The sequence below is a fragment of the Lacipirellula sp. genome, assembly GCF_965279485.1.
Lineage (GTDB): Bacteria > Planctomycetota > Planctomycetia > Pirellulales > Lacipirellulaceae > Lacipirellula.
In genome coordinates this window covers 1,034,866-1,092,536 of sequence record NZ_CBDIIC010000001.1, presented here as the reverse complement: position 1 = coordinate 1,092,536, position 57,671 = coordinate 1,034,866, and the positions used below count along the sequence as shown (strand labels likewise).

Sequence of the window (57,671 nt, the reverse complement as noted above, 5' to 3'; positions counted from 1 at the left end):
TCCACCCGATGTTTCAGCGCATAACTGCTGCAGGTCTGATTGGTCGAACGTGACTTCTCAATCTTCGCCAACCATTCGCACGCAGTTTGAAACTGAGCAAAACCTCGCAGCAGCTCCCCCCGATCTTGCTTCAACTCTTTAGTGGCATTACCCGGAAACTCGGGATGATACTGTCCAAAGCTACCAAAGCCGAACGCGCCAAGGTTGGGACAACGCTCCATAACGGCACCGAGGTTTTCTTCACTAATTTCATTCACGAAGAACTCGCAATTCTTTGCTTGTTTCATTTCAGTTCCTTGAGTTGATAATGAGGGGAATTGACTTTCTTTCCAGCGACTTCAGCGATTACGCCGCGTTCGATCAACACTGGAAACGTGTTCTTAAACCGTGCTGCACTGATACCAGCTTTGTTCCGCAAATCCGACTTAGATAACTTTCCACGCTCGTTGAGCACCGCCTTCACCTTGAGAATGTCACTCGCTAAGACGGTTTCCGCTTCGCGTAGATGATCTACACTCCTCGACTCGAAGGCGGTGCTAACCGAGACCGTCCAGTTCGGCGCGTCCTTCGTACCTTCGTCAATGTCGATCGACCACTCAGCCGAATGCGAGGAACAGTTGCCTGCGGCGACGAGGAACTTGTGAATGCCACTTCCAAGCTCAAACGGTTCGCGACGCGAGACCAGCCACCATTGACGTGCCCACGCATCGAACCCAGCTTGAGTTAGGTCCTCTAGTGTAAGGACGTGGTTGGTTTTTCTGGCGGCGGACTTAGTCACGTGGTGCGCGACGACAAGCGTCACACCTGCTTTGCGGCACAGATCGCTGATTGCCCAGAGCAGTTCGCCTTGCGACTGGATATTGCTGGCCTCGCTTCCGCCCATGCACATGTACAATGGGTCGATGATGACCACCTCGATCTGGTGATGTCGGAACAGTACGTCTAGCAGCCCAAGGTCATCGTCACTCTTAAATTTAGGGAGAGATTCGGAGATGAAGAAGTAGTCGTCGTCGGCGTTCAAACCACCAGCTTTGTCGGCCAGCGTTTTCACGCGTCGTTGCAACGCAGCGCCACCTGATTCGCCTGTGAGAACCATTACACGCGATCGCGTGCAAGCGAACTTGCCGAGGAACCGGCGCCCCGTCGACAAGCCGTAAGCTAAGTCCATTAGCTGTCCGGTTTTAACTGACTTAGCGGCGCCGCCGAAAATGCATGGCATGCCTTTGATGAGTACGTCCTCGACGATGTACTCTTCCGTAAAATCCGAGCTCAAAAGCTCCTTCATCGTGCTGGTCGGATAACGCACCATCGCTGCAGCAAGCGATGGTGTGGTATGGCTGCTGCCTACCCATCCGAGTTGACGGGCGTGGAAGTAAATCGACGCGATCGTTTGCAAGCCATTGGGCTGCAGAGACTCCCATGTCAGACGGCAATCGTCGACACCTTTGCACTTGGTACTTTGAGCACTGAACTTGTAGAACAGATCGAAATTCTCCTCGCCAGCTTGCTTCAACGCGATCGCGATTTTGATCCACTCTCCTCGATCGTCGTAGAACTTCGATGGCAGACTCATCAGTGCCGAGCACAAGTCTCCATCGAAAGCATTGGATTCGGAGCGAGCGATGATCGGCGACGCCGGCATGTCAAGGGGAAGATTAGCAAGGCTGAGCGGCACTTCGCATCTCCAAAATATGCGACAACCGTCGCGGACGTTCGGGAATATCATCACCTTTGCAGTTCAGTGTCCCTGGTAATCGGACGATGCGGGCGGCATCGGATAGCGACGTGTCGATCTTCGCGTGCGACGTGCTGAACTTATTGTCGAGGTGCTTGAGGAACTGGCTGACAAGTGGCGAGTCCGTCGGCTCGTCAATCGGAAATACGAGCTGCACGCCGTTACCGGAATGAACCGCGACAACGTTCACGTCGCACTCGACGATCAAGTAGTCGTAAACTTTCGATCCAAGCTCAATTGCGGATTCAAGCTCAGTATCGGTCGAGTTGATGCCGCTAAGTCGCACCGGGTCGATGTCGACGCAGAGCCGTGGTCGCCAGATGACTTCATCATTCGTGAAGCGAGTGGCCGAGTACGGCTTGACACGATCAGCCGCGCGGCCAAAGAGGTCGGGGTGCAAGCGTTGCAGGTTGATGTAGAGGTTGCCACGCCCGTTGAAGTAAACGACGTCCTTAAAGAATTCCTCGCGGTCACGGTAGAAGCCGACGCTTTGCTTGCCGTAACTTTTTCCTCCATCCAATAAGACGAGGGCAAGCAACTCGTCGGGTGTGTAAAGATTGTCAATGTAGTAACGCGTGTGCATGAAGCTCCCCAATAAGGAATGAAATGAAAGGACACGAGGCAGAGTGCCCGATGGCCGCATTAGTGTCCGTTGACGGACTCGCGTGTCGCCGCAAAACATGCGGCGAGCGATGAGGCGGTCTTACGCCGCCTTTTTTTTAACCTTGGGACGCGTTCCCATCGGCATCGGCCCGGGCTTGAGTTTCTGACCCGTTTCCCGATAGTAGCGTCGTTCGATCTCCTTGAGTCGTGTTTTAACCTCCTGCACATTGATTCCAACTGATGATGCGATTACATCAAGATGAAGTAGCGTCCCTGCGTTGAGCCCGACGCCTTTGTCCCATCGAGCCGCGAGGACCAAAGTGTCCGTATCATCGCGACACATGGTCAGAAGCAACCGAAACGAGGAGGTCTGCTCCATACATTCGTGGTCGATCTCGGAGTGCTTCAGTATCATCTGCTGGTAATTTCCCCACGGAGCGTCCTCCCGCTGGTCTCTCGCCCACTGCGGGTGGTCTCGCATCACTGATTCGTGAGGTGCGTCACTGCTGTCAAAAATCGTCTGGTAGGAGTGGCGTTCGAAGTCATTGAACAAGCGCCCTTGGTCGACCCATCTCGCCCTCGTGGTGGGCTTGATGTAGATCAAATTGCTCGTTTGCCAAAACTTTAGGACGGCCTGCTCGGCGACCGTATAGATCCAGGAATCGGGAGCACGCGGCCGCCGCCTTAGAAGGCGAGCCACGGCCAACTGAGCCTCTGCAAAAAACTCCCACAGCTCGTCTCGGCGAAGCCACCGGTTGAACGCGAAGCCGTAGGCGGCGTTCCAGGCCACCTTGTCGGCCCGACTGAGCCGCCGTGGTTCAAGATTGAGTTGCCGACTACCGTCGAGCCCCTTCTCGAACTTCTCTCGGCGAGGACGTCGACGCCGCGGCCCAATGTCGTAAACTTCCTCTCCCTCGCCCATCTATATATCCCCATTTTTGAGGTTGTTGCGCGATTTTCTCGAAATAGCTTCTCTGGAAAGTTTCGTTGGCCTGAGCGTCAGCGGGATTGGCCTTCGCCGACCGTTTCCGTTCGCCTACGCGGGCTTCATTTTTGACTGCGATTGCACCATGAAGGCCCTTGCCTCACTCTCAGTAACCACGCCGTGAGCCAGCAGGTGGCCCGTGACGGCTTCCCAGGCGTCGCGTTGCTTAACGAGCGTCTCGACAGCGTACGACGCGTCGCGAAGGCGTTGCCACACATCGTGGATGGGAAGCAGGTCGTCATCTTCGTGCACCATGAACAGGTCGCGTAGCAGAAGAATTTGAAAGTACTCGTCCCAGGGCCTTCCCGGGTCGTCTTCCAGGACCGGAGCCACGAGCGCGGCGACTTCATGCGACTCACCGGGCGGCGGTGTGATTAGGACCACGTGTCCAACCCACCGTTTCGGCGCCTGATCGCCGCCAGCCACGGAGAACAGCTGCGCACGCGCTACACCGCCTTTAGACGCCGCTACAACGAGCTGAGCGCCGGCGGACGAAGCCGCTTCTTCCCGCGATTTGGGCACATGATTCACCTTCATATCTCTACCTCCGTGTAAAACAGATGTGCGACGCGTGATTCGCGTCTCTGGCTGTGTTATCGAGACGTGACCTCGGTTGGCCAAGGTCGATCTGACCGTCGGCGCGTGGATTGTCGTGGATTGTCTTTGGATTGAATCCGACGATCCGCGTTCCATATCGCGAGCATCTACTGAAGCTCAATGATGCAGGAGTTCCGAGAGGCAATCGGATCGAGTGCGCACTCCCAGGTCCTTCTCGGATGGCGTGCTCCTTGTCGGACGGCCGTCCGACAACGCAGAGGTGCGTCGCTGTGGATGTTATGGCGGTATGCTTAACGCCACTCGAACATACGATCGCCAGGACCGATCCACGGCTCCCAGGAAGGCGCTACGAGGCTCCTAATTGCAGGCAACGAATGGACCCGTGCTTCCAGCGTGCTCGCGCCCGGAACTCGTGGAGCCTACAGCGCGCCTCCAGAATGTGTAGGCAGAAGGGGCATCGAAGCACGACGCACGGCACTCCTTACTGGACGGAGAACTCCTTGTCGGACACCGGACACCCCTAAAGGGGGTGTCCGTCCGTCCGACAAGGTCGTGATTCTCAAATTGCCCAAAATCGTTGATTTTTCCGGCGTTTTTGAGCATTTTCCGCTCGAACTGGCAGGAATGTACGCGTCCCTTGTCGGACGGCCGTCCGACAAGGAATTGGTCGCGCACCCGCGGAGATGAATAGGCTGAGTCGTCGGTTCTCGCCGCAATCTGCTGCAGGCATCCGTCGGGCTGCCTAGGCAAAAGAAGCCCTCGCCAGACAATCGTCCGGCAAGGGTGCTCTTCGTGCACTAGCTCAAATTGCGCCTTCGCGACTCAGGGCTAAGATCGCGGAGTTGCCGTCGTGGCGGTCTCCGGAGCAACTCGCCAGATAAGTCTGGGCGTCCGTAAATGTCATCGCTCCGGTCGCGAGCAGATGGTCGGACGCCATGGCCCAAAGTCGGCGATTCTCAAGCAAGATAGTTAGCGCCGTTTCGACGCAGCGAACGCGGGAGGCGACGTTAGAGAGCGAGATTCCGTAGTCACTTGCTTCGGTGTCGAAGAAGTCTTCGATCACGAAAAGATCGAAGTATACGTCCGACGGCCGCTTGCTGTACGTGAGCAACAGTTCTGCGATCTTGCCTGCCACTTCGACCAAACCAGCTCCGCTAGGCGCCGTTAGCGTAGTAGTTGCAGCCCATCCGAGGGCTCCAGCGGCTCCTGTCTGGAATTCGCATAGTGCGGTGTGCGCTGGGATACCCCTGACGGCCGCGACGACCATCTCGGCTGCGCCCACATCGCTTGCACGCCGTTTGCATGTGAACAGATTGCGATTCACGATCAAGCTCCTTCTCTACAGGTTTGGAAATGGCACGGGATTGTGCCGCAGAGAGGGATCGACCACTGGCAACTGGAGCCCCTATGCGATTGACGTGGATTCGGCGGATTGCGGGCGGATTCTCCGGAGGCGCGATTGTTCGTCATCCGTGGAAAGTGAGAACGAGGCTCCCGCCCAATTCCTCACACCCGGCGCGTTGTATCAGCACTAGAACATCCCGCGAATGAAGCCCATTCTCATTGCCCGCGGTATTTTCGCTGGTGTCGATTGAAATGCTCCAGTCTGGGTGTGATGCCTCCGTACCGAGCCGATCGTGCTCGAGCGAAGTTGTGCGCCAATTCTCGGCTCACATTGACTCCGATTTGCAATTGAGCATCCCTGAGTGCTCGACGAGACCGTTGCGCCGCCGGTGGAACCCTACTTTTCTCAACAACTTCAACGGTGACTTCGGAAGTTAGCGAGCCAGCACTGACTCCGGGAAAACGGGCGTAGATCGCTTCGACAACGCCCGTTAGGTAATCGACGGCCTCTTCCCGGTCCGCGGCGGTGAAGGTGGCAGATTCGCCTAGAATGGCCGCGAGATTCGCGCCCGTGCGTCGAAGCTCTCGCCATCCGAGTAGGGCGGAGGCGTGTGAGCCATCTTTCACGAAATTTAGACAAGTTGTCTTAGAAACTACTGTTGTATCACTTAGAAGTACTTCCAAATTAGTCAGTAATTTATCTAACCAAAACGCCGGATTAATTGTGCTCATATTTATGGTGGCACAATCACCGGCGTCCTCCAATGTCTAACTACTAATAAGCAGCTTGGTACTTTTACAGTACACAAGCAACTGTTTGTTTTTGTAGTAACTCATAACATCAACTCAAAGGTAGAACGACGAGATTGCGCCTTTAAAGAGTGCGCTAGTAATCTCAGATTGAAGCGAGTCTAACGGGCGGATCGCGCATGGTTCTAGTGGGGTAAGAGGACACTATTCGTATTAATCGTTGATGTGAACAAACGTGAAAGACGGCGTCAAGTTTAGCTGCTCGGGCCCGGAAAAACCCGTGCGGAACTACACTCCGCTACCCCCACCCCCTCCGAATATCGCGGCCCGGGCCCCCCTTCAATTGGGATTGCTTACTGGTAGCCGGCCGGCGGTCCCACGGCAGGTTTATTGAGCGAAAAACATAGCACGACCAGGGGCTCGGTCTCCCCGACGACAACACTAGAAAATAGGCCCCCTATGGCCTCGGCTTGCCGCGCAGGGTGTTATAGCCTGCGTAGCTGTCGGCTTTTACCGTCGCGCGTTTAGGATCAGACCTCGCTTCAAAAGCCGTTCAGCTCTTTGGACCACTTATTCCCACACGTCGAAGAGCTTGAGCTGCCGTTCGGGCGTTTTCTCGACGCTCGCTAACGTTTGGCCACCTGTTGGGCAGGGAGCCGCAGTTGAATGCGTGCCTCGGTGACGGAGTAGCACTGTATCTCGATGCTGACAGACCGCCGTGGATTGAATGTTCGCGAGACGACCTGCCACGGCATGCGCCCCTTCGGAATGTTCTTGACTGCATCGTCATCGCAATCTAAGCGGCAAAGTGAAGAATCGCCGGGCCTTCGCTTCGAATTAGTCCTCGCCTGAGCCTCAAGGCAAACTAATCTCAAGACGTTGAGGATGGCGGGCCTTCGTCAGGTTATGACGCTCTGCGGCGCAAATCTTAGGGTATCTGCCCAATGAGGCCACTGTGACTTCTGCGCCCTAGATAGATTAGGGCTTAAGGTTGACCGGTCATACCCGTGCAAACGCCTATTTTCGATGGCAATAGGCATTGGTGAAAAGTATACTCAGGTCACACCGATCGTCTCCTCTAAACTTCCTGCGTACCCGGACCGCTTCGATGGGGCAACTGTGGCACTGCCTAATTAATGGACAGGAGCTTGGTCCGTTCGACACTTCTCATATTCTTGGATTGGTCAGCCAGCGGACATTGCGACCGAATGACCATGTGCGACTAAGTGGGACGGCAGCGTGGACGGTAGCCTCGAAAATTAAGGGTCTGTTTTCAGAGGATTCCTTGAACGCTTCACCTACTGCACTCGCAAATCGCAAGCGACAGTGGAAGGTTCAACTGAACGGGCGGGAGCTGGGGCCATTTTCAGACCGGCAATTAAAGCGATTCGCCGTCCGAGGCGATCTAAAGCCGCACTACCTCTTGCAAGTAGTGGGTGATCCTGAGTGGCGTGAGGCCAGGAGAATTCAAGGCCTCTTCGACGCGCCCGTAGCGCAGCAGACCGACCGCGGATTGCCGGCAGTTTCGCCAACCGACAAATACAAGTTCGCGTGCACAGCATGCGGACGGACGCTTAGCTGCTACGCATCGTTCTTCCGGAAAACCTTGCCTTGCCCCGCCTGTAAGAAACTGCTGACTGTACCCGACCTGGCGAGTGCTTCGTCAAGTCCCGCATCTGTCAGTACTCCAGTGCCGCAGGCGCCACCGCGCGACAACGAGCCCGTAGTCATCAAGAGCAGGCGACTGACGGGGAGTACTGCTGAGCCTCCCAACGGACTTAGCATCAGGAAGATTCTGGGCTCGATTCGACTCGGCGGCAGTACGCCTGAGAAGGTCGATCATCGCCCCCCGAAAGAAAGCATTGAGTTTTATGGAGCTGGCACTGTTGTCGACCTCGGGTTTGGCCCGCTGAGCAGTCCGCTGGTGTATGCCACTGCACAACGGTTCGGTTCAGCTTACGACGCGTCGCTCATCGAACTTCCACTGCCCGCAACTCGTTCTCCAGTTCCACCTGAATCACTGCCATACTGGCCGACCTACCATGAAGCTACGCCGCGGCAGCGTGGGCGATATCTCGACTGGCTTTACGGTGGCCGCAAAGACCCGTCGATTGAGTTGGGCTATGTGTTCATCTTCTTCTACGGACTGGAGAGACGAGTTCTTATCGACGGCGCGGATCACGCAATAGTCGTCGATGAACTACTGCGACTGCTCGCCGCGTACGATAAGTCCAACTCTTTCCAAAACTATGCAACTTCACTGCTTTGGCTGACAGTTTTCCTCACCGCAGATCGCGGAGGACTGCCTGACGAAACGGTGACTCGCGTCATCCAATCGACGAGTCGATGGGACGAGGACTCACTCAAGTTTAGTCTCGGTTATTACGGTCGCCGCGGCCTGCCTTTGCCAACCGCTATGACAGTTGCCGTCGCGAGTTACGATGAGCGCTCAGTCAACAGCGTTGTTGTCAGCCGACATTCTGAAAAATTCCATACTCTATTCAAGTCGCGGTTGACCGCGGCTTACCCGAACGGCTTCTCGCTTCCCGCCAAAAACCGAGAGCGAAAAATTGACTATCGTGCTGCCAGCGGAACGATGCTGGCCGCGCGCAATCCTCAACCTGAAATCGCGTCACGAACAGTTCCTACGTACAATCCGTCGACTCGGCATTTCGCCTCACTAGCGACGCTATGGAATCAGTGCGTTGATGAGTTGCGAGACTTCGATCGCGCGAGCCGCCGTGATGGATCTGGCACCGTGACTTCGGAGATGTATGAAGCATTACCCGCTGAGTTAAGACTGGGCGAGCACCCAGAGCGATCAGCCTGGCAACGAGTTATTGAGTTTGGGCTGGATGACGCCGGCTGGCCGCTCGTGAAGATCTCGCAGCTATCGCAGATCAAAAAGTTCCCGTTGCGTACTCAGCTCACGAAAAAGCAGTGCGAAACGCTTCTTGCTACCGCTGATGCACTGGGGTTGTCAATCGAGCCCGACGCCAGACTTACTGGAAAGAACTATCGGTGCGACGAAGTCGTCGTCGTCTTCCAGAATGACGGCCCGTCCCACGACGCAAGATCACTTGCTCAGTATCGGTCAGCGGCGACTCTTCTACAGCTTTCTTTAGCCATTGCAAAAGCAGATGAAGTCCTCGATGAAGTAGAGCTTGGAAAAATCGCCAATCATATTGAACGGGAATTTGATCTTAGCCCGCAGCTGACGAAACGCTTGGAGGGTCTTAAGCACTTACTTGTCGCCAGAGATCAAGCGGAGACTTCGGTGGCGCAGTCGATTCGGAAGTCGCTGGCTGTGAAGGAACGGAAGGTGATCGGCTCCTTCCTCGTCGCCATCGCTGCATCAGACCGCGTCATCTGTGAGAAAGAACGCAAAGCACTCAAGAAGGCGTTTCGAGGCCTCGGAATTCCTTCTCATGAACTGGAAAAAATGCTTGAGCAGCACGACGCGATCGAGCTTGCCGCTAACAGCGTTGGAGAAGTTGACGCAGATAGCGCCAGCCGAACAGATGCGCCTGCCCTTTGCCTGGAGAGGATCAGGGCAATTCGTGAAGAAACGAGCCGCGTTCAGGAACTTCTGCACACCGTTCTTTCATCGGCTGAATCGGAGTGGACTGCTGGCGACGACCCGGCGTCGATTATCTCCGACGCCGAGCCAGATGACTCGAGAAGGGCGGCGGCTACAGCTGTAGCCGTACAGGCTGATGGGGCTGTGGCAGTAGTCAACGAAGGCTCGCTACTCGACCGAATGCCAGAAAGATATCGGGCGTTCTTTGCTGCGATAGCGACGCAAACAAGTTGGCCGCGTTCAGCACTTGCTGATATCGCTAGAGCGAATAGTCTTATGCTGAATGCCGCGTGCGAAGCAATTAATGAGTGGTCAACCGAAGAAATCGGCGATTGGCTGATTGAAGAGGATGATGATCACATCTTGATCCATAGGCACCTCTTGGAGATCTAGTAGCATGGCGAAGGTGACGACACGCGAAAGGGAGGCGGTGCTACGATCACTGGCCGGAGGCGTCGTGCCAGCAATCGGTCTCCAGCACATTCAAGTTGGAAGACTCGATGAGGTGGGAGCAATCGTCAAGGACCTCGAGCAAATCGAGGAAGGCGCTGCGACCGTCCGATTCATTGTGGGGCGGTACGGCAGCGGCAAAACATTCTTCCTGCATCTAGCCCGTAACGTCGCGCTGCAACGGCGGTTTGTCGTCATTGAGGGGGACATCACGACCGATCGGCGACTGCAAGGTTCCGGCGGTAAAGCGCAAGCTCTGTACAGCGAGATGATGAGAAATCTCTCAACTCGCTCGAAGCCTGAGGGGGGAGCGCTAGCTAATCTCGTTGAACGTTGGGCAAGCGACGTCGACCATGCAGTACGCTCGAAGGGCGGGGGAGATGAGGAGGTTAAAGCCGAGTTCGTTGCGGTTCTAAGTCCTCTCCAGGAACACGTCGCCGGCTTCGACTTCTGCGCGGTGTTGACCAAGTACTACGAGGGCTTTCTGGCCCATGATCAGTCGCTTCAAGACTCAGCGCTGAGGTGGCTCCGCGGCGAATACACAACAAAAACTCAGGCTCGGCAAGATCTCGGGGTTCGCACCATCATCGACGACGATTCTTGGTACGACTACGTCAAGCTATTCGCAGGGTTTTGTCGCATCGCTGGGTACGCAGGGCTAATCGTTTGCATTGATGAACTAGTCGTCCTTTCGCACCGGCTCGCGAATGCAGCCGCCAGGAACAATAACTACGAAGCAATTCTAAGAATCATCAACGATTGCCTGGGCGGGAGAGCCTCATCTCTCGGCTTTCTGTTCGCCGGCACTCCCGACTGCATCGAGGATCGACGAAGAGGATTGTCTAGTTACGAGGCTCTAGCCACCCGGATTGCCACTAATACCTTCGCCTCAGGCAGGCTGAAGGACTTTTCATCTCCTGTTATAAGGCTTGAGAATCTTACTCCCGAAGATTGTTTCGTGCTTCTCTCTAACCTCCGTCGAGTTCACTCTCTAGACGACGTCACGAAGTATCTAATTCCGGATGAGGGAATTGCGACTTTTCTAGAGCATTGTCACAAACGCATTGGCGCGGCCTACTTCCAAACACCTCGTGAGACCATCAAGTCTTTCATCGGACTGCTCCGTGTGCTTGAGCAGAACGCTGGGACGACTTGGCAGGAGCTTCTCACTGTCGAGGCAGCGCCTGCGAAAGCCGATGTCGACCCAATTAGTCAGTTCTCACCAGACGACGATGACCTCACTGAATTTAAGTTGTAATGTCAACTGCATTCGACCTTTTGGCGCCTCCGGTTCAGCTCTGCCTCTGGCGGATGGGGTGGACAGAACTTCGACAGATTCAGTCTGACGCGATACTTTCGGTTCTTAATTTAGACCACGACTTGATCATTTCTGCCGCCACCGCGTCGGGCAAGACGGAGGCGGCGTTTCTGCCAATCATCTCTCGGCTGACGGAGGCGCCTGCGGATTCCATCGCGGCTCTCTATGTCAGTCCGCTCAAAGCGCTGATCAATGACCAGTTCCGACGGCTTGAGGAACTGTGCGAACATGCCGAAATCCCCGTCCATCGATGGCACGGCGATGTCAGTCAGTCAGCGAAATCTAAGTTGGTCAAGAATCCGAGCGGCATCCTCCTGACCACGCCGGAATCTCTGGAGTCACTATTTATTAATCGCTCCAGCGCTTTGCCTCGCCTATTCGGATCGCTGCAGTACGTCGTGATTGACGAGCTTCACGCATTCGTTGGGAGGGAGCGCGGCACTCATTTGCGCAGTCTGCTGCATCGTCTTGAACAAAGAATCAGGCATCGATTTCGGATCCTGGCACTCTCCGCAACATTGGGTGAATGGGTAGGCAACTATGCGACGTGGATTCGTCCGGGCCAAGAAGACCGCGTCTCCTTGCTCACCGATCACGGTGATGAGAAGACCGTTCGACTGAAGGTCTACGGTTACACTTCCGGCGAAGGCAGTTCGCCAGATGAGGCCCGCGATGACGAGGCCAAGGATGGCGCTGGTTATCTTGTTGACGATGTTCGCAAGGCGTTCGACAAACGCAAGGGGCTTATCTTCGCCAATCGCAAGAATGACGTTGAACTGCTGGCCGATGCACTGAACGATCAGTGCCGCCGCCAGCGTAAACCAGAATCCTTTCTTGTGCATCATGGCTCACTCAGTAAAGAAATCCGCGAGCAGACCGAACAGATGATGCGAGGCAGCGTCGCTTTTACAACGCTTTGCTCATCGACGCTGGAATTGGGAATCGACATCGGCGACGTTGAAGTCGTCGGCCAAATTGGCGCACCTTGGTCCGTCAGCTCGCTAGTCCAAAGGCTCGGCCGGAGCGGACGCCGAGGCAACGACGCCTCTGAAATGCGAATCTTCATCGAATGCTTGCCGCTCCATAATGGCTCCAGTCTGGTAGATCGACTCCGGCCAGAGTTGCTTCAGGCAATTGCTCTAACCGAATTGATGTTGGAGAAATGGCGTGAGCCGCCAGAATCCTCGCGCTGTGATCTCAGCACGCTCGTGCAGCAGATTCTTAGCATCTTGGCTGAGACCGGCGGAACGACCGCGAGTTTCCTCCTAAGCGAACTGATCCAAAATGGAGCTTTCAGAGAGACAGCAAAGCAACAGTTCGTTCAACTTCTGCGAGCGCTAGGAGAGCAGAATCTTATTGAACAGATGCCGCAGGGGGACCTTATCTTGGGCGTGGAAGGCGAACGAATTGTTAAGTCGATGGATTTTTATAGCGCCTTCGCATCCAGCAAAGAGTTTACTGTGATGAGTGCAGGAGAGGCGATTGGCAGTATCGCGGCGATCGACCCTCCGCCACCACTGGATCACTTGCTTCTTGCTGGCCGACGGTGGCAGGTCGTTGACGTGGATACTCGACGCGAAGAGATTAATGTCATCCCTGCGAGTGGAAAGAAAGCGGCGCCTTTTCAAGGCTCCGGTGGCGAAATACACGACCGCGTTCGTGGCAGAATGCGAACCGTTCTGCTTGGTCAAGACAACTTCAAATACCTGAACTCTGGTGCTGCGAACTGGCTTACGGAAGCTCGGCAGGCAGCGACTAGGGCTAGCCTACATCTGTCATCTTGGCATCAAATCTCCTCAGCGAGATCGCTGCTGTTCACGTGGTCGGGTTCGCGAACCCAACGAACTATCGTCTTGTTCGCTCGTGCGGCTGGGATTGAAGCCGTGGATAGAAGAATCGCCATCGAATTCCCGGCTCCAGAGCGAATTGTTCGCCATAAGTTGCTCGCACTTCTGCATTCGGGGTTATCCAGCGAGGAGCTAGCTGATAAAGAAGCGTTTCATGCACGTCGAAAATACGACTGCTATGTTCCGAGCAATATACTCCGCGAATGCTTCGCAGCTGATGCTTTGGACATTGATAACTGCATTGCAGTCGTCGACCGTGCCTGCCATGAGGCCTAGTTCATGATGTCGCTCCACCAATCCTAATAGGGACCGCATGAAGCGCCAAAAGACCCGAGTTTCCCTTACGGGAGCGTCGGATGAGCACTGCGTCTGGACATACGACCTTGAAGCGTGTAAGTGCACGGTTCGAAGCCAGTAGTTCTCTATGGACACCCGATAGAATTCGTTTGACTGGATTCGTTGAGGTACCTGCTCATAGCAACTAGTTCTCGCTCGTCGGATGTCACATCTGCTCTGCCCGCCTAATCAGCTCGGACACCGGCAGCTTCAGCTCGCGACAGAGCTTCACCAGCGTCTCTAGCGTTGGCGATTTCTGATCATTTTCGAGATAAGAGACGTACGTCCTGTCGACGTCCGCAGAAAACGCTAGCGCCTCCTGCGTCAGCCCGGCCTTAAGGCGGGCATCTCGCAAGACGGGTCCGATCGACAGCGTATCCCGGCGTTTTGCCATGCCGGGAGTATCAAGTCTTGGTATCGGAATGTCTGTCGACTATAGTCGACAACTGAGATACGCCTAAGCGCCATCTCGCATTACGACTGCAAATTGGTGAGACGTGCCATGGCAAACTGGTTCATTAGAGTCGGCATAATTGAGCAGGGTCCATTCGTTGACGCCCAACTCCGGAAGCTCGCTTTGAGTGGCCAAATCCGCTCCGATACGCTAGTGAGGCGAGAAGGCAGCGATCGACTGGTTGGAGCGGGAATGATCAAGGGGCTGACCTTCTCCTCGGTGTCCGTTGCTCCATCTGTAACCGCTCTGCCGATTCCTCCTCAACCAGCAGCCTCGTCGCCGACACCTTCGTCCCTGTCTAGTCGAGCAACTCATGCTCCCGCTGATGAATTCAATCCGCGACTAAGATATTGCCCCGATTGCGGCAGGATGGTTTCTAAGTCTGCCGCATCATGCCCGAACTGTGGAAGACCGACGTCAACTCGAAGTCGCATGACGGCTCTGCTATTAGCATGGACCATTGGAGGCATCGGCGCTCACAAGTTTTATCTGGGGCGAACGAGCGAGGGATGGATCTACCTCTTATTTTGCTGGACGTTCCTTCCCGCCCTTGCAGCGCTATTTGACGGATTCTCGTACCTAGGCATGAGCGATCACCGATTCGCGGAGCGCTACGGTTCGCTAAACGAATCTCGAGCAGCCGCCAGCAAAACCCCGATGACGGTCGGAGACGTGATTCGCTGGACGCTCGGCATTCTCGTGCTCTTAACCGCTGTACCGCTGTTATTAACACCGAGTGGTTGGATCGTCGCTTTTATTCTAGGCTTCACAGCGGTGTGTCTTATCCCGCCCACATGGAACTGGATATGCGGCACGCCGGTTGCGCGCCGCTTTGGACCTCAGGTTGGCTTCTGGGGACTGACGATTTTGGGCGGCCTCGTTCTTCTCGGCGCTATCGTGGGACTAGTGACATCGCAACATGACCGAGCGGCAATGCCGTTTTTCGCACTCTTCGGGCTTTCTCTCTTGCCAAGCATCTGGAAGTGGCTTGAGCGCCAATTTCAAAAGCCCACCGAAGCTTTCACGACAGCCCGATGGTGCCTTGGGTTGGCGGGGCTTGTCATGGCGGGGCTAGTGACCCCATCGCGGGGCCATTCTACCAAGACACATGAAGTCCGAATCACTCGTGAAGAATACGGCGATGCATGGCCGTTTACCGTGAACGAGGGCATTCTGTCGGGCAAGAAGTTCGGCGAGTCGGTTGAAGTCACGTTCGCCGCAGGCGCGTCTACATACTATCTAAATGGAACAGCTCAGCAGCGCGGCAAGTATGCGGATTTGCACGAGATCTGGGCGAATGACGGCGAAGTGAAGAAAAGCGTTAGCCCGATTACCGGCCGCGGCGTCAAGTTAGCGTCAGGAATAGACGAGCCATACGTGAAGAAAGTGGTTGTGGCGCCTTCCCCAAAAGGTCCGATCCGGTGCGATCGATTCGACTTGACGGCGGCGTTCGAAAGCGCGCCAACGGCGACTCAGGGCTCGTTGAAGGTGAAGTTGGATACTGATCTTCCGGATTCGACGGAACTTACCATCTCTGTGAGTCGCGGATACTTCAACGCCTCTGATAGAGAGGAGTATGTGATCGATTACTTCGCTACGCAATCGACTGTGGGAGAGTGGCGAGACGCTCGATCCATTGCGTTAGATCACGCCCATTGGGAGCGAGCTCTGGCGAAGAGTCGGGCGTCATTCGCCGCTGTCGGTGAGAGATTCAGAATCAACGGGGTCAACGGATCCATCGAAGTGGGCGCAGTTGTTCCGCTACCGCAAGTTAGAAGTCTGAATATCGTGGGTGATAAGGTGCGGTCAGATATCGTATCTGACTACGCGCATCTGCGGTGGAACGTGAAAACGAAGTAAGGAATGGGGTGCGGCGGTTGTAGGTACACTTCATCGCTCGTAACTCTGCGACACGAAAGACACCTTGCGGTCACGCGGATTACGATTCCGCGCGACGCTTTCTGCAAAGCGTTTCCAGTTAACGACTTCGACAAATTCCCTTTCGAAGTTTGCACGCATGTTTGCACGCAAGCTGTAATTGATGAAGAGCAGGCAAGAATTGTCGCCCTGCGGTTGAACGTATTCGGCAAAAGGAAATCGGCATCAATAGTGGCGGCGAGTTTAGTGAAGCATGCGATTGCCTCCCTATCTGCCATGGCGAGTTCGCAAGCCGATAGCGATCGATTTGGGCTTGTCGTTACCTACGCACGCCAAGCATCAGGAATTCCGCGCTCCCGCCCTCCGCAGTAACAGCCTCGGCCGCTTTTCTACCGCTTGCATTATCACGTGCAGCCAAGATGACGTGAAATCCACGCCGTCCTAGCTGCTTGGCCGTTTCGAATCCAGTCCCACGGTTGGCGCCAGTGATGAGCGCAACTCTTTTGGCAGCCTTCGAAGTCATGGCTTTTCGTCGTGACATCGGGGTCTTGCGATTTTCGCAATTCTACGCGTGGCAACCCATATGTGACGCGAACTATTGATATATTCCGTTATGGGAATATATTGATGCCATGCCTCGCGCTTCTACGACTGCCGATGTTTTCAACGCGATCGCCGAGCCCAAGCGGCGGGAAATTATCGAAGTGCTATCCCGCCGGGGCGCTCTCGCCGTTGGTGCACTGGTCGTGAGCTTGGGGGTACCCCAGCCTGCCGTATCGAAGCATCTGGGCGTGCTGCGGAAGGTCGGCGTTGTTTCGGTAACGAAACAGGGCCAGCAGCGGCTCTACCAGTTGGAGGCTAAGGAGTTGAAAGCTGTGTACGATTGGGCCAAGAAATTTGAGCGGCATTGGAGTCATCAACTCGATCGAATTAAGGACCGGGCCGAACGGGCAGCCAAAGTGCGGCGGGATGCAACAGGTTAAACCATCACAGTCGAGGTGTTAATATGACAACGGAAATCATCGATCACGAAGAGGTTCATGCGTTTACGATTCGCAAAGAAATCGAAATTGCAGCGCCTATCGAGATCGCGTTTGAAGCCATTTTGGACGAATTGGGCGCTGATGCTCAGATGCCGGATGGCAAGTCTCTCTCCATGAAGATCGAGCCTTGGCCGGGCGGCCGCTGGTTTCGCGACCTGGGAAACAACGCCGGACATCTTTGGGGACATGTTCAGGTCATCAAACCGCCGACGCTCCTAGAAATCACTGGCCCGATGCCCATGTCTTATCCGGCAGTGAACCACGTTCAATATCGTTTAAAGGCGAACGGCAACGAAACGTTCTTGACGTTCGCTCATCGTGCCATGGGCCTCATCCAGCCCGAACATCGTGACGGTATGCCGGAAGGATGGACGCAGTGGATCAACCAAATCCGCGAGCGTGCTGAACAAAAGGCGCGCGGGTAATTCACTATATAGACGAAGGAGCTTTCAACTATGCCCACTAATGAAATCTCAGCTTCGCTTCTTGCCGAGCTCGAACAGGAGCTTGGAGCAACGCGAAAATTCCTCGAACGAGTGCCCGAAGAACGACTCTCCTGGCGAGTCCATGAAAAGTCGATGACGGTTGAACAACTCGCATTGCACATCGCGCAGATCCCCGAGGGCGTCCTTCGATTCTCGGAGCCGGATGAATCGCCAGTGCCGGATATGAGCGGCGAGCGACCGCAGCCTACCTCGCTCAGCGAAGTTCTTGATACGCTGAATCAGAGCGCAGCTTATGTACGGCAATCGCTTCCGTCGATTGACGACCAGCGCATGCGCGAAACTTTTCGAGTCACCCACGGCGGGAACGTAGCCATGTCACTGCCGCGAGCCGCCTTTTTGAGGAGCGTCATGCTCAACCACTGGTATCACCACCGAGGGCAACTTGGAGTCTACATCCGCCTGCTTGGCGTCTCGGTTCCATCGAGCTATGGGCCAAGTGGCGACGAAATGCCAAGCTTCGCAAGTTAATAGGACTATGGAAGAATGGGTTTGGCCCGCCAATTACGAGACGAGATTCACACGAGTTGCCGTCCGTTAGATTAGAGGCCACGGGAACTAACCGAGACAACCTACCATCCGCGGGTAACCCAATTATCCACCATGTGTGCACCACCGATTCGTCTGTCCTTACTTATGACGGCGTCGTCTACCTATACACCGGACACGACGGCGAGACTGTATCTCGAATGCACCCCCAGCTTTGATGTTGCTTCACCGTTGGCTAAGACGGCTTTCTAGGGCAGGGGCGGAGGTTGGCCTAACATTCTTGAACAAGTCGCCCCGGCTGTTGAATCGTTTGGCCATGGTTGGATATCAAGTATGACATAGAATATGGCAAAGGCGGTAATTATCGAGAAAAGACCATAGGCCCTAGAAATGAAAAACGCTACCAATCACGACGAGCGAATTGCGAGAATGACATTCTCTTCTGTTTATCCGCACTATCTTGCGAAAGTTGAAAAGAAGGGGCGAACGAAGGAAGAGTTGCACCAAGTGATTCAATGGCTGACGGGCTACAACGAAGCGGAGCTGATGAAGCGCATCGAAGACAAGATGACATTCGAACAATTCTTTGCGTACGCCAATATTAACCCAAATGCGCGTTCAATCACGGGTGTAATTTGCGGTTATCGGGTGGAAGACATAGAGAATCCGCTGACCCAGCAGGCAAGGCGTCTGGACAAGCTCGTAGATGAACTGGCCAAAGGCCGGAAAATGGACAAGATTTTTCGCGTTGAATAGAGCGAAGGAGTCAATGCGGTTAATGATCCGACGGGGCACAAAAATTGGAGTAGCGGCAGTTAAAAAAGTAAGTGCCAAAAGAACTTCTCGCTGAAGATACGCGAATACTTGTTCGAAGACCGGTCGCCGAGGCGCTCAAGATTTTCATGAATCCTAATGGTACAGCCCACTTCGAGTTCGCGAAGAGCAGCAATCGCGCAAGTCGATTGTGAGGTTAGGTGGGGTTGAGAGACGTATGGGCATACGACATTGGTCCTCGTGGTAGCTGTACGGCTCAGCCGAATAGCAACATTCCTCTGTCGGCGATGACGATCAAGGGCTGCGACAACGAACGGCCTGCTCTCGTTGAACTTGAGCTGGATGAAGTCCTGTACTGAAAGGCTTCGAATCCAAAACGAAAGTCATTTGTGCGAATTAGTCCACGCAGCAGCGGATAGTCACAGATTGCTGCCTCAATCATTAAGTTGGATCGGCTATATGTTAGTCGCCGATGGACTGCGCTACAGGAAAGTACTTCTTCGACGAACGCCCGCAACGACAACAGCGGCTAGGCCGCCAGCGCACAAAATGGCCGAAGTGCTTTCGGGCACAGCGTGCGTCGCTGGGCTCGCAAATCGCGTCAGATGACGTTGCCACGCGAGGAAATCTCCGCCATCGACGACGCCATTGCCGTCAGCGTCGCCCATCGCGGGCGTGGCGCTGCTCGCTCCGAAGTTCATACGCCAGACGGCGAGATCGTCTCCATTGACCAATCGGTCGCCGTTGAAGTCGCCGGCAATGGCTGGCGCCGTCTTTTGGCGGAGGATGTCGAGGTAAAGGTTTCCGTAGCCTTCGTAGGAGTAGCCTGCCGTGAAGTCGCGGCCTGTAGGGGTGTCGTCCGTGGTCGTGGCGGGGGCGACGATCGTCGGTTCGATCTGCGTATCCTCGTGCCATTCGTTAAAGGAGTTCACGAGGATCAGGTTGTTCACGTCGGCGTCGAGGTGGGGCAGGACGACGCGGTCGAGCATTTCGCTCATCGTGGAGCCTTGCGTCGTGGGACCGTAGCCGGAGTTGGTCAGGTAACGGGGCGAGGGGGCGTTGCCGTCGCGGACGGCCGTGTCGTTGTAGCCAGGGGCGAGGCCGGGGACGAAGTCGGCGCCCAGAGTGTTCGACAGCTTTTGGACCGTGTTGTAGATGGTTTCCAGACGGTTCAGGCTGGCGATATTGGTCGGCCGGCTGCCGAAGGCTTGCCCGTAAACGTCGAATGCCGTGACCGCGTCGAGGTACTGGGCACCGGGGGCCAAGTCGCCAAAGAAGTGGTCGCCGATAACGTAAGGATCGTAGCCGAACTCCGTCTGCATCATCGTCCGCATGCTGGCGAGGGCGTCCCACCCTGCTTGATTCCGAAAATAGTCGCGGCTGAGGTAGAGCACGACGACCGGCCGGCCGTTGATCTGCATGTAGTTGGGATCGTTGAAGATGTTTTGGCCCAGGTAGCGCATGTCGGTTTGAAACCGCGCGTAGTTCGGCGCCGACGACGAGCCGAGGCGTCCAGAAGTTTCATAGTGAATCGTGTAAGATAACTCGCTCGCGCGGGGGTGGGGTAAGATGCTGTTGCGAATGGTGACGTCTTCGTAGGAGTTCGGTCCCCACCAACTCATCGACCACATTGAGATGTTGCCGAGGTGGCTTTGATCGATATGCGCGGCGATGACATTCGGGTCGCGGCTGTTGTACGCGCCAAGGGCAGGGGGCTGGGCGTTGGGCGTCAAGTGAATGCGCATGACGTCGTTGTAGTGATGCCCGCCGGCGTTGGGGCCGTACCAAGGGTAGTAATAGGCTCCGACAGTGGCTGCCGACGCGCGGGCGCCGCCGCAAGCCGCAATCGCCGCTAGTAGAAGGATCGTTCGAATTATTCGCCGCATGCTCTTCGTCTCGTTCTCTAGTTGCCTGCTGCTCCAATGACGTGCTTCGCAAGCGCCCGCACCGCCGGCCACGCACTCCGATGACACGCAAAACAGGATGGCCCGGCGTCGACGAATCGGCGCCGAGCCATCCATGTTAATGGTCCCCAGCCTGAGATTTGCCCCCCAGAGCGCCCCTCTAGCGGAGAACCGTCGATCGTCGTCGGACGACCAGACCAAACATCGCCACGGCGATCATCGAAAGGGTCGCCGGTTCCGGAACGTGGTAGACGACAAGCTGCCGACCGGGATCGTCGCCGGGATCGGGAGTCGGAATGAGACTCCACCACGGGCCCATGCCGGGGCTCGAAGCGGCGTAGGAGGCTCCGTTCACGCGGATGCGGGCCAGGATCGCCGGATTATGGAAGCCCCCGTCAGCCCCATGCTGGCCAAACTCCAGCGCGTCGCCTGACTGGAAATTGAGCACGTTGTACAACCCCGTGCCGTTCATGCCATGCGATGCTTCCCAGATCAACTTGTTGGCGCCGAGCGTGGCGCCGAAGTCGATGTTCAATGCTGCGGGCGCGTCGCCCATGCCGAAGAACTCGACCAACTGGTTGTGGCCGTTCAGGTCGAACGTGTTGGTGGTGTTGCGGCTCCAGAGATCGGTCTCGCCACTGCCGAGCGCGTTTTCGGCCAAGATGCGAACGATGGCGCCATCATACAAGTTGAAGACGTCGAGCCCAGGGACGTTGCCAGGGCCGAAGAGTTTGGCGTTCGGGCCAAGCTCGACCACTGGGTGATTGTTGATGCCGTGACTAGCGTTGTTCCAGTGGAAGTCGCCGTTGATCACGATCTTCGAACCGCCGCCGATGCTCATGAACTCGTCGGTCTGCGTCGTGACGCCGTTGTACGTTCCCACGGATCCGCCGAAGGCCTCGATCTTCGCGGCCGTCACGTTGCCGTTGAACGTCACGCTGTGCGTGCCGTTGGTCTGGATGTTTTTGGTCGCGATCACGTCGACGTCGATCGTCGACTGGTGAAGATCGCCCGCTGAGAAGAACTGCGAAAAATCGGCGCCGGTCAGGTTCAGCACGCCGCCGCCCCCGGTATCGGCGATGTGATTGGCGACGAACAGGTTGAGCTTGCCCCACGTGGCCGACTGCCCGGCGAAGTCGGGCGCTTGCGGCGCTCCGCCGATGATGGCGACGTCGGCAGCGGTGGGGGGTGCGCCTCCGCTCCAATTGGCGCCGTCGTTCACGTTGGCGCTGGCGGCGCCGCTCCACGTCACGTCGGCTGCCTGCGCGGCCGTTGCAACCAGCAGTAGGCTGGCGCAGGAAGTTGCCTGGAAAATGCGTTTCACGAGTCGAACCTCCCAAAGAGTTGAGTTCATCTGGATGCCGTGAGGCGTCTCTCCGTGAGTCCATCCACCATCTGGCGGGCCAATCTGCCCGCTGGCTTACGAGCGCCGGCGGCGGAATATGGCCGCCGCAGCCAGACCAGCCAATCCGAGCGTCGCAGGTTCGGGCACGGCGCTGGCCGCTGCGGTTGCGGCCGCTTGGCCGTACGTCTCGCGCCAAATGCTGAGGTCAGCTTGATTGACGACTCCGTCGCGGTTGGCGTCGCCTTGCTGTGGCGTCGTTCCGATGCCGACGTTGCGCTGCCAAATCAAGAAATCGGCCCCGTCGACGATGTGGTTGCCGTCGAAGTCAGCGTTGTTCTGGACGTAGTTGAAGAGTTCGACGTTGTGGCTCAGATTCGTATCGACCAAAGTCCAGTAAGGCGTCATCCGCGAGGGATTGTAGGCGCCGTAGGGAACGCCGTTGATCGTAATGTGCGACTTCTTCACTTCGATGTCCGGCGACCCGCCGCCGGAATCGGTCGTATCGGCGGCCGTCCACCAGAAGTCGTTGTTCGGCCCGAGTTGGAGGGTATCGACGCCCACTTCGAAATTGACGACCTGGTAAGTTCCCGCCATGTGGTGGCTGGTGTGCCACAGCAACGAGTTAGCGCCCGACTGATCGCCGAAGTCGATGATGAAATTGGCGCCAGGATGCGTGCCCAAGAGTTCGACCGTGTCCGAGTGCCCGTTGAGATCGAACTTGCTGTTCGGATCGTGCCCCGAGCCTGGACCGCCGTAACGGGCGAAGAGATCGGTGTCGTAGCCGACGCCGCCATCGCGCTCTAGGCGTACGCCAGAAATCGCCCCCGGGGTGCTGTAGATATCAATCGTATCGAGTCCCAACCCGCCGCTCCCGTCCGGGTTCAGCCGTAAGGCAGAGAAGTTGGCCCCGAGCACCATCGTCATGCCGTTACGGATGCCGAAGCCGCTATTGCCTGCGGTGTGATCAAGGAAGACCTCGTTGTTAAACGTGACCGTGCCGGTACCGGTCATGAACTTCGCTTCGTTGTAGCCGGTAAGGGTGACGGGGCCATTGAAGATGACGTCGGAGGTAGTGACTTGATCATCATCGCGGTACGCGTGGATTGTGGTTCCTTTGAAGGTCCCGTTGAAAACTAGATCGTGACCGTTACGCGCCTCGACCAAGCCGAGTGATTCTACATTCGCGTTGATGGTCGAAGTACGGTGTCCCCCTTGCGTTTCAATGCTCTTCACATCGACGTTAGTAAGGCCGCCAGTGCGGGTGAAGGTTAGCGTTCCGCTTCCGTTGATCACCGAGCCGCCACCAATGTCGGCGTGATTGAAGAGTAAGTGTTCGTACGTCGCGCTATTGCCGCCGTACTCAAGCGGCGTCGGGCCGCGATCGCCCCAGCGCAACACCAATTGATCGACAGGGCCGGGGAGAACGCCACTATCGGGGTCGGGCTGTTCCAGCCAATTGTCGGGGTTCAGCGCGTTGCCGCCGTCAACGTCGCCGAGCCAATGGAATTCTTTGGCTGATGACTCGCGACTCAAAGCCGCAAATGAACCGCCGACGATCGATGCGTACACAAGACACTTAAGGCGGTGATGGCGCATGTGAATCTCTCCGCTGCGATGAGTGGTGCTGAAAAGGTGCTTCGTTGAATCAACGACGCGATGGGATCAGACGATTCGACCGGCGAGCGCTGCCGAATCGCCCGCTGCTGTGAAAAGTGGCCCGACCGAAGGACTAGGCGCCTTGAGCGAAGCGAGTGATCGGCGGGCGGTGAAAAGTGATTTCCGCTCTAAAAGTTTCCTACCCGGACGAACCAAGTATACCAGTTTTGGTATACCCCACAACCATTGTGGCTAAATTTTCCTTTCTGTCTGAAATTGCAAGTTGAGAATGCCGGCTGCCGATGAGCCAACGCGAGCCCAATCGCAGCTCACTGAGCCGCGAGTCCTCCGTCGGCACGGTGAATTAGCTGGTTCCAGCTTTCTAGATTGACGTCGTAACTAGTCGAGCGAACCGATCCGTCGGCGTAGGAGACGTTCACTCCCGCTGCGTGCGAGGAACCGGCCGAGTTGCGTTCGACGTTTAGACTGCGCGGAACGTTGTCGTCTGCGATGGGCGGGCAGAGCCCAGATTTGACCGTGTCGATATCCCATCCGTCCGACCAGCCGCGGTCGTCCCACGGCGGCCCCTCAGTGCCGGCTAAGGTAGAAGGGGGATCGACCAAGATGCGTTTCTCCGCCGCCATGGCGGTGTTGCTCGTCCCGTCCTCGATCATCGCCGCGGTCGTGGGAGGTTCGTATCCAAGCTCCGTCACCGCGCCTGTCGTCAGGTTCACGTAGCGGCTCGTACGTACGAAGACGCCTTGAAATCCTGCGTAGACGTTGATTTTCTGCAGCGTCGCCGCGGCGCGCGGCGAGTGAATGTTGTCGAAGTTGCCCGTCGTCCCCCACAGGCCGTAGGAGTTGTCGCAGCCGGTTCCGTTGGCGAGCAAGTCGTCGAACGCGATCGCCCCGACCGTTTGCCCACGCGCGGCCGAGGTCGTGAGCCCCGCGTAGTCCATCAGCCAAGCATTGTTGATGGGATTCTGCGTCGGCGGCCGTCGCGACGGGCAGTTGTACATCGGAACCGGCACACTCTGCAGTTGCTGCGTTGTCGTCAGGTTATGCAGAGCGCCCTGCTCCAGATACGGGAGAATCTGAAAGGCCCAGCTCAACCCCTGCGTCTTCGGGCCAAAGGGGCGACCGTTTTGCGAGTAGTCTTCAATCTTCGGCCACGGGGCGATGCCGCCGGTGGGAAACATCTTGAGCGACGCCTCCAGATTCAACACCGCGAGCCCGACCTGCTTAAGATTGTTCGAGCATTGCGTTCGCCGCGCCGCCTCTCGCGCAGCTTGCACCGCCGGCAAGAGCAGGGCGACTAACACGCCGATGATGGCGATCACCACCAGCAGTTCGACGAGCGTGAACGCGTCGCCGCGCGAATGGGCGGAGCGGTGCACCGTCCGACGGCGCGGCCCAGCCGAGTCCTTTGGAGCGCAACATTCCTCAAGGCGATTGGTATTGCGTGACACGATATCTCCTCCGGATGGCGCCGCAGCCTCTAATAGACGGACAACGACGCGGAACCTGCGAAGACTGTCGGTAGCGGCTACCCAAACTCGCGGCCGCCACGAACTGGAAAAGTCGGAATCAGTGCCGCCTCTGCCGGATGTTATGGATGAGCCAAAAGAATGACTCCGGCGAAGCTTCTCGCAGTGTACCAAATTTGGTATACTCGTCAAGGACCCGAAAAATGAATCATCGGTTTGGGCGGCGCCAACGTACTATTCAGCGAATCTTCGCCGCTAGCGTAGAATTGCGCTCAGCGGGGCGCAGGCGCCGCTGCGCGCGGGGGAATTAGCGACTAGCGACTACTTTGAATGCTGCGGCATCAGCAGCACGACGCGATCACTTGCATGGCCACGACAAAGCACCTACAAATCTCCAATCTGCTCGAACGCCGGATCCTGAAGGGCGATTACGCCAAGACAGGCATCCCGGCCGAGCGCGAGCTCGCCGAAGAAATCGGCGTCAGTCGCGTGACGCTGCGCAAGGCGCTCGATGAGTTGGGACGCAAGGGACTTGTTGAGCGATCGCCAAATCGGCGGCTCGCGCTTGCTCCCGTGGTCGACTCGAAAAAATTCGGGCCTGAGGTCGCGTTCCTTACCCCCTCGATCGCTCCCGACTCGTTCTCGCCTGATCTGCAACAGTGGCTGGCAATGGCGGAGCATGTGGCGCGCCAGCAACGGGCCCGCATTCGAGTGCTTAACTACCAGCATTGGGACGACCCCGTCGTTACCGAATCGCTGCGGTCGTACGACGGCGTCTTGCTGGTGACGAGTGCCGAGCCGATTCCCGCGTATACGTCCAAACTGCTTGCCCAAGCTAACGGCTTGGTCGTGCTGTCAGAGAATCTAACGCACCTCGACATTCCCTCCGTGGTGCTCTTTCCGCCACGATCCATCCGCACGATGCTCGATCGCCTGCATCAGCAGGGTCATCGGCGGATCGACTGCCTCAACGTGCAGGGCCACAACACGATCACCCAGGCCCGCATCGACGAGTGGACTGCGTGGCTGGAAGACAATGGATGCGAGGGGCGACTATTCGACGAGCCCTGCCCAGGCGATGCGAGCATTTTTGAGGCCGGCATCAAGAGCGCCCGCAAATGGCTGCGAAAGGCGGCCGGCGAAGCGACGGCGGTCATGTGCGTCACGCTGCCAGGCGCCCTCGGCGCGATGCGCGTCGCGCATGACATGGGCCTCGAGATCGGCAAAGATCTTTCCGTCTGCACGGTCGATAGCGAAGGGCTGGGACGGTTTTTGTGTCCCTCAATCACGTCGTTCGAACGCCCCGACGCTCAGCCTTATCTGACGACTTGCTTCGATTGGATTAAATCGGGCGGCAAAAAGAGCGATTGGAATTGGGAGCTGCTAATCGAGCCGCGGTCGCTGCGACTCTTTCAAGGCGAATCGTCAGGCCCGCCCGTCGCCTCGCGCAAGTGATCGGCTGCTGCCCCCAGCGATTCCCACGATTGACGGCCCGCCTCGGCGATGAGGTCGGACTGGCCGATCTTTCTCAGCCAGATTTGCCACAGCCCGCCGAAAGCCAGCAGCATCACGGCCAGGCTGGCCCAGAAGGCGGACCAGTTGCGAATGACCGCCAGCATCGTCGTCAGATATAAAGCCGCTTGATACAAGAGCGCCAGCGGTAGCGCCGCGAGATCGCGACGATGCTCGGCCGAGAGATCGGATCGTAGCGCCGGCGGCAACGTCGCCCGGAAGGGCCGCCACCAACCGAACGGCAGCGTGGTGAGATAAAATCGCTGCAATGTCTCGCGAGCCGTTGGCTGAGACAGCAGCGACGCGACCACCGCGGCGACGCACCCCGCGCCGCCGAGCATCGGCAGCAGCCAAGCCTCGTCGGCGATGATTGGCAGCTGCTCGGCGTAATGCGTCGCCAACCACCGCTGCGCGAGCGCCGCCAGCACGCCTGTCGCCATCCCCGCGGCGTAGCCGATGCCATTGAACCGCCACCAATAGAGGGGCAACATCTGGGGAGCGATCATCCCACTGCCCAATCCCATGACAATCCAGGCCCAGACATCATTGATCGTCGGCGCGGTATAGGCGAGCGTCATGCCGGCGGCGACCATCGCCATGATGAACAGCCAAGTCGCCGACATCAGTTCCGGCATTGACGCCTGCGGCCGAAAAAATTTCTGGTAGATGTCGCGCACAAAGAAGCCGGCCGACTGATTGACCCACGCGGCGAATCCGGCCATCGCGGCGGCGATCAGCGAGACGACGACCAAACTACGAAAGCCCGGCGGCACGCGCATCAGCAGCACCGCGGGCATGATCCGCTCGGGGTTGACCGTCCCATGTTCGCTCACCAGGAAGATCTTCGTTCGCCAGCCCGCGCCGAGCGATTGCTGGAGTTTGGCGATCAACTCCGGCGAGTGTCCCTCCGGATCGTTGGCGATGCTTGAAGTCAGCGTCGCCCAATCGTCGGCGCCGCCGCCGGCCTCGGTTCGAATCAGGCGAGCCGCCTCGGCGACGACGGCACGATCGGGAAACAACTCGTCGGCGACGCCCAGTCCCAACACGGCGATGGCGATCATCATCGGCCAGCGGAGGGCGATGAGCGTCGTCCAGAGGAGCGTCAGCTTGGCGCAATCGGCATCGCTGCGGGCGGCGAAGTATTTGGGGTCGTCACCCGCCCCCATGCCGAACAGGACGTTTCGCAGCACGTACAGTCCCGCAAACAGCAGCAGCGATTCGTATGCTTTGTACCCCGGCGGCATCGCCGCGCGCAGGGTGGGTGCGGCATCGCTCCAGGCGGAGTTGCCTGTCACGCGCTGGGCGAGATCGTTGAGAGCCCGAAAGTCGCTCGTCTCCGAGACGCCGAGCGCGATGAGCACGATCGCTGCAATCAATACTACGCCTGCTTGCACCAGATGGATGACGACGACTCCCTGGAACCCGGAGAACATCGTGTAGACCGTCGCGGTGGCGATGAGCACCATGGCGCATTGTGCGGGACTGAACGGAACCAGCGTAGACAGAAAGAGCCCCGTTCCCTTCGCGAGGTAGGCGATCAACCCGACGGTGATCGCCATGCCCGCGAGCGCCCGCGCCACTTCCGCCAGCCGTCCGTCGAACCCGTCGCCGAAACGAAACGTCATCCACTCGGGTGCCGTCATGCAGCGAGAACGGCGATGCCACTTGCCGGTCCAGAGCATGATCACCGCCAGGACCAGGACAGCGCCGCCGCGGAACTCGATGAACAGTCCCCGCGGCCCGAGCATGAACAGAAACGACACGATGATCATCGTGCCGGCCAGGTCCCAGAAATCCATCACGCCCGAAACGCCGAGCATCCACCACGACATGCTCCGCCCGCCGAGCACATATTGCTCCAAGCTGGAATTGGCGCGGCGCGTCAGGTGGATCCCGAGGACGACGATCGCCGCCAAATAGAGGCCGACGATCGCGTAGTCGACGCCGTTGAGGAAGTTACCGCCCACGGAGCCGCGCGCCTTACAAAAACGGACAGAGTGAGGGAAGTCGACGGCTACCCGGCGACGGCAAATGGCTGACGAGGCCGCGCCGAGTGCGACTTGCGGGGCGGCCTGCGAGAAAATCAAAAAAATGAAGCGAGCCGGTAGCCAAAGTAGTCCAAATCTGGTATACTTCGACCCGTTGGCTCATCATTCTCTTCTCTACTCCTCGGCAGCAGCCTCCACGACGGGATCTGCAACGCCACCTGAGGGCACGCGTATGGCATCGCGACTCGCCGCGCACGCTGATTGGCGCTGCTGGCTAATCCTCGCCACGTGGGCGTCGTTCGCCATCGGCGGCGCGGTTTCATCAACCCGAGCAGATGAGTCGGCCGCGCAAACGATCGCTGCCGCAGACGAGCGCCCGCTTGTCGGCGCTTACTACTATCCTTGGTACGGCGTGCAGACGGAAGCCCTGGAAGAGCAGTGGGGAAGCGTTTTTCGCCAACGACTCGTTCCGCCGCAAACGCCGCAGGCGGGGCTGTACCGCTCTGACGATGGCGAGGCGATTGCAGACCATCTCCAGCAGAGCCGACGCGCCGGTCTCGATTTCTGGGCCGTCAGCTGGTGGGGACCTGATTCGCCCACCGACAAGACATTCCGCAACAACTTGCTGAAGCATCCAAAGTCGGCGGACTTCCGCTTCGCCGCTCTCTACGAATCGACCGGCCGACTTGGCTCGATGGATCGTCCGTCGTACGAGAACTGGATCGGCGACTTGGACTATTTGAAGAAGCACTACTTCGATCATCCGAACTACCTGCGGATCAACGGCAAGCCAGTCCTGTTCGTCTACCTGACTCGCGTCTACTTTCGCGATCGCGGGGCGGACGCCCTGAAACAGCTGCGAGAAAAGCACCCAGATCTCTATCTGATCGGCGACGACGTTTTTGGCGACGGGTACCAGGCCGCATGGGCTAAGCAGTTCGACGCCGTCACCGCCTACGACGTCTACGGGCAATCAACCGGCCCGCACGGCGGCACTCGTAAGGCGGTCGACGTGCTGGCGCGCAACTATGCGGACGCGAAGTCGCAGGCAAACTCCGTTGACACGGCGTTCGTTCCAGCCGTGGCCCCCGGCTACAACGACACCGTCATTCGCGAAGGGCATCCTGGACGGGCGCGAGCGTTTGTCGACTCGTCCGATCCGCATGAGGGCGAAGTCTTCCGTGCGATGATCACCGACGCGGCGCTGCCGAATCTCGACGCGCGTTGCGATCGCGTCCTGATGGTCACCAGTTTCAACGAATGGTTCGAGGATACGCAGATCGAGGCGACGACCGGCCAAGCCGCGGCAACTACTAAAGACGATTCGCCGAGCGGCACAGCATTCTCTGGCGGCGGTCGCTACGAAGACTATGGCCACCTCTACTTGGATATTCTCCGGGAGCTGACCGACGGTCCTGGCCAATCGCCATGAGGAACGACGCTATGCCTACCAAGTTCAGTGGCTACATATGGGCGTTGCTCATCTGCGTCATTGCCGCCGGCTGCAGTCGCAGCGGCACAACGTCCACCGGTAGCGACAACCAGTTGCGCGCGGCGATGAAGCTGCTTGGCATGGAGTACGGAGCCTATCTCGCCAGCAGCGGAAAGGCTCCGACCGACGCGGCGACGCTGAAGACATTCCTGCAATCACGCATGGGGCAGCTGCAGGATTTTGGCGTCAAAAGCGTCGACGACCTGCTACCGGCTGGTCGCGACGGGCAACCGTTGCAAATCGTTTACCGCGAGATAAGCCGACCTGCCGAGAACCCCAACTACGCCTGGGTCGCTTGCGAAGCGATCGGCAGCGAAGGCGTCCGCCTTGCTTGCGACAGCCGCGGAGGCGTACACGAAATCAACGAAGAACAATTCTCGCAAGCATTTAGTCGATAACTTCGACGATGGCGAGCCTTGTCTGCGACCCTTCCCTCAGCGCCGCGCTGAGGGCTAAATCTTCTTTTCCTCTACCCAACACACGGCCATCCGATGAACAGAGCACGCACTACGGCTCCCTCTGGGTTCACGCTTGTCGAGCTTCTCGTCGTCATCGCCATCATCGGCGTGCTGGTCGCGTTGCTGCTTCCAGCCGTGCAGGCGGCCCGCGAAGCCGCGCGGCGTACGCAATGCTCCAATCAACTGAAGCAGATTGGCATGGCGATGCAGAACCACGTCAGCGCGCTCACCACGTTCCCCACTGGAGGCGACGGCTACAATCCCAATATCCGCAACTATCTCTCCGGGACCGACGTCAACAATTCGGCCAATTCAACGGGCACTCCCAACGGAGCCAACAAACAGGGCCTCGGATGGGGCTACCAGCTCCTCCCGTTCCTTGAGCAAAATGCGCTCAAGGGGATCACCACGATGGGCAAGCTCGCCTCCACGGAGGTGCCGCTTTATTTTTGCCCATCGCGACGCTCCGCCGGAAAATCTGCGTTGTACAGTGAAGCGGTCGGCGGAATCACGTTACCGAACCTGCTCACCGACTACGCCGCGGCCCATCCTGCCACTTATGTGAATCCCCAATTCGGCGCGAGCCTGGGCCAGAAGATCACGCCCGTCCCGTGGACTGATCCGAACATCGCCGCGACCTACTCAAAGATTTACGACAGCTTCATGAAAGGCCGCGTCGAAGGGGGCGTCAGCACCATCGCCAACCCCGCCGACAACATCATTTGCGACGGACTCGTCGTGCGGACCCCCTGGCGTTGGAAGCAGAAGACGTTCGCCTCGAACGTTAGTCGAGCGATCAAGCCGGGCCAGTGCACCGACGGCTTGAGCAACACGTTGCTCGTTGCCGAGAAGCTGGTCCGCCCCGACCTCTACGAAGGGGGCAGCTGGTCCGACGACGTCGGCTGGGCCGATGGCTGGGATCCCGACCAACTCCGCACTACTGGTTTTCAACCGCTGAACGACAACGATCCGTTCTGCCAAGGCGTGCGGCAGAACTGGTGCGGCGGCCCGCCTCCCGGCTTCAACGACGTCTTCATGTTCGGCTCCGCCCATCCCAACGGAATCAATGCCGTTTACGGCGATGGCTCCGTCCATAGCCTTGGCTTCGAGATCGATGTCGTAACGTTTAACTATCTTGGCTCGCGAAACGACGAATCAGGATCGTTTTGACCAGGAATGCAAGTTTGTGGGCCGACTGCCAACCTCTTGCCGCATCTCGTTTGACGCGTAAGCGTCGCGCTCACGCGATCCGCCGCCCTTCCCTCAGCAACCGTCGCGGAATCACGAGCGTTCTTCCTGGCGAGGGAGAGTTTTGGCATCGGTGGTTAATCGCATCAAGAGACAACCGTTAGTGGATTGCCGAGATCGTGTGTGTGTTCTATTCGTTGATGGGCACCCTTTGTTCTCTACGCCACTCATCGAAACGAAGGCTGATGACCACTTGTAACCACACTCGCCGCGATCATTCCACCGCCAAGCTCGGCACTCTCCATGCTTCCCGTAGCTTCACGTTCCTCGCAGCGGCCTATCCGACTAAGTCAGGCTGCTAGCGTCTCCAGGGTTGTCTCGCCAGCGTTGCTGGCGATTGAAACATTTGTGAGCGTCTCGGGAGATGTACGGACGTCTAGAAGACCTTTAGTTGCCAACATCATGGCGTGTGCCGCTACTGCTATCGCGGGATGGATTGAGCCTGATTGGATCGCCGGGGAATCGTTCGACGACAGCGAACTCGTCTTCAGCGGCGGTCGCCTTCATTTCGTCGACTTAAAGGATTCGAACGACTTGGCTCGGCGATTCTTGTCCCGCCGCTTAAGCCTCGAATCCGATTGGCACGTGGAAGTTCAGGTGCCTTTCGGGGACCTAGGACTGATTCCTCGGCGGAACGCCTCGATAGGCATCTCACTGGGAAAGGTTGCAGATCCACCTCCAGATTTTGGCGTCATCGTGTTGAATAGCGGAAGTTTCACGCGGAGCATTTCTTCGACATTCACGATCGTGGACAACGTTGCGAACGGCGCTCAAGTGAACTTCCTTGGCGAAGCAGCACTACTGAGGTTGGAATATTCGGCTGATCAGCAATGCATACGTAGTCTCTGTTGACTTTTGGACGGTGATTTTACGCAGCTATTCTCCATGCCAATTGTCGGCTGGGGTATCGCGACCGGGGAATTCATAGAACCCGACTTGTTCGGCGCATCAGTGCTACGCGAGATGTGCTTTCAGAGTATCTCGCTGGTGCCAGAGCCCACCGCATTGTGCATGGTGATCGCAATGCTACCGATCGCGAGGCGTCGGTCTTACCGCTTAGTTCCGAAACGCCACTAGCCCAATTCGAAAAGCGGTTTCGACGTATACCGTCGCGCCCGTTTCCGATTGTGCGCCGTCCACATTGTGACAGTCGCTGAGAATAGCGAAAGAATCGACGTCGGTTCTGGTACCGACGGGGCGAACGACGGCGCGGCACCTTCGCCGTAATGGCGTTGCCAAACCAGGAAGTCGGCTCCGTCAGTGATGGTATCGCCATTCGCGTCGGAACCATCCGTGCCGAAATCCACCTTCCACTTATCTAGGTCATCGCCATCGACGACGCCATTGCCGGTAAAGTCCCCAGGTATGGCGGTCGGATTGACAGGCGCGAATGCAACCCCCTTGAACAGCGTATTCGCGCCGGCAGTGGCAATCGTCGTCGGCGCAAGGGCAGAAAAAGCTCCGGCGGTCGAATTGTAACCCGTGGAATCGACCAAACTCACCAGTGAGTCGGCGCTCGCCCCATTAGCCCTCGTGGCGTACAGAGTGACCGAACTACCGCTGACCACGCCTGCGATACCGCGGTAGTCGTCAGCCGTTGTGCCAACTGTGCCGTTGGAGATCCAAGTTGATTCGACGAGCGAATATTTCGTGATCGCTGCTTCGTTATCACCCGAGACATAGAGCGTATCAGGACCGTGAACATTCGCGTCGAGATCGGCCAGGAAGAAATCAATCACATTGCGCGACGTGCTGCCGAGCACTCCGGTAAGTCCCGTCGTGGTTTGTCCACCCACGTGAGGCAAGTCAGAGCCAATTGCTTGGACGGGAGGATTGGAGCCGCCACCGACGGTCGAGAGGTACAGCTGACCGTTGAAAATGTTGACGGTCCGCGGGTCGGTCGTCGCGTTAGAGACCATCGTCGAAGCGCCCGTCGCGCCAACCGTCGTGTAGCGAACGCCCCCGTCAGTGCCGCCGCTGATGCTACCGTGGCTTACCCACAAATTGACTCCGTCGTCGCTAACGGCGCTGCGCGGGCTACCTTGTCCGCTATCGGAGATGGTGGTCGCAGTGTTGATAAGCCCGGCCGCGTCGACGCGGCCGATCGTGCGATTCACCACAGAAGAATTCGTTTGAGCGAGCGTGCCGTTGCCGCCGGCCTCGGCTGGAATCGGCGTGCCGAGTTGATGATTGTAACCAGTAAGCAGCAGAGACTTCCCGTCCGCGGAACGATGGAGCAATCCTTCCAGCGCTGCGTCGCCCTGTGCGATTAGCGGTTTGTTGACTCCACTCGCCGCGGTGGGGAGGGCGATCGACTGCAGGAGCGCCCCTGTCGGAGAGTACTCGTCGAGGAATACAGGCGCGGGAGCGCTCGTGACGGCACCGCTGCCATTGCCTGTGCGATAGACTACGAGACTTCCTGGCGAGAAAGTTGCTCCGTGAGCGATTCCGGCCGCCACTACCAGCGGCATCGCTGCCGCGGCGATTGATTTGATTGCTTGTACCACGTCCCGCCTCCCAGTTGAATTGTGATTGCTGAATTTCGAGTTTGCTTGCCGCTCATTCTCCGCCGCTAATACGTTCCTTAAACGGTTTGCCGCCACTCCAAGTGAGGTCGACCGTTACCGGTTCCATCCGCTCCGCGACTTCGACCGAGAGCCCTGATTGATTGGCGTCGCTGTATTTCGGCGGCGAATGCCATAACATCGTCGTAGCATTGATTGCCTCGCCCCCGTGTACGGTCACAGTATGCTGTCCGACGACGCAGCCATCGCCTCGTTCGTAAGTCGCAAGCTCAAACGAACCATCTCGCTGAATTTTCCCGGTGGCAGCGCGGTGATCGGCGGCGTGAAACAGAATCTGACCGTAGGTCAATGGCGCACCATCGATGAGTACTTTGCCGGCGACAGGTACGCGTGCGGGACGTCCATCGCCGCAACCTGCCAAGCTTGCAGCCACGAGGAGTGCGCCACTCAATCGAAAAAGAGGTTGCAGCGATTTCATGAAAGCTTTCAGTAATTACGTGCAGAGATGACGGCAGATCAGACTCTCCGCTCGCGGCTAGGGTGTGCTTGCCACGCCGCCCGGCAGTTCGGCGCCCGCACCGGTCGAGGCCGCCTGATAAACGCCGAGCGCAATGTCCTCGCTTAGGAATTCGACATGCCCGTCGCCGTAAGCGAACTGCGCTCCGCTGGGATGACGGCTCGCGAAGGCGCCGGTCGTGGGATAGCCGTCAGCGGTGTGTTCGCTCCAGCCCAACCCGATGGAGGCATTCATGGGGTTTTCCGTCGAACGCAGACCATCGACGTAGCGGCCAGCTGCCGTCCAACGATTGCGAGTCTCTGGCAGATGACCGTCGATTGTCTCTCCCAAAAAGATCGTGCTGCTGGAGCCATCGGTGATTTCTTTGAGCGCCACGCCATGGCGCTCGTTCTGGTAAACGTAGGCAAAAGCGCCATCGGTCGGCCTTGATGTTCCGATCGCAACTCGGTACTTAGCGCCATTTCCCGTTTTGTAACTTGGCCCGTGCGTTCCGATGCAGAAGGCGTAACTGCCGGTTGCTTCGGGCGTCGTTTTGAATGTCACGAATTGTTCCTTCGTATCCGTTGGACAGTTCATAATTTGCAGCGGCGTCTCAACGAGCTTTTGGTTGTTACCATGCAGCGCCGTCGTGACGTCGCGTTCTGCGACGTTGTTCGGTGCCTTCCATGGTCCGTCCGCAACGTCGATAGCGTTGAATAGCGATGCCTGCTCTATGAACGGAAGCATCGGCAAGAAGCCACTAGCTGAACGACTCCACGCAAATGGCGAACAATTCAAATCGGCAGCGCCGTCGCAGCCCCATCGTCCCGCAGGGAGCCGCTTGTTCGTCGATTCGTAGCTCAGCGTCGCCAATACGAGATTCTTCATATTGTTCTGGCATTGAGCACGCCGAGCAGCTTCACGAGCCGCCTGCACTGCCGGCAATAGCAGCGCGACGAGCACGCCAATGATCGCGATTACGACGAGCAATTCGACGAGGGTAAATGCTGAGCGAGAAAGGAAAAGTTGGCGCCGCCAGGGGTTCATGGCTTTGGAGCTCCGCTAGATACTCTTCGGTGAGGCCGCAACAGGCCGGAGAAGATGAAAGTGTTGATTGATTTCCTCAGGAGTCAGTGCTCGGTCGTAGAGCGCCACCTCGTCGAGCTGGCCGATGAATGGCCGGATGTTGCGAGACGGGTAGAGGCGGCCGATCAGCAGCCGCAAGCCCGAAGGAAGTTCGTTATGATCCTCCCCTTCACCAACGAGCTGGCCGTTGACGTAGAGACGCATCGCATCGCCATCCTTCACTGCAACGACATGCTGCCAGCGACGTAGCGTGTAGGCGCCCTTTGAATAGCACGAGGTGCCAAGCTGCGAATCGTCGCTCGCGGGGCTCCGGTGGAGAAAACGAATGCGCCCAGGGTGGTGCACGGCTCGCGGAATCTTTCCGGAGCCGCCTAGCTCGAGCAACATGCCATGGGGAATGACTCCGCTCGGCGCCATCGGCGTACCGACCAGCGAAACCATCGCCCCGACGTGGTAGTGGCTTGGCTTGACCCACATTTCGAGCGAATACGAATCACCAATCGAAGCGTCGAGGACTTCGCTGCAGACGACGTCGCCGCCGCGATCGGTGACGCCGAACTCGATCGCCTCGCTACCAGGGCGTCCCGTCCGACCGATTACGCCATCGACTTGCAACTGAAAGCGATCGCTCATCTCATTCCGAATCGACGGCCAGTTATCGCCCTCGAGCCGCCAATACCCGATGGGCCGTGAGGCCTTCACCGCATCAATGTAAGCGGACGTCACTATGAGCGAATCTGAAGCCATCGAAACTTGCGCGACGAACGACGCCTGCTCTGCCGGCCGACGGGCCATGGCTAGCTCCCCGTCGCGCCCGACCTGAATGCGCACTGCCTCGCCGGCCACAATTCGAACCGGTTGCGCATGCCGGTCGGGAGTGTTCCACGCTGGATCGAGCGTCGCCGAACCTCCGAAGACGTGTATCTCAGCGTCGTCGCCGAATGCCGACACGCCGATCACGCCGTATTCTGCGATCACGACTCGGCCCACTGATGTCTCAAGAATGAACGGGCGTTGCGGCGTCGTGATCGTCGCCGTCAGTTTACCGAAACGCAACGTTGGCATTCCATCGGAGGAGAGCATCATCGCGGCGGGGCCTTCGAGCGAGACTTCTGCAGTTCCGCCGGTCGACCAACTCATGTCGATTCCAGCAAGCCCTTCCAGCAAATCGAGTGATTCGCCGCTGGTGAGCTGCGCGCCAACGGAACGGGCTCCGGCCGTGTCGTGGTCCCAGCGGCAGTTAGTGCTGCGAACCAGCTGCGCCTCATATGCAGCCGCTACGTGCGGTCCGTAGTCCTGGCGTCGATCCGTTGCGCGATTCCCAAAGAAAGAGGCCGCGGCGGCGCCAAGTAAGAAAGCGAACGAAGCGGCCACGACCGGCCAGCTGGCGAAACGGATAATCTCTCGACGTTCTTTGGCAACTATCTTCTCCCGCTCGAAGTATGGAGTTGGCAAGGGTAGGATTTCCTCGCCAACCTCGGGTGAGTGATGTTGCGTCCCTTGCCAAGCCAATGAAGCTTGTTGGTCAAGAAGCTTCGCACAGTAACGAGCCACAGCTGGATCCGTGCAAATCAATGAGTTCAACCGCTCCATCTGCAGATCGGTCGCCTCGCCGCTGTTCGCGGCCACGAGGAGTTCGCGTATTTCGCGTTCCTGCGAGGGGGCCATATTCGCTTACCTTTCCTGTCGCGCCATGTGGCGCTCAACGCATTCAAGTAGTACGTGATGAATTCGGCTCAGCGCACGGTAGACCGAGTCGAGCGAGCGTGAACGAAGCGACGCAATCTTCTTGGGAGGGTGTTGATAGAAGTAACGGTCCTGAATGATCTCGCGGTCAGCGATTGTCAGTCGACTCAAACAATCAGCGAGCGCTTCAATCCGATCGCCATAGCGATCCGATAACGCTGCAGCCTCTTCTGCTAGGATGTCGACCGCCTCGACGCTGAGCTTCGGCGTTCGTCGCTTCTGCTTCATGAGATTGAGCACTTCGTAGTAGGCGATACGACTCGCCCAAGCGAAGAAACTGGTTCCAGGACGGAACTCTGCAAATCTGCTCCAAAGAAACACGCACGTGTTTTGAAATACCTCCTCCGCGTCGTGATGCGTCAGCGACAGCGTCATAATGAACGAATAAAGCTGTCGCGAGTGTCGCGCAAGAAGTCGTGCGAACTCGTCCCGATCCGGCTCATTGTCCAGCGGCACGCCGGAGGCGCCGGAACCTTCTGGAGATGCACCACCCATGGACAAGATCGATCCGAAAGCGGGAGAGGGTAGGGAGTTCGATGAGCGAGGGAATCGACGGGAAGTCTTTCCGCATATTGACTGACGTTTTTAGCGGTCTTTTGCGGAGAAAATCCGAAGAAAACTAAAATTGCAAGCAAGTCTTCTTATTTGACGGTCTGCTCGGGCCCCAGACGGACGGCCAGCATATTTGCTCCAACCCTGAGGCTCTCTCAGCCACCGCTCTGTCGCTGCAGTAAAGGAACGCGGCGTTCAAGTTGCTCGAGCAAAGGTCGAACTACCTCAGGGTGGTCGGAGGCGATGTTGACCGTTTCCTCTGGATCCAGTTGATGGTCGTAGAGCTCGATTTGAATTGGCCTGTCCCTGTCTTTGGCGGTCGACCAACGGGTCAAGCGGTGCCGGGGAGTGCGAATGGAGTGGGCACGGCCGTTAGCCCAGAATCCGAGTGCGGCTGATTTTCCCGTTCCGGATGGGTTGGTCAACAATGATGCGAAGCTGGAGCCATCGATACCCTCTGGCCGAGGAAGGCGGCAGAGTTCCGTCAGTGTAGGGAACAGATCGACAGATTCGACGATGCCGTTGGTTGCCTCCCCGGGCAATGTTATGTGAGGCGTGCGAATGATCAGCGGGCTACGGAGCGCTGCTTCGTGCAACGTGTGCTTTCCCCAGATTCCGTGCTCGCCCAGATGCCAGCCATGGTCTCCCCAGACGACAACGATAGTTTCGTCTGTTAAGCCATTCTCATCGAGTGCTCGCAGCACGCGACCGATCTGAGCGTCTACATAGCTAACGCAGGCGTAGTAACCATGCCGAAGCCTCCGGGCTTCCGCATCCGTGACAACGCCCGCCGTTGCCAGCCCCGTGTAGCGAGGCGTGAGCTCGCTGCTCCTGTGAAGGCTGATCGTTGGATCAACGCCTAGCGGAGGGCAACGATTCGACGCGAGCGAAATCTGCTGCTCATCGTAGAGGGCCCAGTATGTTGCAGGTGCATTGAATGGAAGGTGCGGTTTAATAAACCCAACGGCAAGAAAGAAAGGCTCTGGACGACCCTTCAGTTCCTCAAGTTTTTCAACAGCAGCATCGGCGATGAGCCCATCGGGGTAATCGCGATCACCGACATCGGCTCGCTCCGTTGCAGGGGTCTTTCCAGGAACTCGCGTTGAGCCATCAGCATACGCGAAGAACGCGTCCCACGCAGTTCTCCAACGCCCCGTCGGCATCCCCACTTCATCCCATGCTTCGGCTAATTCCGGCGTGTGCGTATCGTCACGAAGGCCGTCAGGGCGATGTGTGATTTTGCCAATGCTGATCGTTCGATAGCCCTGGTCGCGAAACAACCTTGGCATGGAGACGTCCGCTCCGTTTGATGTCGGCAGCGCGAGAAAGGCGTCGTTGTCATATGCTCCTTCAGCATGCGGGTAACGACCCGTGAGCATTGAGCACCGCGAAGCGCCACAGGTGGGAACCTGGACGTACTGGTGTTCAAAACGGCGGCCTTCCGCAGCCAATAAATCGAGGTTCGGGGTTGCCATTCCCGAGACACCGTAGCAATTGATCTGCGGTCGCAGGTCATCCACGCAGATCAGCAAAACGTTCAATCGCTTTTCAGTTTCTTGGCCGAAGGTGCGCGATGGACTCAGAACGACGAGTAGTAGAACGCAGGACGCAATGTCGGCGCGACGAATTTTTTGGGCGAACATGACTGGCAGTGAAACGTTCGAGGAGAGGGGCAAGATCAGTAGGAAATTCGACCGTGAATCAACCGAATTCCGTTGGCGTTTCCCGCCGAGCAGATGACGATCGTCGCTCCGTTCAGGCAGATATCCGGCCACACACCGCTCGTATCAAGGAATGGGCGATGAGCGCTCGCGAAATTGTCCGCGTTGGGGTTGCCAATGAACATCCAAACGCCTTGATTGCCGCGGTAGACGCCATTGGCGGCAAGGAGTGTTTCGCCGTGCGGCATTTGAAGCATCTGCGGGCCGTAGCCATCAAAGAGCGTATTGGCGAGTTTGAGCGAGTGCGAACCGTAGACTAAAGGTCCTTGAGCAGCGCTTCCGCTTTCACCGGCTACGGCCAATTCTCCGTTCTGCAGCAATACAGGGGAAGGCATTCGCACTGATGCCTTCGAAGTATTCCACCCCTGCCATCCATACCCGCTATTCGGCGATTGGACAAAGTTGATGTCATCGTAACGGGTGTAGTAGCAGCGCAGAATGCCGCCGCCGAGATTCACCATTCGCGGCTCCCATATCCTTGCGCGAATGGCCACCACTGGCGCGCTCCACGTCGCGCAGCTGTCACTGCTTCGAATTACTTCAATCCCACAACGGGTATCGTCGTAGTCCTGCGCCGCTCGCACCTGATAGCAGAGCAGCACTTCATTCCCAACGACGAGAGGGTTGGCATTCGCGTACTGTGCGTTGAACGTCTGCTCGAACCATTGCCGACTGCCCCAACGCTTCACCACGGTCCATGGACCGAAACTCCAGCCTCCATCCGCACTGCGGCAACTGAGAATGCAGCCGCCGTTGATTCCATTGCCGGACTGAGCGAATAGCAGCAAGTTTCCGTTGGGGCATTTCACCATACGCGGATAATACAGCTGCGTTCCGCAGTCGGCCGGGATTGTCGAATTGGGAATCTCTAGGTAGGTCTCCTCGTTCCACGCGATTGTTGCGGCCTCAGAAGCTCCCATGAACAGCGTCAAAGCGTACAACGCCAGGGTCGAGACGCGAATTGCTGACATGATGCACGCCCTCCGCGAAATGGGAAGAAGAGAAAATGACGAGTGCGATACATGTGATATGCCACGCGTTCCGGGAGTCAATAAACGCCCCATTAGGACGATGTTTGGCGGAGAAAGATTTCGCTTTCGCAGAAATTCCTCCCCTGTAGGCGAGAGGCCCGATTCTTGTGCCTCTTCATCGCGCGACTTAGTTCATGTCGTGTTTCGGCATGGCGCGCACTGCTCTAGAGCGGGGCGACGTATCGTTATGTCGCTGCGCATTGGGATCTCTGCAAATGGTGAGTCGTCGTAGCGCACGAATACGCGAGATCGAAAAACAGGGAAGGGGAGGGTTACTGCTGCGCGGAGCATTTTGCCCAGGCCTTCCCGCCCGTCGTATTGCAACGGAATTCTTATTCGTTCTCCCGCGAGACTGCGGCGATGCGCATGGGACGGTGGTAGAGTTGCCTGGGCAACATGCCCACCAAACACTCCCGATTGAAAGGCTGATAAATGAAGTGGCTCCTATCGCTCGTTGTTGTTGCAGGTCTTGGAAGTCTCGCTTTGACCGGCTGCTCAAAGGAAGCTTCGACGAAGACTGAGACCACGACTTCGACGCCTGAAGGCACAACGACGACCACCACGGAAAAGACCGTCGAGACCACCGGCGAGAACCCGCCCGCCCCGGCGCACTAGTCGCCCGTTAGCAATACTCTCGTTGAATGCGGCTCAGCCGCGGCGGTCCGCTTCCTGTTTGTCGGACCGCCGCGGCGGCCGTGTTTGCATTTAGCACGGTGACCCGGGGCGTTTCAGCCTTCCCCTGGGTTGCCGTGCTTTATTTATTGCCCATCGCAATGGTGTGGGTCTCCAAACGGTCAGGGAGAAACGGAGTCGGGAGGTACACTGCTGCGATGCTCAAAACTCTCATTCGCGGCGTGTGCTGGTTTCTGATCTATGGCGGTTGCGTCATGGTGACCGGGCTCATCGTTACGTGGACGGGATGATCACCACGCGGAGCGATGTTCAACTCTTTGAGACGCGATGGTGGTATGACGACCCGCACGAGGCGCTCAGAATCCTCGCCTTGGCGACCGCATTGCTTACGGCGGGTGGGTTGAGGATTCGCTTCACCCCTCGGCGTCGCCCTTCAACCTGCAGCTTAGTTCGCGAACTGCGTCGACCCATCTCTTAAGCAGCCATGGTCGGCACCTAGGTCCCGCTCCTTAGCGGACATTTCCCGAGCTTTTCTGCTCAACGTCATCGAAAACGGGCTGATTCGGTCCCGGTTGGTCTACACCATTCTCGGGATTTTTGGATACTGGTTTGCGGGGGCAACCCGTTCTCGTTACTCTACGAGCGTCCTCCCCGCCGGAACGGGGAGACGACTTTTTCAACTCCCGAGCGGAGGAGACTAATGCATTCACGTAAAGCTTGTTTGTTGTTGTGTCTCGTATTTAGCGCTGCCATCGCCCAGCAAGCCAAGGGCCAAGCTCTTGGGAAGATCTCGATCTTGGTCGGTCGGAACGCATTCCTGGGACCGTCGGGTTATCAGATTCGGGTGTTGGGTGAAAAGGGCGGCAATGTTCCCGACGCTGACCTAAGCATCGCCGCGCCTGACGGAACCGTCTTCCAAAGCGGGAACTTCTCGATCGCGTCGCTGTCGCTCGATCAGATTGTGGCTCGCTTCGTCGGCCAGTGGACGATCAACGACGTTCTGACGAACATGCCTGGTTCTCCAATCCAGCATCACAGCTTCTCGGTCGCAGCGGCTGACTTAACGACATTTCCATCGACCCCGGCGATTACGTCTCCTCCGGCCGGCGCCCATGTCCCGGCCGTATTCTCATTCACTTCGACTGGTAATGGGATCACAATTCGGGGACCCGGGGTGAGCTTCGCGGGCAGTTACCCGCAACCAGGGACTTACCAAGCGGACTTGAGTTACTACAGCCAAGTCTTGCCTCAGGTAGTGGAAGCTGTGGCGTCGTTCTCGGTTTCGAACTCACTCGGTAACGCCACCCCTGCCGAAAGTTCACCATCCACTCAGTTCTCCATCAATCTAGTGAGCACAGACTACGCCGCCCCTGTGCAGTGGACCGTAGGTGTGCCTGAGCCGGCGACGGTTACCATGGCTGGTATGTCGCTCGTCGCCTTCGCCGCCCTTCGCCGTCGCAAATAAGCCCGCCGCCTGCCCGCCAAATCTCGCATTCCCGCAAGAGAACCTCGAAAAATGGCTATTTAGCAGATGCGGTTATCATCCACTTGACGATATAAATGCCTCAGTCGCCGCGCAGCACGCTTCCGCGGCGAATCGACGTTGTGAAGCTGACGACCGTACCGGGCTGCCCCTCGGTACGGCGTCACTTCGCTGCCGGTTGCTAGCGCCGCTTCGCCCGGAACGGAATCATATCCCACTTCACGCGAACGCGACGAGCATCAGCCGCCACACGCTCCACCGCCGCCGGACAGCAGTCGTCGAGGTCGATCGGCTCGCCCTCTTCGATCTCCTGCATCAACTGGTTGGCTATCTTGAACCCCCAATTCGTCGGGCGGTTGCGTGGAACTTTACGGTACTCGCGTTCGTCCCCCATGGCGGGCGAAGATGCCCGAGTACCGAGTTTTCGCGATAGAAGCAGGCCCGTAGAATTCGGCGCCGAACTTGCGTTTACGCTGCACGAAACCATCCCGCCCCACCCCGAGCGAACTTAAAGGAAGTTCATGTGGACACGAAAACACTTTTCCCGTTGGAGTATCAAAGCAAGGTGATCGCTTGCAAATCAGCGGATGATCGCAAACTGCTCCAATCCGCCATCCTGCTCGATGGCCACAAAAGCGATTGCGACTAGTATCCCTCCGCCGAGCTCACCAAGATGAGCGCGGTCTGTGAGCAATATGGCCTCACGTCGCTGCAGTTCCTCACCGCAGAATTGGCCAAGCATTGCGACGAGGTCGAGCGACCTTAGTGCATCGACCAATGAATCGCCTCCCTGACGTGTTCGCCTGGGAACTCACCGGGCAGTGGTACTACACCACGTTGCCAGAGCTTGCGCCGCCAATCGCCACCATCGTTCATTGTTACGAAACCGATGAGCGGATTGTGTTGTACTGGCCCAATGCCGACAGCGGTGTGCTCATTTGGGATGTGCAGTGCGAGGACTAGTTGCCGATTGCTGAATTCAATCTTTGTTGCCCTGTGCGGGATGGTGCTCGGGGCAACCGATGGTCGGTCCAGTTCAGGACACTCTGGGAGAAATACTGACTGGGCCGACTGTCACTTTTTTCGCCGGTTCGAGTATGCGGAATCTAGTGAGATGAGCGGCTACAACCACCTCCACCCTTTTTCCGTAGCCGAAGGCGAGCAGTTCCGCGCAGAGATTGCGCAGGTCTTGGCGGAGCTTCCTGACGAGCAGTTCATCGCCTTGCTCAACGATTTGCGCGAGTGCCAATCTCTCGGCTTAGTCCGGAATTCATTCGAGCGTGCATCGCAACTCACACCGTTCACGAGGGGCGACTGAGGGGCAGCCGCTAGCATCCCGCCGCACTAAAGTCCCGTGTTTCCGGTTGTCGATATTAGCGCCGCCACGACAAAGAAACCGCCGAGCTTGGGACAGAGTTGCGGCAATGAGCGTGGCTTTCCGATTGGGCGTTGCTTTCCGCACGGGCAGCGCCCTCTTTTGTGCGCGGGGCTGAGATCATTCAGTTCTGAAGCATCTATAGCCAGATCCCCGCAGCCGCCCGCTAGCAGCCTTCCGCGTTTCGCGACTCGATGGTTACGGGGAGAGCCGGAGACGCGCCAACGCTCAATCTGTGCGACGAAAAAATTCGCGGCGCTTGCAAAACGAACGTGGCTGAGAGAAATTGGCGACACATTTGGCCGTTTCGTCTCCCGCAGCTATCTCGCCATGCTTCAAGACCACCATCCCCGCCGTATCCACATCGGCGGGAGAAAAGTTATCTGCGAATCCTTGGAGGATCTGGTGCTACTGAAGGAGGCGTTGATTCTTGAGAGCAGCCCAGAGCGTGTCCTCGAATTCACGATCGGCCGGCTTCATCTAGTTAAGGAGGCATGCCAGCGATATTCACTTGGAAAGCATCAGCGACTGGCAAGCCAGGCGATCGATCGTGCTAGTAATTAGCTCTAGTGGCGAGATCGGTTCCAACGACAGTCAGGAATCACACCATGGCATGCAAGCTAATCATCCAGAGCAGCGACGGCGTCGAGCTGAGTAAACTCAAAATCAAGAATCCTCAGTTCGCGCCGCTGGTGGGCGATTGCATCCAAATCGAACCGGACGTCGAGTACAAGGTGCTGAGACGTTGCTTCTACTATGTCGAAGATGGCGACGTTAGGGTCGTCGTTCGCTGTGAGCGCGTTGCAGCGACCAACCATCGAGAAGTCGACGACTGAGCCCCCATGCCCCGCCCCCGCTTCACCCTCCGCGTAGCTCTGGTCGTAACCGCGATCGTGTCCGCAATTGCTTGGCAGGGCGGCATTGCCTGGCAGCGGAAGGCGGCGATGCGTGATTCGCAACACACATTTATGGTGGACCGCTACATTCCAGGCGCTAACGGCAGCGGACGCCTGCGAGTAAATGTCATTCGGAAGGCGTGGGGCGACGAACCCGTCCGCCTAATCTACATGGTCCCCGACAGTAATTGGGAAGCGGAGGAAGAGCGGTTGCGGGGGCTATTTCCTGAGGCCGCCATCGAAGTGATGCACCCGCTGCTAGAAACGCCCTTCCCGAACTGAGCGATCAAGTTCACAGCCGATCGGCATTTCAAAGGTCAATTCGTGGCCGGCGCTTCAGCATTTACTTGGCGAACCTAATGTGGCCATCGTTTTTCGCTGGGCAAATATCTGCGGCTAGCGAGCTAGGTGATTAATCCCAGGGGCGGCTGAATCGTTCAAGCCTGAAGCATATCTGCTAGCAGATGGTCACTCGCCCCTGTCCGGGATTAGGTGAACCCGCATGTGGTGTTCGGTGTAAATCACAGCCAGCATGCGGATGACGCCTTCAGGCTCGCTGGCGAAACGACGCGAGGCGGTGAACTTTTGATCGCAGGCTGGGCAGGTGTACTCTGCGACGTACTGGCCTTCCTGCCGGACCATCCTGCATCGGTATTCAATTCCGCCTAGCCGAAAACGGTGCTCTGTCGTCGCCATTGATTCTCCGCCCGGTTCTTATTCGGCAGTTAAAATCAATTGGCTTGACAGGCCTCGTCAGTCGCTTTCGGGAATTTAATGCTTCGGCACAGCGATAGTGCGGCATCGCGCACGAAGAAGGCCCCAACCATGAGCCGGGGCCTTCAACGTGGCAGGCGAAGTACATTCTGCCGTTGCAGATATTGTAGTTTGAGATCGCCGAATAGCTAGCCGCATCTGCCTCGGTGGCAAGTTAAATTGCAATTTAGTGCCCGCCGTGACAGCTTGAGATCCACGCGGCCTCTGGTAATGCCGCATTGTATTCCCTCCCCAAGTCAGCCGCGTAACATGTTCAAAGCATTCGCACTTTTCTTCGTTGCGCTAGCGATAATTCAGACCGTAGTCGCGTGCATCAACGGGCATGTGAGCCGCGGCTGGTTCCACGGCTCGCGAATCTATCGCTCCGAACAACCACTCAGATTTTGGGCGTTGGTCTATGGCTATGTGGCAGTCTTCTCGGCGACAGCTGCCGTGATTGCGATGCAGTGACTACCGCTTCCAGCCGTTCGTCACCATGGGCATGGAGCGGATTCAGATCAAGTAATGCGACCGACGCCCGCCAAAAAATCAGCACGATGCTGTTGATTGAGGCGGCCAGAGGAGTCAACGTTGCCGCTTGACCATCGCCTCCACCCAGACTGGCACGTATGGTGGGGTGCAACCCTTGGAGACGGGCCAATCTCGATAGAGGCCGACGTTCTCGCCGATCGCGATCGCACGCTCACGGTGTTTTGAGGAGTGGATTCCAATCGCGCCGAGCGTGTTATTCATCGTCCACTGCACCTCAGGCTTGGCCTTCGGCATCTCCTGCTCGATGCGATCAAGAAGCGCGCCGAGGTCAAGATCGGCAGTGTTGCCCTTGTTGATGCGACTCGCCGTGAGGTTCCAGCCGGCACGCGCCGTCCAACGCTCTTTGGCCGTCATCCATTTTTCTCGGAGCGATTCCTTCTCGGGATGTAGCGCAACGACGTAGGCGTTCAACCAGTCCGCAACTTGTGTGCACGTCGTTGAGCGAGTCAGCTTCTCGAGGTCGCGTGCGGAGAGCGAGTCCGGCTGGAACGCCAGGGTGGCGAGGAGTTGAGCATCGACGTTGCCAGTAGCCCACAATTCCAGCGCAAGTTGATGATCTGTTTTGATCTTCTTGGCGAGCGCGCGGATGTCGCCAAGTTTGACGCCAAACTGGTTTTCTAGAGCGCCGGCCTTACGGTTGTGAGCACGACGCGCGTCGTCGCCGAGAGCTTCCAGTCGACCAAGGATTTCTCCGACCGTCATGGTGTGAGTACCGTCGGGAGCATGTGTCTACCACCACCGCAGATCGTCATCAGAGCGTAGCGGAGGTACGTTAGCATTCGGGGCAGTGGTCAAAATTAAACCGCACCCTTCACGGATGCAATCTCCGCGTCCGAAGGTGTCGAACTTTTGATCACCCTCTCTTCCTGCATGCCATGCCTACCCACATTGCGACGCACGAAGTTAAGGCAAGCGTTGATGGTTCTGGGATTGGGGTCACATCGGCGTACGTAGTCCCGATACGCAACGAGTCGTAGCCAACGCCTCCAGGCCCGGTGAGGCTTACCATATCCAGGAAGTTGACGTTAAGGTTTATCAAGCTCGCGCTTGGTACGGCGGGTTCGGGCGATCCGGATTGCGGATTCAGGTAAAAGTACACCGGGTCAACGCCTTCCGTGAAGTCGATACGAATCACTCCGAAAAATGTCTGACCAATTGCAGCTTTCACATTGGTCGCCGCTCGCTCGAAGCCGACCTCGAGGCCGATCTCGTCGCCAAATGAACTCATGCCAATTCCCACGTCGGTTGAACCACGCAGGACCAGCCCGAACCATCCGGTGAAGGCTCCCTGGTGCAGAATTCCTTGTGGCTGAATCAGCACGCTGATGTAGGCCGATGTACCCTCAGTGCCCAGCGGAGAAGATAGCAAGCGATCGATGCCCCGATTCTCCCCAAACGCTACTGCCGTCACACTATTTCCGAAGGCCGGCAGCGGTGCGCCGGGCCGCGCGAGATTGCCTGCCCCGATGTTATAAGAAGTCTGGCCCGACCAGTTGTTACTGAAGCCGAAGCTTCCGCCGCCACCCTTCCCGTCAAGGTCACTGCCAACGGGCGTGTAATTGAAGTCGTCGTATGCAAGCGGCGCTCCACTTGACACAGATGACAACGAAAGCAGGGCAACGAACGCCGCTACGCAAGAGCGGAAGCGCAATGCGGTCATTAGACTTCTCCTCGATAAGCGATTAGTAAATACCGACGCATTCACGAGTTAGTTGCGTGAATCCAGCGGTCACATGATAGCAGATCGCCATGGCCTTTGTGCGATGAGAGTGGCGGGCACGGGAAGATGAGCTTTCCCTCACTCCCGACGGCGTCGAATCGCCGAAGCTTAGAACTTTCGATCTGGAAAATTCCGCGGTTCTTCGACGCCGATTCAGCAAGCTAAATCAGCAAAGTGAGATAGCTTTAATCTTACCACTCGAGATCCAGTTGCTAACGACTGCCGGCATGACTCCAGGGTTCTAGCCGATTCGCCGAACAGCTCGTATGCGGCGCCGGCCGACGCCGTCCGCGCGCTGCGCCTCGGCCATCCACCATCCGGCGAGGATGTCTGACGTCGCCGATTGATTGAAGCTTCATACGCAACTCCGACACCTCAGCGCATGTTCGGTGTTTCATTCACTTGCTACCGGTCATTCCACATGACGACGAGCAGGATCAGGACGGATGCCAGAAAGTAAACTTGAAGCCTACTTCACCGCGGAGCTCGGCGGCGACACGATTCAGTGCAGGAGCCAAGAAGACGCCGACGGGATTCGGCAGGCGGCGGAATATCTCAGCCGGGTTGATGCGGGACCTTATCCGCGAGCATCCATCGAATACCTCAGTTCACTCCTGCGCTGGTACGGACGGAACCGGGCGAGCCGTATCTTGGAATCGCGACACCTGCCGCAAACGGGTTAGAGCATCTCGTCATCCGCTCAGCCTCACGGGTGGCAGAGGCAGATGCACTGAGCTATTCAAGTTTGCTCGGCGATGATTTCCGCAAAGGCCCCAGGACCGCGCATCCAAGCGTGGCCAGTGACTAAAACGGTGAATTAGTTAGGTATGCGATGCCTACGGCGAAAGTCGCTGTGGAAGTCTGCCAAGTAGGACCCGCAGGACGCTGCTGGCGCTCACCACTCCGACAAGCACACGCCGAGGCTGACACCCTGCGCCTCGATTAATTGACACTCCAGCGACTTATCACATGCGCCTGCCAATGTGCGGTGGCCAAGATCAGCCGGGCGCGGCATAGGCCTCAGTTAGGCCGTCGAGGGCCCGACAGAGACTCAGGCGATGAGTACTCAGAGATAAACTTCAACCTGGCCAGTGGAATCGACACCACGCTCGAGTCTCGCCAAACCCCGGGAACTTTGACCGTCACTGAGCGATGCTCCGAACTCCGCGAGACAATCTGGCCTTCCAGGCCTCCGAGGGATCTCACCTTGTTGCCGATTTTCATATGCATGCAGTGTATCCTCGCCACGTGCATGAGAAATTGATAGGGCAGTTTCTATACTGTACCTTTAGGTAAGGACGCCCTCGCCGGAATGAGTTATTACTCTACGGTGCCGGATTGCTACGATGATGTCGCACTCGCTGACACTCACTTGGCTCCTTGGGTCGATCCTCACCGAACCGGCCGATTGAGCTTTCATCGCCTGCCAAGTTCAGCATACGCCGGACCACGGCCTGCCAACATTATGTGAGGGCGTGAGCTTGTGGCGCTCACCGCGACGCCAATGCGACTATCCTTTTGCCTATCGCGACGGGTAGAGGCGCTTCTCTCTCAAACGCAGCTCGCGTCGCTCGGCCCATGCCTTGCGCTCAGCCTCATTCTTCATTTCAGCTGGATCTTCGACCTCTTCGTCAAAAATTACGCCATTTCTCTTCTGCCGTTCGTTCATTTTGTCTTCGCGTCGCATTGATGGGCCCCTAGGTAGTATCGTGTTCAATCTCCAGGTCTTCAGTGCAACAAACGTACCGTCGCTGCAACCCAGCTAGCTGCGTACCAGTAAACTTCCAGCTGTAATTCCAGCCGGCGGAGGTTGCAATGCGACCAGTCGACGGGGCAGAATACTCATCCCACTTGAACTTTCGCGGATGCTTCAACATTTGGCATCCACGCACTTCTCCAATAGGTGACCACTATGACGCTGTCACGCTGCTTCGGAATGCTGCTTTCGTTGACGGTCGCGGTCTGCACGGGCAGTGCCGCACGAGGGCAGACAGTCTTCAGTAACGACTTCGAGTCGGACACCGCGGGCTTCACCCCGAGTGGTTCGCTCGCCGCACTCAGTCGAGCTTCTTTGCCGACCGACAGTGGCGGGCTCGCATCTCCCAACCAGTCCACGTGGCTCGGCAAACTCGGCAGCAACCTACCCAAGAGCGGATCGCTCGATGAGAGCGTCGCGCTCGTTGTCACGGGCCTCACGCCAGGTAAACTCTACTCCGTCGCCTTCGATCTGTTTATCGGCGCGTCGTGGGACGGTTCGGCCAGCAGCCCTTACGGCCCCGACTCATGGCGTTTCGTCGTTGACGGCGTCCCGCTCGTCAACACTACGTTCACCAACGGAAACCAAGGGCAGGAGTACGGGGCCTACTCGCCGCAGCGGTATTCGGATCTGACGTACTCAAGCTTGATCGGAACAGACTTCAGCAAGTTCACGGGAGCTGACGCTTCGTTCACCACCGGCGGAACGAATTACGGTGAGCACTATGGCATCTATCGCTTCGGAAGGGGCGACGGAAACCCAACCTTGACGTTCGTCGCCATCGGACAAACCTCCTTTCTTGAATTCGCCCGTTTCGGCAATACGACCGACAGTGGAGATGAGTATTGGGCGCTGGACAACGTACGGGTGAGCGTGGCAATCCCTGAACCCGCGTCCCTGTGCTTACTTATTACGGGCGTCGTCAGCTTCGTCTCCCTCCGTAGAGGTGGACATCGCATCGGGCCTCGCCGCATCGCTCTAAGTAAGCGAGCTTATGGCAGTTTTGGCTCTTAATGGGTTAACGAGTACTCTCAGCCCCGTCCCACGGACTATCTGAGGAAATCGCATGGAACGCAATCCGTCTCGATTCGGAAGAATACTATTGGGAATTGCGGTATTAGCTTCCAGCGTTGGCTGCGATCAGGCGACGAAGCGACTCGCCACCACCCACCTGCGCGGTGCGCCTGCTCGATCTTACTTAGCCGATACAGTGCGTCTGGAGTACGCACTCAATCCCGCCGGATTTCTTAGCGTCGGCGCCAATTTGCCTGCGCGCATCCGCTATTGGGTATTCACGGTGACGAACGCGGCGATGCTCAGTGCGGTCGCGATGGTGATGCTCAAATGCTGGAACATGCGACTGGCCGCGTACATGGCGTGCTCATGCTTACTCGCAGGCGGCGTTGGCAATATGATCGACCGCATGTTACAGGGCGGGCTCGTCACAGACTTTATAATTGTGGATTTCGGAGCGCTGCATACAGGAGTTTTTAATGTCGCCGATGTCGCGATCATGTTCGGCGGGATCGCAATCGCGATCCTACACAGTCTGAACCGAATAAAAGCACAGACGACTGAGGTCGAATAACTTCTACGTGCACCGGCGGCGTCACATTTGATTGACGGATCCTATTAATTCATGCTTCTCGACCGCACTGCTTCAAAGTGGCTGCTATGAAGCAACTTTACGTCGCTCAGGCTTCGCCTCCGCCACCGTCTCGCAGCCCTACCAACGTTCAGAGAACTTTCGTGCGCAGAGCTGAGGCACGCCGGAGTATCTAATAGTCCCCCGTTTGCTCCTGCGGCGTCGAGGCGCCGGCGGTCGACGGAGCACTACCACGCGTTCAACTCCGGTAACGCACTCGACCCGTGTAGCCACCGTGATGCTACAATAGCGGGGCTGAATTACTACTGCGTGGCGGCAAGCATGCATTCTTAACGCGGCACTTGAGGGTAGGACTTAGGAATGGCAATCAACCCAATTCTTCTCGTCAGCGTTGTGGTTGGCGGGCTCGCGGCACTGGGCCCATCGCTTAGCCAGGCTGCGGAAGTGCAGTCGCCCACCTCCGGCAATCAGTTCGATCAATCGGTTGGCGAAGACGCACATGCAGCGGCAGACTCCTACGACGCCGTCACGATCTCCGTAGCTGCGGGCGAGCGCCAAACCTTCGCCGGAATGGGAACTAGCACTGGCAATTGGGGAGGAGAGTACCAATCACTAACGCCGTCGCAGCGCTCTCACCTTTCCCGAAAATTGTGGCGTGATCTCAGGTTCACAATTTTCCGACTCTGGTTCAATGTCGACGAATACTCTCCAAAACGGGGGAAGCAAAACCTCGCTCGGTTTCGCGATCAGTACGTTCGGTCGGGAGCTATTGCCGACGCTCAGGCCAACGGCGTGACCACACTGCTGCTGGCGCCGGACCACGTACCGCCCTACATGCGGTCAAGCGAGCGAGCGGACGGCCCGATCAGAGACGCCGATGTTGAATCCTTTGTGACGTTAATTGCGGAAGGCATTCGGCAATTGAAAGACGAAGATGGAATCATCATCCACGCGACCGGCGTCGAAAATGAGCCGGAGATGACGCCCGAACAGGTTGTGCGCGCCGTCGTGCGACTGCGTGCGGAGCTCGATAAGCGTGATCTGAAATCAGTGAAGATTATCGCGTCCGAAGCGTCAAGCGCCGATGATCGATTCTACGCACAAGTGGAAGCGTTGAAGGCCGAGCCGGTGGCGTGGGCATCGCTTAGCGGTATTGCCTCCCACTCCTACAATATGGCGGCAACTGACAGGGCTGCCAGCTATATCGCGGGTCCGGAAGGGCGCAACACAAAAGAGTATTGGATGACCGAGGCCAGCGATAACGGCCCGGAAGAGGAAGGGATGATTGGCGTGCCGGCTGCGCGAGCCATCAGTTTAGCCGCCCGATTCCTGAACGACATGAACCACCGCGTTACTCACTGGGTCCACTTCCTCGGCGTCGAGTGTACCGCCGCGCCCTACGCCGACGACGCAACGCGCATTATTGCTTTCGAGGTGAACCCTTTCCGCTCGAAGGTGATGAAGAAGTACCACACCTACCAGCAACTTTCCCGAGCGTTCGATGCAGGCGCGGTCTTCCGCGATAGCCACAGCTCGTTGGATGGCGACATGACGTGGACCTACGGCCGGAAGCCGCATGTCATTGCAGCGACTGCCCGCAATCCGGACGGGAGTTGGAGCTGCGGAATCTGCAACTTCACGGCCGACAGTTTTCTCAAAGTGCAGGGCTGGGCGGATGACAAATGGAACGTCGAACAAGGTGGGCACTCCCCCGCCCAGCACTTTCGGGTGACTCTTCGTGTAGACGAATTGAAAGATCAACCTGCGATCCCATTCACGGTCCGTCGTACGAACAGCACCATGAATAATGGTCAAGCGGAAACGGTGACGATGAAGGACGGGGTAGTGGTGGTGGAGGTCGCACCGTTGGAACTGGTGACGCTGCGATCCGGGCCACGGTGATAGTCGAGAGACTGATTCCTAGCCCGTCCCGCGGCCTGTGGCGTGATCGCCTCGTGAATCGCAGTCGGCTGTAGCGCCCCGCATTGGATCACACTGCGATCATGCTCTGACTAGAAGCCGTGCGTCATCCGCCGCTGTCGGTGAACGATTCAGAATCAACGGCGGGAAAGGATGCATCGTACGCGCCGTTCTTCCTCCGCCGCACACCAGTGCCTTCTATTCGCCGCCCGGCGGCAGTGCCAGCGTCACATTGCTCTGCTTCGCGTTCGTGCCAAGATGCTGCAGGATCGTAAAGTCTAGATTCTTCTTGTCACCCGCGTCGACCTTGGCGGTGAACTCGACTGTCTGGAAGTCGTGAAGCTTAGGCTCCAGCCGGCTCACAAACGCCACATGCCCGTCGTAGGTGCGGCGCATCTCGACGTTGATCGGCCGGGCGGTGTAATTGCGGATCCGCTGCTGATAGGTCGAGCACTCATTCCAGCCGACGACGGTGGCATTCTCTTCTTCACTTCGGGCGTCGTCTCCGACCAGCTTGAATGTGTTCGCGCCGTGAATCTGTGTCCAGATTGCCACCCGCTGCGAGCGGGTTTTCACCAACTCGAAGACCACCTCTGGGTCGACCCCCAAATTCAACTCGATCATGTCGCCGATCGGGACGTACTCGATCGTCTGCTGGGCGAGGTACGAAAGTCCATCGCGGCCTTTGTCGCGGTAGATGCGGACCACGCCGTCGGGGAGCGGGGTCGTTCCCAAATGTGACTTTTCGTCGTTGGCCAAGAGGTACATCCGCACCAGTTGCTCGCCATACTCGCGCGGACGGTAACGGTACTCAATCATGAACGGGGCGTCGTCGGCCTCGAAACTGCTGAGTCGCTTCGACCAGCCGGTCGGGATCGTTTCGGTCCCTTCGACGGTATAGATGAAGTATTCGCTAAGGCCTTCTTTGACGATTTCTTTGGGCTCATCACTCTTCAGTTCGCTTCCTTCAATGGCGCCGCCGAGGCTAAAATGATCGCCCAGTTCTACGCGTCCTAAAGCCCGGTTAACTGCGTCTTTCTTGAAGCGAGAGTAGACCTCCTGATCAAGCTCCTTAGTCTGATCGATGGAGAGGTTCGCCAGCTGCGCGATCCTCTCGACCAAATTAATCGTGCCGACGACTAATCGCACCTGGGCGTTCTCATACTCTTCACCGCTGTTGTTTGTAATGCGGACGAACCCTTCAAGGTCGAGCGTCGATTCATCGCCAGCGGCGATCGCGGTGTAGTCGGCGCTCCAGGTGATCCCGCTGGTGAAATAGGTGATCTGAATCGTCGCTTCGCCGTCCACCTCGCTTTGGACGTTCCAGTACAAAATCTGCGGCTTCTCGTGCGGGAAGGTTGCGTCAAGCAGCTCCAATTCATCGGCTGGTTTGAGGATCGTGAGCTCAACCGACGAGGGATCGATCTGGGTGTTGGCCCACGAGAACTGCAGCGGGTTGAGCCCCTTCTTAAAGCTGACGACTCGCGTCTCGCGGACGAGCGTGATGTCTTCGCTGTTGTAAATGGTGAGCTGGACAGCATCGCGCGCGGGAACTGTCGAGAGGTCGACGTTATCCGCTCGGGCGAGAGCAGCGATGCACACGAGAATCAGCGAGAAAGCTATGGATTTCTTCATCAAAGGGACCACTCGTTTGGACGGAGACGAGGTTTTCCAAACTTGGACGCTACTGCCGAGATGAAAGTTCCCGCGTTTGGGCAGGTTACTCGTCCGGCCTTCGCATTGGCGATCCCTGCTACCAACGAGCGAGCGAAGAGCACGCTGTTGACTGCCGCTGCCCCAACTGCAAAGGCGTCGGTTCCTTCGCTCCTGGCGATAAGAATCAGCCGGCCAATCGTCGCCCGTGTAAGGCATGCCATTCCAGCGGTCGCTGTTATGCAGTGCAGCGTCACTCCACCCCGCTAAGACATGGCCATCTTCGCCTCCCGGTTTGTATCGGGGTTACGGCACCTGTTACCGAACCGGGGGTTAGGTGGGCGACTGCCATGAGGATTATGCAATTGAAAGGTGCCAATATACGGCGGGAGACTTCAAATATTACGTGACGGTCTTCCGCAGCGGATTGGAATACCACGCAGCGTGGTACTGCCCGCGTTGCTTGACCCGCACTGAAACACTCCCAATCGACGAGTGGAACTCCGCCAAGCAGGAAGTCTCATTCCCACTAGCAAGCCATGGATGCGACAACCGCAGCAAGCGTCGCCATGACCGAGCAGCGCGAGTCCCGGAGCGCTATCAGGAATTGTGGAAACAGCTAGTCCGTTAAGCACGACCTCGACTAGTCTTAAGCCGCCGGTGCGACGGCAACGATTGCAACATTGCAAAATAGATCGGCCTAGCCACCGCCGCGACAGGTGTCGTTCCAAGGCTTCGCATCGCGGATAAAAGCGCCACTTGTGCCTCTGCTAATGGCAATTACGACGGCTTGCCCGTCGTGAAATTGCCGAGCATCAACGGCATTCTCGGGTGCGCGGGATTGATCTTGAACGTAATACCATTGCTGCCCGTATTCCCACGCAAAGACGTTTGGCAATCGAGTGAACGCCGTCATGCTTCGTGATGGATGAGGGTTGGTAACAAGGGCCCAATTTTAGTGGCGGCCGAATTTATACCAATTTTGGAATGCCCTTCAACTAGCGCACACAAAGACCGTCCCAATTCCCTTCGAAAACTGGCGACGGTCTCCCGCGCGCGATCGTTGGTGCAGTTACTGCAATGCCTCAATCGCATCGGCGATGGCATCGAAACCGTATTTTCGAGCGACCATGCTCAGGTGCCCCGGCATTACTTTTTCCGGTGAGTCCAGCTTCCCTGCCGTGGCTGCCTGTTCCGCAATCTTCAGAGCGATTGCGTCGGCCAGTGAGTCACACCTGATCTTTCGGCCGTCAACATTAGTGGTGTGAGGTTCGGCGTAACGCTCGCCCGCTACAGATGAATGCATTCCAAACTGCCCACAGCTTGATAGTTGCGAAATTGCATTCGGAACCTGAACAATAAGGCACCACGCGAGTGGCCACTCGCGTGGTGCCCGTACCCGATCGCAGCAACCGCAGGCCACGCAGAGGCGGCTTCGGTAAGGACCGCTGCGAGTGCGACCAGCATACCGGCGGCCTTCCCTGGAGGAACTCCAAGGGGCGCTCACGCCGGCCGATTGCTGTAAAACCTGACAGCGATGGCGAAGAAAACCACAAAGAGGCGACGGACTTCAGCTCAGTTGCATTGGCTACGAGGGTTCGCTCTTGGCATTACAGCTCTCTACCCGGCCGCGGCCGAAGCGGAGGCGGAACGGTACGTCACAGAGCGAAATTGTGCTTCGGCGTGCTCTGTGATGCATCACTACATGCATTGCGACTTCCGCGTCATCAAATCGAGCGAACGTTCGCCGCGGCTCGTCGACTTTCCATCCGGACCGTATGAGACGCAAAACGGTGAATCCGAACGCGTCGCTCGCGGTTAGGTAAACATGGGCAACGACCTGACGATTTGTCGTAGCATACCAGGCGCATCCGTTTTCCAGCTTGCCGCGGTCAGCGCCGGAGATGAGAGAAGAAAAAGCATTGTGGCTAATAGCTTCGATTTCCACCGCAACCACTCCGCTATCTGTGAAGTGTGAGAATCCGCCAACCATATAGGTGCCACGCCGGTCCGGATGAGCAGAAGCGGCCCGGCGTGGCTTACGGTCACCCTTGGTAATCTGGGCTCCGCCAGAAACCCAACCTACCGAACACGATTGCGAACGCAACGCGATAGGAGTGGATGGCTGCTAAACCTGACAGACGAACGCTGCCAAACCTTACAACGCTTGAGTAGCTTGGCTCGTAGCTTCAATCTTGGAAAACTCTGTTGCAACACCGTGGGCATTAGAAATGATCAAGCTTGGCACGATTTGCGTAGTGTGCAATGACACCGGACGATGTTTGACCTGCGGCGGCGTCGGTTCTCACCCGGCGTTCGAAGACGAGCGCACGGAGGATCGTCGAGTATGCAAGACTTGCCATGCCAGCGGGCGATGCCCGGAGTGCGGCGCAACGGCAAGGGCTGTTGCTGGTGCGCAGCCGTCATCAGGCAACCGACCACGGAGCCGTTAAACTGCCTGTGAGGTAATCACCGAAGCCGGCATCGATT

Annotated in this window: 48 protein-coding genes and 1 pseudogene (1 of these 49 running past the window's edge); 22 read left to right on the top strand and 27 right to left on the bottom strand. The window is 57.6% G+C overall.

Annotated elements, in window-relative coordinates; genetic code table 11:
- The 6 genes from ACQY7R_RS04550 to ACQY7R_RS04525 form a co-directional block, all read right to left on the bottom strand.
- Positions 1–287, bottom strand: partial view of a hypothetical protein gene (locus tag ACQY7R_RS04550; protein ID WP_428304411.1) — the 5' portion only. 136 nt of this gene lie to the left of the window's left edge; the window shows 287 of its 423 coding nt (coding positions 1–287); the start codon lies at positions 285–287; the stop codon falls past the left edge of the window.
- Positions 284–1,675: an AAA family ATPase gene (locus ACQY7R_RS04545; protein ID WP_428304410.1), complete on the bottom strand. Its 1,392-nt coding sequence runs from the start codon at positions 1,673–1,675 to the stop codon at positions 284–286. The genes ACQY7R_RS04550 and ACQY7R_RS04545 overlap by 4 nt, the downstream gene beginning before the upstream one ends.
- On the bottom strand, positions 1,656–2,318 hold the full coding sequence (locus ACQY7R_RS04540) for a hypothetical protein (protein WP_428304409.1): 663 nt from the start codon (positions 2,316–2,318) through the stop codon (positions 1,656–1,658). The genes ACQY7R_RS04545 and ACQY7R_RS04540 overlap by 20 nt, the downstream gene beginning before the upstream one ends.
- A 120-nt stretch (positions 2,319–2,438) precedes the next feature.
- Positions 2,439–3,260 carry a hypothetical protein gene (locus tag ACQY7R_RS04535; protein WP_428304408.1) on the bottom strand — a complete coding sequence of 274 codons (822 nt, stop codon included), beginning with the start codon at positions 3,258–3,260 and terminating at the stop codon, positions 2,439–2,441.
- Positions 3,261–3,374: 114 nt separating this feature from the next.
- Positions 3,375–3,860 (bottom strand): hypothetical protein, encoded by a 486-nt coding sequence (locus ACQY7R_RS04530; RefSeq protein ID WP_428304407.1) that lies wholly within the window; start codon positions 3,858–3,860, stop codon positions 3,375–3,377.
- Positions 3,861–4,683: 823 nt separating this feature from the next.
- Positions 4,684–5,025 carry a hypothetical protein gene (locus ACQY7R_RS04525; protein WP_428304406.1) on the bottom strand — a complete coding sequence of 114 codons (342 nt, stop codon included), beginning with the start codon at positions 5,023–5,025 and terminating at the stop codon, positions 4,684–4,686.
- A gap of 2,058 nt (positions 5,026–7,083) precedes the next feature.
- Here ACQY7R_RS04525 and ACQY7R_RS04520 point away from each other — a divergent pair.
- Genes ACQY7R_RS04520 through ACQY7R_RS04510 form a run of 3 tightly spaced genes read left to right on the top strand, consistent with a single transcriptional unit; the run spans position 7,084 to position 13,446 of the window.
- The gene (locus ACQY7R_RS04520; RefSeq protein ID WP_428304405.1) at positions 7,084–9,948 is read left to right on the top strand and encodes a TerB N-terminal domain-containing protein; all 2,865 of its coding nucleotides are present in this window, start codon (positions 7,084–7,086) and stop codon (positions 9,946–9,948) included.
- Between the two features lie 4 nt (positions 9,949–9,952).
- The gene (locus ACQY7R_RS04515; protein WP_428304404.1) at positions 9,953–11,263 is read left to right on the top strand and encodes an ATP-binding protein; all 1,311 of its coding nucleotides are present in this window, start codon (positions 9,953–9,955) and stop codon (positions 11,261–11,263) included.
- Positions 11,263–13,446, top strand: coding sequence for a DEAD/DEAH box helicase (locus tag ACQY7R_RS04510; RefSeq protein ID WP_428304403.1), 2,184 nt, complete (start codon positions 11,263–11,265; stop codon positions 13,444–13,446). The genes ACQY7R_RS04515 and ACQY7R_RS04510 overlap by 1 nt, the downstream gene beginning before the upstream one ends.
- 226 nt (positions 13,447–13,672) lie before the next feature.
- On the opposite strand, the gene ACQY7R_RS04505 is transcribed toward ACQY7R_RS04510, so the two are convergent.
- Positions 13,673–13,900 (bottom strand): helix-turn-helix domain-containing protein, encoded by a 228-nt coding sequence (locus ACQY7R_RS04505; protein WP_428304402.1) that lies wholly within the window; start codon positions 13,898–13,900, stop codon positions 13,673–13,675.
- Positions 13,901–14,008: 108 nt separating this feature from the next.
- Here ACQY7R_RS04505 and ACQY7R_RS04500 point away from each other — a divergent pair.
- Positions 14,009–14,125, top strand: a pseudogene (locus tag ACQY7R_RS04500) (DUF4339 domain-containing protein); the annotation flags it as partial.
- A 267-nt stretch (positions 14,126–14,392) separates the two neighbouring features.
- Complete coding sequence (locus ACQY7R_RS04495; protein WP_428304981.1) at positions 14,393–15,820, top strand: NINE protein; 1,428 nt, start codon at positions 14,393–14,395, stop codon at positions 15,818–15,820.
- A gap of 337 nt (positions 15,821–16,157) precedes the next feature.
- Here the strand turns inward: ACQY7R_RS04495 and ACQY7R_RS04490 are convergent, their stop codons facing one another.
- On the bottom strand, positions 16,158–16,361 hold the full coding sequence (locus ACQY7R_RS04490) for an SDR family NAD(P)-dependent oxidoreductase (RefSeq protein ID WP_428304401.1): 204 nt from the start codon (positions 16,359–16,361) through the stop codon (positions 16,158–16,160).
- 109 nt (positions 16,362–16,470) lie between these two features.
- Between ACQY7R_RS04490 and ACQY7R_RS04485 the strand changes: the two genes are divergently transcribed.
- The 4 genes from ACQY7R_RS04485 (at position 16,471) to ACQY7R_RS04470 (ending at position 18,629) form a co-directional block, all read left to right on the top strand.
- Positions 16,471–16,821: an ArsR/SmtB family transcription factor gene (locus ACQY7R_RS04485; RefSeq protein WP_428304400.1), complete on the top strand. Its 351-nt coding sequence runs from the start codon at positions 16,471–16,473 to the stop codon at positions 16,819–16,821.
- A gap of 23 nt (positions 16,822–16,844) precedes the next feature.
- A complete protein-coding gene (locus ACQY7R_RS04480) occupies positions 16,845–17,306 on the top strand; it encodes an SRPBCC family protein (protein WP_428304399.1) in 462 nt (153 codons plus the stop codon).
- A 30-nt stretch (positions 17,307–17,336) separates the two neighbouring features.
- On the top strand, positions 17,337–17,855 hold the full coding sequence (locus ACQY7R_RS04475) for a DinB family protein (RefSeq protein ID WP_428304398.1): 519 nt from the start codon (positions 17,337–17,339) through the stop codon (positions 17,853–17,855).
- 408 nt (positions 17,856–18,263) lie between these two features.
- Positions 18,264–18,629: a DUF2200 domain-containing protein gene (locus tag ACQY7R_RS04470; protein WP_428304397.1), complete on the top strand. Its 366-nt coding sequence runs from the start codon at positions 18,264–18,266 to the stop codon at positions 18,627–18,629.
- Between the two features lie 500 nt (positions 18,630–19,129).
- On the opposite strand, the gene ACQY7R_RS04465 is transcribed toward ACQY7R_RS04470, so the two are convergent.
- The 4 genes from ACQY7R_RS04465 to ACQY7R_RS04450 form a co-directional block, all read right to left on the bottom strand.
- Positions 19,130–20,533 carry a DUF5010 domain-containing protein gene (locus tag ACQY7R_RS04465; protein ID WP_428304396.1) on the bottom strand — a complete coding sequence of 468 codons (1,404 nt, stop codon included), beginning with the start codon at positions 20,531–20,533 and terminating at the stop codon, positions 19,130–19,132.
- Positions 20,534–20,711: 178 nt separating this feature from the next.
- The gene (locus ACQY7R_RS04460; protein ID WP_428304395.1) at positions 20,712–21,875 is read right to left on the bottom strand and encodes a PEP-CTERM sorting domain-containing protein; all 1,164 of its coding nucleotides are present in this window, start codon (positions 21,873–21,875) and stop codon (positions 20,712–20,714) included.
- Positions 21,876–21,971: 96 nt separating this feature from the next.
- Positions 21,972–23,492, bottom strand: a complete 1,521-nt coding sequence (locus ACQY7R_RS04455; protein ID WP_428304394.1) for a PEP-CTERM sorting domain-containing protein — start codon at positions 23,490–23,492, stop codon at positions 21,972–21,974.
- 329 nt (positions 23,493–23,821) lie between these two features.
- Positions 23,822–24,961: a DUF1559 domain-containing protein gene (locus tag ACQY7R_RS04450; protein WP_428304393.1), complete on the bottom strand. Its 1,140-nt coding sequence runs from the start codon at positions 24,959–24,961 to the stop codon at positions 23,822–23,824.
- Positions 24,962–25,345: 384 nt separating this feature from the next.
- On the opposite strand from ACQY7R_RS04450, the gene ACQY7R_RS04445 reads away from it, so the two are divergent.
- Entirely contained in the window at positions 25,346–26,434 is a 1,089-nt protein-coding gene (locus tag ACQY7R_RS04445; protein ID WP_428304392.1) for a substrate-binding domain-containing protein, read from the top strand.
- Here the strand turns inward: ACQY7R_RS04445 and ACQY7R_RS04440 are convergent.
- The gene (locus ACQY7R_RS04440) at positions 26,392–28,458 is read right to left on the bottom strand and encodes a sodium:solute symporter family transporter (protein WP_428304391.1); all 2,067 of its coding nucleotides are present in this window, start codon (positions 28,456–28,458) and stop codon (positions 26,392–26,394) included. The genes ACQY7R_RS04445 and ACQY7R_RS04440 overlap by 43 nt on opposite strands.
- 253 nt (positions 28,459–28,711) lie before the next feature.
- Between ACQY7R_RS04440 and ACQY7R_RS04435 the strand changes: the two genes are divergently transcribed.
- From ACQY7R_RS04435 to ACQY7R_RS04425, 3 genes are all read left to right on the top strand, one after another.
- Positions 28,712–29,911 carry a hypothetical protein gene (locus tag ACQY7R_RS04435; protein WP_428304390.1) on the top strand — a complete coding sequence of 400 codons (1,200 nt, stop codon included), beginning with the start codon at positions 28,712–28,714 and terminating at the stop codon, positions 29,909–29,911.
- A gap of 11 nt (positions 29,912–29,922) precedes the next feature.
- Positions 29,923–30,369: a hypothetical protein gene (locus ACQY7R_RS04430; protein ID WP_428304389.1), complete on the top strand. Its 447-nt coding sequence runs from the start codon at positions 29,923–29,925 to the stop codon at positions 30,367–30,369.
- A gap of 93 nt (positions 30,370–30,462) precedes the next feature.
- Entirely contained in the window at positions 30,463–31,599 is a 1,137-nt protein-coding gene (locus tag ACQY7R_RS04425; protein ID WP_428304388.1) for a DUF1559 domain-containing protein, read from the top strand.
- A gap of 1,151 nt (positions 31,600–32,750) precedes the next feature.
- Here ACQY7R_RS04425 and ACQY7R_RS04420 read toward each other — a convergent pair.
- Both ACQY7R_RS04420 and ACQY7R_RS04415 read right to left on the bottom strand, forming a co-directional pair.
- Complete coding sequence (locus ACQY7R_RS04420; RefSeq protein ID WP_428304387.1) at positions 32,751–34,184, bottom strand: hypothetical protein; 1,434 nt, start codon at positions 34,182–34,184, stop codon at positions 32,751–32,753.
- Between the two features lie 52 nt (positions 34,185–34,236).
- Entirely contained in the window at positions 34,237–34,383 is a 147-nt protein-coding gene (locus tag ACQY7R_RS04415) for a hypothetical protein (protein ID WP_428304386.1), read from the bottom strand.
- A gap of 42 nt (positions 34,384–34,425) precedes the next feature.
- On the opposite strand from ACQY7R_RS04415, the gene ACQY7R_RS04410 reads away from it, so the two are divergent.
- Positions 34,426–34,695 (top strand): hypothetical protein, encoded by a 270-nt coding sequence (locus tag ACQY7R_RS04410; RefSeq protein ID WP_428304385.1) that lies wholly within the window; start codon positions 34,426–34,428, stop codon positions 34,693–34,695.
- Between the two features lie 42 nt (positions 34,696–34,737).
- On the opposite strand, the gene ACQY7R_RS04405 is transcribed toward ACQY7R_RS04410, so the two are convergent.
- From ACQY7R_RS04405 to ACQY7R_RS04385, 5 genes are all read right to left on the bottom strand, one after another.
- The gene (locus tag ACQY7R_RS04405; RefSeq protein WP_428304384.1) at positions 34,738–35,745 is read right to left on the bottom strand and encodes a DUF1559 domain-containing protein; all 1,008 of its coding nucleotides are present in this window, start codon (positions 35,743–35,745) and stop codon (positions 34,738–34,740) included.
- A 15-nt stretch (positions 35,746–35,760) separates the two neighbouring features.
- Complete coding sequence (locus ACQY7R_RS04400; protein WP_428304383.1) at positions 35,761–37,452, bottom strand: LamG domain-containing protein; 1,692 nt, start codon at positions 37,450–37,452, stop codon at positions 35,761–35,763.
- A gap of 6 nt (positions 37,453–37,458) precedes the next feature.
- Complete coding sequence (locus tag ACQY7R_RS04395; RefSeq protein ID WP_428304382.1) at positions 37,459–38,025, bottom strand: sigma-70 family RNA polymerase sigma factor; 567 nt, start codon at positions 38,023–38,025, stop codon at positions 37,459–37,461.
- A 212-nt stretch (positions 38,026–38,237) separates the two neighbouring features.
- Complete coding sequence (locus ACQY7R_RS04390; RefSeq protein WP_428304381.1) at positions 38,238–39,857, bottom strand: sulfatase; 1,620 nt, start codon at positions 39,855–39,857, stop codon at positions 38,238–38,240.
- Positions 39,761–40,867 carry a sialidase family protein gene (locus tag ACQY7R_RS04385; RefSeq protein WP_428304380.1) on the bottom strand — a complete coding sequence of 369 codons (1,107 nt, stop codon included), beginning with the start codon at positions 40,865–40,867 and terminating at the stop codon, positions 39,761–39,763. Before ACQY7R_RS04385 ends, ACQY7R_RS04390 begins: the two co-directional genes overlap by 97 nt.
- A gap of 1,300 nt (positions 40,868–42,167) precedes the next feature.
- On the opposite strand from ACQY7R_RS04385, the gene ACQY7R_RS04380 reads away from it, so the two are divergent.
- Positions 42,168–42,932, top strand: a complete 765-nt coding sequence (locus ACQY7R_RS04380) for a PEP-CTERM sorting domain-containing protein (protein ID WP_428304379.1) — start codon at positions 42,168–42,170, stop codon at positions 42,930–42,932.
- A gap of 199 nt (positions 42,933–43,131) precedes the next feature.
- On the opposite strand, the gene ACQY7R_RS04375 is transcribed toward ACQY7R_RS04380, so the two are convergent.
- The gene (locus ACQY7R_RS04375; protein WP_428304378.1) at positions 43,132–43,344 is read right to left on the bottom strand and encodes a hypothetical protein; all 213 of its coding nucleotides are present in this window, start codon (positions 43,342–43,344) and stop codon (positions 43,132–43,134) included.
- A gap of 383 nt (positions 43,345–43,727) precedes the next feature.
- Between ACQY7R_RS04375 and ACQY7R_RS04370 the strand changes: the two genes are divergently transcribed.
- The 3 genes from ACQY7R_RS04370 (at position 43,728) to ACQY7R_RS04360 (ending at position 45,503) form a co-directional block, all read left to right on the top strand.
- Positions 43,728–43,913, top strand: coding sequence for a hypothetical protein (locus ACQY7R_RS04370; protein WP_428304377.1), 186 nt, complete (start codon positions 43,728–43,730; stop codon positions 43,911–43,913).
- A gap of 1,020 nt (positions 43,914–44,933) precedes the next feature.
- Positions 44,934–45,161, top strand: coding sequence for a hypothetical protein (locus ACQY7R_RS04365; protein WP_428304376.1), 228 nt, complete (start codon positions 44,934–44,936; stop codon positions 45,159–45,161).
- 6 nt (positions 45,162–45,167) lie between these two features.
- A complete protein-coding gene (locus tag ACQY7R_RS04360) occupies positions 45,168–45,503 on the top strand; it encodes a hypothetical protein (RefSeq protein ID WP_428304375.1) in 336 nt (111 codons plus the stop codon).
- A gap of 186 nt (positions 45,504–45,689) precedes the next feature.
- Here the strand turns inward: ACQY7R_RS04360 and ACQY7R_RS04355 are convergent, their stop codons facing one another.
- The 3 genes from ACQY7R_RS04355 to ACQY7R_RS04345 form a co-directional block, all read right to left on the bottom strand.
- Positions 45,690–45,863, bottom strand: coding sequence for a hypothetical protein (locus ACQY7R_RS04355; protein ID WP_428304374.1), 174 nt, complete (start codon positions 45,861–45,863; stop codon positions 45,690–45,692).
- A 696-nt stretch (positions 45,864–46,559) separates the two neighbouring features.
- Entirely contained in the window at positions 46,560–47,228 is a 669-nt protein-coding gene (locus ACQY7R_RS04350; RefSeq protein WP_428304373.1) for a DNA alkylation repair protein, read from the bottom strand.
- 151 nt (positions 47,229–47,379) lie between these two features.
- Positions 47,380–48,186 carry a PEP-CTERM sorting domain-containing protein gene (locus tag ACQY7R_RS04345; protein ID WP_428304372.1) on the bottom strand — a complete coding sequence of 269 codons (807 nt, stop codon included), beginning with the start codon at positions 48,184–48,186 and terminating at the stop codon, positions 47,380–47,382.
- A gap of 506 nt (positions 48,187–48,692) precedes the next feature.
- Here ACQY7R_RS04345 and ACQY7R_RS04340 point away from each other — a divergent pair.
- Positions 48,693–48,929: a hypothetical protein gene (locus ACQY7R_RS04340; protein ID WP_428304371.1), complete on the top strand. Its 237-nt coding sequence runs from the start codon at positions 48,693–48,695 to the stop codon at positions 48,927–48,929.
- 839 nt (positions 48,930–49,768) lie between these two features.
- On the opposite strand, the gene ACQY7R_RS04335 is transcribed toward ACQY7R_RS04340, so the two are convergent.
- Positions 49,769–49,933 (bottom strand): hypothetical protein, encoded by a 165-nt coding sequence (locus ACQY7R_RS04335; RefSeq protein ID WP_428304370.1) that lies wholly within the window; start codon positions 49,931–49,933, stop codon positions 49,769–49,771.
- Positions 49,934–50,182: 249 nt separating this feature from the next.
- On the opposite strand from ACQY7R_RS04335, the gene ACQY7R_RS04330 reads away from it, so the two are divergent.
- The 3 genes from ACQY7R_RS04330 (at position 50,183) to ACQY7R_RS04320 (ending at position 53,510) form a co-directional block, all read left to right on the top strand.
- Positions 50,183–51,016 (top strand): hypothetical protein, encoded by an 834-nt coding sequence (locus tag ACQY7R_RS04330; RefSeq protein ID WP_428304369.1) that lies wholly within the window; start codon positions 50,183–50,185, stop codon positions 51,014–51,016.
- Between the two features lie 52 nt (positions 51,017–51,068).
- On the top strand, positions 51,069–51,590 hold the full coding sequence (locus tag ACQY7R_RS04325) for a signal peptidase II (protein ID WP_428304368.1): 522 nt from the start codon (positions 51,069–51,071) through the stop codon (positions 51,588–51,590).
- 378 nt (positions 51,591–51,968) lie between these two features.
- Positions 51,969–53,510, top strand: coding sequence for a hypothetical protein (locus ACQY7R_RS04320; protein WP_428304367.1), 1,542 nt, complete (start codon positions 51,969–51,971; stop codon positions 53,508–53,510).
- Positions 53,511–53,726: 216 nt separating this feature from the next.
- On the opposite strand, the gene ACQY7R_RS04315 is transcribed toward ACQY7R_RS04320, so the two are convergent.
- Together ACQY7R_RS04315 and ACQY7R_RS04310 are read right to left on the bottom strand one after the other, a co-directional pair.
- Positions 53,727–55,163: a DUF4139 domain-containing protein gene (locus ACQY7R_RS04315; protein ID WP_428304366.1), complete on the bottom strand. Its 1,437-nt coding sequence runs from the start codon at positions 55,161–55,163 to the stop codon at positions 53,727–53,729.
- 1,090 nt (positions 55,164–56,253) lie between these two features.
- Positions 56,254–56,487 (bottom strand): hypothetical protein, encoded by a 234-nt coding sequence (locus ACQY7R_RS04310; RefSeq protein WP_428304365.1) that lies wholly within the window; start codon positions 56,485–56,487, stop codon positions 56,254–56,256.
- Positions 56,488–57,671: the final 1,184 nt, after the last annotated feature.

Bases quoted from the DNA above. Each gene is read 5' to 3' on its own strand.
- ACQY7R_RS04480 (WP_428304399.1), top strand. From the start codon at position 16,845: ATGACAACGGAAATCATCGATCACGAAGAGGTTCATGCGTTTACGATT.
- ACQY7R_RS04430 (WP_428304389.1), top strand. From the start codon at position 29,923: ATGCCTACCAAGTTCAGTGGCTACATATGGGCGTTGCTCATCTGCGTC.
- ACQY7R_RS04470 (WP_428304397.1), top strand. From the start codon at position 18,264: ATGAAAAACGCTACCAATCACGACGAGCGAATTGCGAGAATGACATTC.
- ACQY7R_RS04505 (WP_428304402.1), bottom strand. From the start codon at position 13,900: ATGGCAAAACGCCGGGATACGCTGTCGATCGGACCCGTCTTGCGAGAT.
- ACQY7R_RS04330 (WP_428304369.1), top strand. From the start codon at position 50,183: ATGCTGCTTTCGTTGACGGTCGCGGTCTGCACGGGCAGTGCCGCACGA.
- ACQY7R_RS04335 (WP_428304370.1), bottom strand. From the start codon at position 49,933: ATGCGACGCGAAGACAAAATGAACGAACGGCAGAAGAGAAATGGCGTA.
- ACQY7R_RS04485 (WP_428304400.1), top strand. From the start codon at position 16,471: ATGCCTCGCGCTTCTACGACTGCCGATGTTTTCAACGCGATCGCCGAG.
- ACQY7R_RS04425 (WP_428304388.1), top strand. From the start codon at position 30,463: ATGAACAGAGCACGCACTACGGCTCCCTCTGGGTTCACGCTTGTCGAG.
- ACQY7R_RS04340 (WP_428304371.1), top strand. From the start codon at position 48,693: ATGCCAGAAAGTAAACTTGAAGCCTACTTCACCGCGGAGCTCGGCGGC.
- ACQY7R_RS04345 (WP_428304372.1), bottom strand. From the start codon at position 48,186: ATGACCGCATTGCGCTTCCGCTCTTGCGTAGCGGCGTTCGTTGCCCTG.
- ACQY7R_RS04530 (WP_428304407.1), bottom strand. From the start codon at position 3,860: ATGAAGGTGAATCATGTGCCCAAATCGCGGGAAGAAGCGGCTTCGTCC.
- ACQY7R_RS04415 (WP_428304386.1), bottom strand. From the start codon at position 34,383: ATGTTATGGCATTCGCCGCCGAAATACAGCGACGCCAATCAATCAGGG.
- ACQY7R_RS04520 (WP_428304405.1), top strand. From the start codon at position 7,084: ATGGGGCAACTGTGGCACTGCCTAATTAATGGACAGGAGCTTGGTCCG.
- ACQY7R_RS04315 (WP_428304366.1), bottom strand. From the start codon at position 55,163: ATGAAGAAATCCATAGCTTTCTCGCTGATTCTCGTGTGCATCGCTGCT.
- ACQY7R_RS04445 (WP_428304392.1), top strand. From the start codon at position 25,346: ATGGCCACGACAAAGCACCTACAAATCTCCAATCTGCTCGAACGCCGG.
- ACQY7R_RS04325 (WP_428304368.1), top strand. From the start codon at position 51,069: ATGGAACGCAATCCGTCTCGATTCGGAAGAATACTATTGGGAATTGCG.
- ACQY7R_RS04410 (WP_428304385.1), top strand. From the start codon at position 34,426: ATGCTGTCCGACGACGCAGCCATCGCCTCGTTCGTAAGTCGCAAGCTC.
- ACQY7R_RS04375 (WP_428304378.1), bottom strand. From the start codon at position 43,344: ATGGGGGACGAACGCGAGTACCGTAAAGTTCCACGCAACCGCCCGACG.
- ACQY7R_RS04540 (WP_428304409.1), bottom strand. From the start codon at position 2,318: ATGCACACGCGTTACTACATTGACAATCTTTACACACCCGACGAGTTG.
- ACQY7R_RS04455 (WP_428304394.1), bottom strand. From the start codon at position 23,492: ATGCGCCATCACCGCCTTAAGTGTCTTGTGTACGCATCGATCGTCGGC.
- ACQY7R_RS04320 (WP_428304367.1), top strand. From the start codon at position 51,969: ATGGCAATCAACCCAATTCTTCTCGTCAGCGTTGTGGTTGGCGGGCTC.
- ACQY7R_RS04465 (WP_428304396.1), bottom strand. From the start codon at position 20,533: ATGCGGCGAATAATTCGAACGATCCTTCTACTAGCGGCGATTGCGGCT.
- ACQY7R_RS04495 (WP_428304981.1), top strand. From the start codon at position 14,393: ATGACGGCTCTGCTATTAGCATGGACCATTGGAGGCATCGGCGCTCAC.
- ACQY7R_RS04365 (WP_428304376.1), top strand. From the start codon at position 44,934: ATGGCATGCAAGCTAATCATCCAGAGCAGCGACGGCGTCGAGCTGAGT.
- ACQY7R_RS04385 (WP_428304380.1), bottom strand. From the start codon at position 40,867: ATGGGGCGTTTATTGACTCCCGGAACGCGTGGCATATCACATGTATCG.
- ACQY7R_RS04405 (WP_428304384.1), bottom strand. From the start codon at position 35,745: ATGAACCCCTGGCGGCGCCAACTTTTCCTTTCTCGCTCAGCATTTACC.
- ACQY7R_RS04515 (WP_428304404.1), top strand. From the start codon at position 9,953: ATGGCGAAGGTGACGACACGCGAAAGGGAGGCGGTGCTACGATCACTG.
- ACQY7R_RS04435 (WP_428304390.1), top strand. From the start codon at position 28,712: ATGGCATCGCGACTCGCCGCGCACGCTGATTGGCGCTGCTGGCTAATC.
- ACQY7R_RS04350 (WP_428304373.1), bottom strand. From the start codon at position 47,228: ATGACGGTCGGAGAAATCCTTGGTCGACTGGAAGCTCTCGGCGACGAC.
- ACQY7R_RS04395 (WP_428304382.1), bottom strand. From the start codon at position 38,025: ATGGGTGGTGCATCTCCAGAAGGTTCCGGCGCCTCCGGCGTGCCGCTG.
- ACQY7R_RS04380 (WP_428304379.1), top strand. From the start codon at position 42,168: ATGCATTCACGTAAAGCTTGTTTGTTGTTGTGTCTCGTATTTAGCGCT.
- ACQY7R_RS04370 (WP_428304377.1), top strand. From the start codon at position 43,728: ATGAATCGCCTCCCTGACGTGTTCGCCTGGGAACTCACCGGGCAGTGG.
- ACQY7R_RS04490 (WP_428304401.1), bottom strand. From the start codon at position 16,361: ATGACTTCGAAGGCTGCCAAAAGAGTTGCGCTCATCACTGGCGCCAAC.
- ACQY7R_RS04355 (WP_428304374.1), bottom strand. From the start codon at position 45,863: ATGGTCCGGCAGGAAGGCCAGTACGTCGCAGAGTACACCTGCCCAGCC.
- ACQY7R_RS04510 (WP_428304403.1), top strand. From the start codon at position 11,263: ATGTCAACTGCATTCGACCTTTTGGCGCCTCCGGTTCAGCTCTGCCTC.
- ACQY7R_RS04535 (WP_428304408.1), bottom strand. From the start codon at position 3,260: ATGGGCGAGGGAGAGGAAGTTTACGACATTGGGCCGCGGCGTCGACGT.
- ACQY7R_RS04400 (WP_428304383.1), bottom strand. From the start codon at position 37,452: ATGGCCCCCTCGCAGGAACGCGAAATACGCGAACTCCTCGTGGCCGCG.
- ACQY7R_RS04310 (WP_428304365.1), bottom strand. From the start codon at position 56,487: ATGCATTCATCTGTAGCGGGCGAGCGTTACGCCGAACCTCACACCACT.
- ACQY7R_RS04475 (WP_428304398.1), top strand. From the start codon at position 17,337: ATGCCCACTAATGAAATCTCAGCTTCGCTTCTTGCCGAGCTCGAACAG.
- ACQY7R_RS04360 (WP_428304375.1), top strand. From the start codon at position 45,168: ATGCCCCGCCCCCGCTTCACCCTCCGCGTAGCTCTGGTCGTAACCGCG.